General features: G+C 69.8%; 45 protein-coding genes and 1 pseudogene (2 of these 46 running past the window's edge). 26 read left to right on the top strand and 20 right to left on the bottom strand.

Translation table 11 applies throughout. The features are described from left to right. The 7 genes from fabG to OG252_RS04160 all read left to right on the top strand — a co-directional run. A protein-coding gene (gene fabG, locus OG252_RS04190) for a 3-oxoacyl-ACP reductase FabG (RefSeq protein WP_266451832.1) crosses the window boundary here: on the top strand, nucleotides 1-433 show its 3' portion. 314 nt of this gene lie to the left of the window's left edge; only the last 433 of its 747 coding nucleotides appear in the window; the start codon falls outside the window, past its left edge; the stop codon is at nucleotides 431-433. Nucleotides 434-482: 49 nt separating this feature from the next. After that, complete coding sequence (locus OG252_RS04185; protein WP_329333782.1) at nucleotides 483-1,733, top strand: acetyl-CoA C-acetyltransferase; 1,251 nt, start codon at nucleotides 483-485, stop codon at nucleotides 1,731-1,733. Between the two features lies 1 nt (nucleotide 1,734). Then, complete coding sequence (locus OG252_RS04180; RefSeq protein ID WP_329333779.1) at nucleotides 1,735-3,171, top strand: OB-fold domain-containing protein; 1,437 nt, start codon at nucleotides 1,735-1,737, stop codon at nucleotides 3,169-3,171. Next, a complete protein-coding gene (locus OG252_RS04175) occupies nucleotides 3,171-4,379 on the top strand; it encodes an acetyl-CoA acetyltransferase (RefSeq protein ID WP_329333777.1) in 1,209 nt (402 codons plus the stop codon). Before OG252_RS04180 ends, OG252_RS04175 begins: the two co-directional genes overlap by 1 nt. 16 nt (nucleotides 4,380-4,395) lie before the next feature. Then, nucleotides 4,396-5,190: an SDR family NAD(P)-dependent oxidoreductase gene (locus tag OG252_RS04170; protein WP_329333775.1), complete on the top strand. Its 795-nt coding sequence runs from the start codon at nucleotides 4,396-4,398 to the stop codon at nucleotides 5,188-5,190. A 134-nt stretch (nucleotides 5,191-5,324) separates the two neighbouring features. Then, nucleotides 5,325-6,902, top strand: coding sequence for an APC family permease (locus OG252_RS04165; protein WP_329333772.1), 1,578 nt, complete (start codon nucleotides 5,325-5,327; stop codon nucleotides 6,900-6,902). Further along, a complete protein-coding gene (locus OG252_RS04160; RefSeq protein WP_329333770.1) occupies nucleotides 6,899-8,899 on the top strand; it encodes a primary-amine oxidase in 2,001 nt (666 codons plus the stop codon). The genes OG252_RS04165 and OG252_RS04160 overlap by 4 nt, the downstream gene beginning before the upstream one ends. A gap of 15 nt (nucleotides 8,900-8,914) precedes the next feature. Here OG252_RS04160 and OG252_RS04155 read toward each other — a convergent pair whose 3' ends face one another. Further along, the gene (locus tag OG252_RS04155) at nucleotides 8,915-11,698 is read right to left on the bottom strand and encodes a branched-chain amino acid ABC transporter permease/ATP-binding protein (protein ID WP_329333768.1); all 2,784 of its coding nucleotides are present in this window, start codon (nucleotides 11,696-11,698) and stop codon (nucleotides 8,915-8,917) included. A gap of 129 nt (nucleotides 11,699-11,827) precedes the next feature. On the opposite strand from OG252_RS04155, the gene OG252_RS04150 reads away from it, so the two are divergent. Genes OG252_RS04150 through OG252_RS04135 form a run of 4 tightly spaced genes read left to right on the top strand, consistent with a single transcriptional unit; the run spans nucleotide 11,828 to nucleotide 16,572 of the window. Next, nucleotides 11,828-13,072, top strand: a complete 1,245-nt coding sequence (locus OG252_RS04150; RefSeq protein ID WP_266451840.1) for an ABC transporter substrate-binding protein — start codon at nucleotides 11,828-11,830, stop codon at nucleotides 13,070-13,072. A gap of 11 nt (nucleotides 13,073-13,083) precedes the next feature. Continuing rightward, on the top strand, nucleotides 13,084-13,833 hold the full coding sequence (locus OG252_RS04145) for an ABC transporter ATP-binding protein (protein WP_329333765.1): 750 nt from the start codon (nucleotides 13,084-13,086) through the stop codon (nucleotides 13,831-13,833). Nucleotides 13,834-13,843: 10 nt separating this feature from the next. Further along, a complete protein-coding gene (locus OG252_RS04140; RefSeq protein WP_329333763.1) occupies nucleotides 13,844-15,187 on the top strand; it encodes a hypothetical protein in 1,344 nt (447 codons plus the stop codon). Next, the gene (locus OG252_RS04135) at nucleotides 15,184-16,572 is read left to right on the top strand and encodes an acyl-CoA reductase (RefSeq protein ID WP_329333761.1); all 1,389 of its coding nucleotides are present in this window, start codon (nucleotides 15,184-15,186) and stop codon (nucleotides 16,570-16,572) included. The genes OG252_RS04140 and OG252_RS04135 overlap by 4 nt, the downstream gene beginning before the upstream one ends. Here the strand turns inward: OG252_RS04135 and OG252_RS04130 are convergent. Further along, entirely contained in the window at nucleotides 16,530-18,227 is a 1,698-nt protein-coding gene (locus OG252_RS04130) for a PucR family transcriptional regulator (protein WP_329333759.1), read from the bottom strand. The two genes, OG252_RS04135 and OG252_RS04130, sit on opposite strands and share 43 nt — an antisense overlap. A gap of 101 nt (nucleotides 18,228-18,328) precedes the next feature. Between OG252_RS04130 and OG252_RS04125 the strand changes: the two genes are divergently transcribed. The 5 genes from OG252_RS04125 to OG252_RS04105 all read left to right on the top strand — a co-directional run bounded on the left by OG252_RS04125 (nucleotide 18,329) and on the right by OG252_RS04105 (nucleotide 23,307). After that, nucleotides 18,329-19,105: a GNAT family N-acetyltransferase gene (locus OG252_RS04125; protein WP_329333757.1), complete on the top strand. Its 777-nt coding sequence runs from the start codon at nucleotides 18,329-18,331 to the stop codon at nucleotides 19,103-19,105. 61 nt (nucleotides 19,106-19,166) lie between these two features. Next, nucleotides 19,167-20,282: an o-succinylbenzoate synthase gene (menC, locus tag OG252_RS04120; protein WP_443068382.1), complete on the top strand. Its 1,116-nt coding sequence runs from the start codon at nucleotides 19,167-19,169 to the stop codon at nucleotides 20,280-20,282. Next, nucleotides 20,279-21,397, top strand: a complete 1,119-nt coding sequence (locus OG252_RS04115) for a M20/M25/M40 family metallo-hydrolase (RefSeq protein ID WP_329333755.1) — start codon at nucleotides 20,279-20,281, stop codon at nucleotides 21,395-21,397. The genes menC and OG252_RS04115 overlap by 4 nt, the downstream gene beginning before the upstream one ends. Before the next feature lie 230 nt (nucleotides 21,398-21,627). Continuing rightward, complete coding sequence (locus OG252_RS04110) at nucleotides 21,628-22,371, top strand: SOS response-associated peptidase (RefSeq protein WP_329333753.1); 744 nt, start codon at nucleotides 21,628-21,630, stop codon at nucleotides 22,369-22,371. A gap of 60 nt (nucleotides 22,372-22,431) precedes the next feature. Further along, the gene (locus OG252_RS04105) at nucleotides 22,432-23,307 is read left to right on the top strand and encodes a PhzF family phenazine biosynthesis protein (RefSeq protein WP_329333751.1); all 876 of its coding nucleotides are present in this window, start codon (nucleotides 22,432-22,434) and stop codon (nucleotides 23,305-23,307) included. Nucleotides 23,308-23,446: 139 nt separating this feature from the next. Here the strand turns inward: OG252_RS04105 and OG252_RS04100 are convergent, their stop codons facing one another. Continuing rightward, a complete protein-coding gene (locus OG252_RS04100) occupies nucleotides 23,447-24,010 on the bottom strand; it encodes a cysteine hydrolase family protein (protein ID WP_266451849.1) in 564 nt (187 codons plus the stop codon). Nucleotides 24,011-24,228: 218 nt separating this feature from the next. On the opposite strand from OG252_RS04100, the gene OG252_RS04095 reads away from it, so the two are divergent. After that, entirely contained in the window at nucleotides 24,229-24,717 is a 489-nt protein-coding gene (locus tag OG252_RS04095; RefSeq protein ID WP_329333749.1) for a hypothetical protein, read from the top strand. A 209-nt stretch (nucleotides 24,718-24,926) separates the two neighbouring features. Here the strand turns inward: OG252_RS04095 and OG252_RS04090 are convergent, their stop codons facing one another. The 6 genes and pseudogenes from OG252_RS04090 to OG252_RS04065 form a co-directional block, all read right to left on the bottom strand. Then, nucleotides 24,927-25,712: a GNAT family N-acetyltransferase gene (locus tag OG252_RS04090; protein ID WP_329345440.1), complete on the bottom strand. Its 786-nt coding sequence runs from the start codon at nucleotides 25,710-25,712 to the stop codon at nucleotides 24,927-24,929. A gap of 130 nt (nucleotides 25,713-25,842) precedes the next feature. Further along, nucleotides 25,843-27,101 (bottom strand): annotated as a pseudogene (locus OG252_RS04085) (pectate lyase family protein); the annotation flags it as partial. Nucleotides 27,102-27,810: 709 nt separating this feature from the next. After that, nucleotides 27,811-30,003 carry an ATP-binding SpoIIE family protein phosphatase gene (locus tag OG252_RS04080; RefSeq protein ID WP_329333747.1) on the bottom strand — a complete coding sequence of 731 codons (2,193 nt, stop codon included), beginning with the start codon at nucleotides 30,001-30,003 and terminating at the stop codon, nucleotides 27,811-27,813. 90 nt (nucleotides 30,004-30,093) lie between these two features. Next, nucleotides 30,094-31,983, bottom strand: a complete 1,890-nt coding sequence (locus OG252_RS04075) for a propionyl-CoA synthetase (protein WP_329333745.1) — start codon at nucleotides 31,981-31,983, stop codon at nucleotides 30,094-30,096. Nucleotides 31,984-32,173: 190 nt separating this feature from the next. Then, nucleotides 32,174-33,085, bottom strand: a complete 912-nt coding sequence (locus OG252_RS04070; protein ID WP_266451853.1) for an alpha/beta hydrolase — start codon at nucleotides 33,083-33,085, stop codon at nucleotides 32,174-32,176. A 192-nt stretch (nucleotides 33,086-33,277) separates the two neighbouring features. After that, the gene (locus tag OG252_RS04065) at nucleotides 33,278-34,240 is read right to left on the bottom strand and encodes a LysR family transcriptional regulator (protein WP_266451854.1); all 963 of its coding nucleotides are present in this window, start codon (nucleotides 34,238-34,240) and stop codon (nucleotides 33,278-33,280) included. Between the two features lie 128 nt (nucleotides 34,241-34,368). Between OG252_RS04065 and OG252_RS04060 the strand changes: the two genes are divergently transcribed. Together OG252_RS04060 and OG252_RS04055 are read left to right on the top strand one after the other, a co-directional pair. Then, complete coding sequence (locus OG252_RS04060; RefSeq protein WP_329333742.1) at nucleotides 34,369-35,529, top strand: iron-containing alcohol dehydrogenase; 1,161 nt, start codon at nucleotides 34,369-34,371, stop codon at nucleotides 35,527-35,529. A gap of 73 nt (nucleotides 35,530-35,602) precedes the next feature. Then, nucleotides 35,603-36,613 (top strand): enoyl-CoA hydratase/isomerase family protein, encoded by a 1,011-nt coding sequence (locus OG252_RS04055; protein ID WP_329333740.1) that lies wholly within the window; start codon nucleotides 35,603-35,605, stop codon nucleotides 36,611-36,613. Nucleotides 36,614-37,026: 413 nt separating this feature from the next. Here OG252_RS04055 and OG252_RS04050 read toward each other — a convergent pair whose 3' ends face one another. Further along, on the bottom strand, nucleotides 37,027-38,040 hold the full coding sequence (locus tag OG252_RS04050; RefSeq protein ID WP_266451857.1) for an NADP-dependent oxidoreductase: 1,014 nt from the start codon (nucleotides 38,038-38,040) through the stop codon (nucleotides 37,027-37,029). Nucleotides 38,041-39,029: 989 nt separating this feature from the next. Then, entirely contained in the window at nucleotides 39,030-39,596 is a 567-nt protein-coding gene (locus tag OG252_RS04045; RefSeq protein WP_329333735.1) for a TetR/AcrR family transcriptional regulator, read from the bottom strand. A gap of 48 nt (nucleotides 39,597-39,644) precedes the next feature. Between OG252_RS04045 and OG252_RS52285 the strand changes: the two genes are divergently transcribed. Next, nucleotides 39,645-40,142, top strand: coding sequence for an alpha/beta hydrolase (locus OG252_RS52285; protein ID WP_406497953.1), 498 nt, complete (start codon nucleotides 39,645-39,647; stop codon nucleotides 40,140-40,142). 530 nt (nucleotides 40,143-40,672) lie between these two features. Here the strand turns inward: OG252_RS52285 and OG252_RS04040 are convergent. Further along, on the bottom strand, nucleotides 40,673-41,140 hold the full coding sequence (locus tag OG252_RS04040; protein WP_329333733.1) for a winged helix-turn-helix transcriptional regulator: 468 nt from the start codon (nucleotides 41,138-41,140) through the stop codon (nucleotides 40,673-40,675). A 104-nt stretch (nucleotides 41,141-41,244) separates the two neighbouring features. Between OG252_RS04040 and OG252_RS04035 the strand changes: the two genes are divergently transcribed. Both OG252_RS04035 and OG252_RS04030 read left to right on the top strand, forming a co-directional pair. Continuing rightward, on the top strand, nucleotides 41,245-41,745 hold the full coding sequence (locus OG252_RS04035) for a PaaI family thioesterase (RefSeq protein WP_266451861.1): 501 nt from the start codon (nucleotides 41,245-41,247) through the stop codon (nucleotides 41,743-41,745). Between the two features lie 608 nt (nucleotides 41,746-42,353). After that, entirely contained in the window at nucleotides 42,354-42,944 is a 591-nt protein-coding gene (locus tag OG252_RS04030) for a TetR/AcrR family transcriptional regulator (protein ID WP_266451862.1), read from the top strand. Nucleotides 42,945-43,483: 539 nt separating this feature from the next. Here OG252_RS04030 and OG252_RS04025 read toward each other — a convergent pair. From OG252_RS04025 to OG252_RS04015, 3 genes are all read right to left on the bottom strand, one after another. Then, complete coding sequence (locus tag OG252_RS04025) at nucleotides 43,484-45,055, bottom strand: MFS transporter (RefSeq protein WP_329345073.1); 1,572 nt, start codon at nucleotides 45,053-45,055, stop codon at nucleotides 43,484-43,486. Next, nucleotides 45,052-45,798 carry a response regulator transcription factor gene (locus tag OG252_RS04020; RefSeq protein WP_329333730.1) on the bottom strand — a complete coding sequence of 249 codons (747 nt, stop codon included), beginning with the start codon at nucleotides 45,796-45,798 and terminating at the stop codon, nucleotides 45,052-45,054. The genes OG252_RS04025 and OG252_RS04020 overlap by 4 nt, the downstream gene beginning before the upstream one ends. 176 nt (nucleotides 45,799-45,974) lie before the next feature. Next, entirely contained in the window at nucleotides 45,975-46,115 is a 141-nt protein-coding gene (locus tag OG252_RS04015) for a hypothetical protein (RefSeq protein ID WP_266451865.1), read from the bottom strand. 131 nt (nucleotides 46,116-46,246) lie between these two features. Here OG252_RS04015 and OG252_RS04010 point away from each other — a divergent pair, with 131 nt between their 5' ends. Beyond that, nucleotides 46,247-49,015, top strand: coding sequence for a helix-turn-helix transcriptional regulator (locus OG252_RS04010; protein ID WP_329333727.1), 2,769 nt, complete (start codon nucleotides 46,247-46,249; stop codon nucleotides 49,013-49,015). Between the two features lie 654 nt (nucleotides 49,016-49,669). Here the strand turns inward: OG252_RS04010 and OG252_RS04005 are convergent. The 3 genes from OG252_RS04005 to OG252_RS03995 form a co-directional block, all read right to left on the bottom strand. Next, nucleotides 49,670-50,917, bottom strand: a complete 1,248-nt coding sequence (locus OG252_RS04005) for an NADH:flavin oxidoreductase/NADH oxidase family protein (protein ID WP_329333725.1) — start codon at nucleotides 50,915-50,917, stop codon at nucleotides 49,670-49,672. 70 nt (nucleotides 50,918-50,987) lie between these two features. Beyond that, complete coding sequence (locus tag OG252_RS04000) at nucleotides 50,988-52,457, bottom strand: amidase (RefSeq protein ID WP_266451868.1); 1,470 nt, start codon at nucleotides 52,455-52,457, stop codon at nucleotides 50,988-50,990. Nucleotides 52,458-52,771: 314 nt separating this feature from the next. Further along, nucleotides 52,772-53,656: an alpha/beta fold hydrolase gene (locus OG252_RS03995; protein ID WP_329333722.1), complete on the bottom strand. Its 885-nt coding sequence runs from the start codon at nucleotides 53,654-53,656 to the stop codon at nucleotides 52,772-52,774. An 809-nt stretch (nucleotides 53,657-54,465) separates the two neighbouring features. Between OG252_RS03995 and OG252_RS03990 the strand changes: the two genes are divergently transcribed. Continuing rightward, complete coding sequence (locus OG252_RS03990) at nucleotides 54,466-55,350, top strand: alpha/beta fold hydrolase (protein ID WP_329333719.1); 885 nt, start codon at nucleotides 54,466-54,468, stop codon at nucleotides 55,348-55,350. A 233-nt stretch (nucleotides 55,351-55,583) separates the two neighbouring features. On the opposite strand, the gene OG252_RS03985 is transcribed toward OG252_RS03990, so the two are convergent. Then, the gene (locus tag OG252_RS03985; protein WP_266451871.1) at nucleotides 55,584-56,156 is read right to left on the bottom strand and encodes a TetR/AcrR family transcriptional regulator; all 573 of its coding nucleotides are present in this window, start codon (nucleotides 56,154-56,156) and stop codon (nucleotides 55,584-55,586) included. 327 nt (nucleotides 56,157-56,483) lie between these two features. Between OG252_RS03985 and OG252_RS03980 the strand changes: the two genes are divergently transcribed. Beyond that, a complete protein-coding gene (locus tag OG252_RS03980; RefSeq protein ID WP_323186344.1) occupies nucleotides 56,484-56,957 on the top strand; it encodes a winged helix-turn-helix transcriptional regulator in 474 nt (157 codons plus the stop codon). Between the two features lie 16 nt (nucleotides 56,958-56,973). On the opposite strand, the gene OG252_RS03975 is transcribed toward OG252_RS03980, so the two are convergent. Then, on the bottom strand, nucleotides 56,974-57,585 hold the full coding sequence (locus tag OG252_RS03975) for a CGNR zinc finger domain-containing protein (RefSeq protein ID WP_329333717.1): 612 nt from the start codon (nucleotides 57,583-57,585) through the stop codon (nucleotides 56,974-56,976). 64 nt (nucleotides 57,586-57,649) lie between these two features. On the opposite strand from OG252_RS03975, the gene OG252_RS03970 reads away from it, so the two are divergent. Continuing rightward, nucleotides 57,650-57,671 carry the 5' portion of an alpha/beta fold hydrolase gene (locus OG252_RS03970; protein ID WP_329333715.1) on the top strand. It continues 851 nt past the right edge of the window, so only the first 22 of its 873 coding nucleotides appear in the window; the start codon lies at nucleotides 57,650-57,652; the stop codon falls past the right edge of the window.

Genomic DNA, 57,671 nt, shown 5'->3' with positions numbered 1-57,671 from the left:
CGACTTCCGCGCCGTTGTCGACGTGCACCTGACCGGCGCCTGGAACGGCACCCGGTATGCCGCCGAGGCGATGCGCGCGCACGGACAGGGCGGCAGCATCGTCAACATCTCCTCCATCGCCGGCAAGGTCGGCAACTTCGGGCAGACCAACTACAGCGCGGCCAAGGCCGGACTCGTCGGCCTCACCAAGGCCTCCGCCAAGGAACTCGCGAAAGCGGGCATCCGCGTCAACGCCGTACAGCCGGGCCTGATCCGCACCGCCATGACCGAGGCGATGCCCCAGGCCGCCTGGGAGTCGAAGCTCGCGGAGATCCCGATGGGGCGTGCCGGAGAGCCGGCCGAGGTCGCCCAGGTCGTCCTGTTCCTCGCGTCCGACCTGGCGAGCTACGTCACCGGAGCCGTGGTCGAGGTGACCGGCGGCCGGTACATGTGAGCGCCGCCCCCACGCCCGTGCCACTCACCTCTCACGAAAGGCCCACCCGATGCCCGCCCTCCTGCGTGACGCGGTGATCTGCGAACCCGTGCGTACCCCCGTCGGCGGCTACGGCGGCGTCTTCCGCGACGTGACGGCGGCCGTACTCGCCGCCACGGTCGTCCGCGCCGTACTGGAACGCACCGGCATACCCCCCGCAGCCGTGGACGACGTCCTGCTGGGCCAGTGCTATCCCAACGGAGAGGCCCCGGCCATCGGCCGCGTCGCCGCCCTGGACGCCGGTCTGCCGGTGGAGGTGCCGGGACTGCAGATCGACCGCCGTTGCGGCTCCGGACTCCAGGCGATCATCACCGCCGCGATGCAGGTGCAGACCGGCGCGAGCGACCTGGTGCTGGCCGGTGGCGTGGAGTCGATGAGCCAGGCCGAGTTCTACACCACCGACGTCCGCTGGGGAGTGCGCGGAGCGGGCACCACGCTGCACGACCGGCTGGCCCGCGGCCGGGTCACCTCCGGGGGCGTCAACCACCCCGTCGCGGGGGGCATGCTGGAGACCGCCGAGAACCTGCGCCGCGAGTACGAGATCCCCCGCGAGGAGCAGGACCGGCTCGCCCTGCGCTCGCACGAGAGGGCCGTCGCGGCCCAGCGGGAAGGCCGGTTCGCGGACGAGATCGTGCCCGTCACCGTGCACACCCGGAAGGGAGCGACGGTCGTCGACACCGACGAACACCCGCGTCCCGGCTCCTCGTTGGAGAAGCTCGCGTCGCTGCGCCCCGTGCTCGGCCGCCAGGACCCCGAGGCGACCGTCACGGCCGGCAACGCCAGCGGGCAGAACGACGGCGCCGCGCTCTGCGTCGTGACCCATCCCGAGCGCGCCGCCGAACTCGGCCTGCGTCCGCTGGGCCGCCTGGTCTCCTGGGCCGTCGTGGGCGTACCGCCCGAGACGATGGGCATCGGGCCGGTACCCGCCACCGCCAGAGCCCTGGAGCGCGCCGGACTCAAGCTCGCCGACATCGACCTGATCGAACTCAACGAGGCCTTCGCCGCCCAGGTACTGGCCTGCACCCGCGCATGGGGCCTGACCGAGCCCGACTTCGAGCGGTTCAACGTCAACGGCTCCGGCATCTCGCTGGGCCACCCCGTCGGCGCCACCGGCGGCCGCATCCTCGCCACCCTGCTGCGCGAACTCGACCGCCGCCAGGCCCGCTACGGCCTGGAGACCATGTGCCTCGGCGGAGGCCAGGGCCTGGCCGCCGTCTTCGAACGGCCGACCGACGCAACCCACGCTCATGGAGGACGCTGACATGGCCGGACTGATCGCGTACGGCGCCTACGTGCCGTACCACCGCCTAGCGCGGACGGATGTCGCAGCCGCCCTGGGCGGCAAGGGGGGCAAGGGGACCCGCGCGGTCGCGGGCTACGACGAGGACACCACGTCCATGGCCGTCGAGGCGGCCCGCGGCGCCCTGGCCCGCGACGGCCTGCGCGCCCGTGTCAGCCAGCTCTTCCTCGCCACCGCCGCACCCGCCTATCTCGACAAGACGAACGCCACCGCCGTCCACGCCGCGCTCGGCCTCGACGAGCACGTGCTCGCCGCCGACATGGCCGGCTCCGTGCGGTCCGGCCTCGGTGCCCTCGTCACGGCCGCCCGGTCCCCGGTACCGACCCTGACGGTCCTGTCCGACCTGCGCACCGGCCTGCCCGGCGGCGGCGACGAGGTCGCGGGCGGCGACGGCGCGGCGGCGTTCGTCTTCGGCGGACACCGCAACGGGGCCCCGGTCATCGCGGAGTTGCTCGCCCACGACACGGTGAGCGACGAGATCCTCGACCGCTGGCGGCTGCCGGGCGCGCCCGCCTCCCGGGTCTGGGAGGAGCGCTTCGCCGAGGAGATCTACGTGTCCCTCGCGGACAAGGCGCTGGGCGCCGCCCTCGACCAGGCGGGCCTCGACCTCGGGGCGATCGACCACCTCGTCGTCTCCGGACTGCACGCGCGTGCCTGCACGGCCGTCCGGCGCACGGCGGGCGTCCGACCCGAGGCGGTGACCCCGGACCTCACCGGGGCGATCGGCAACGCCGGCACCGCCCAGCCCGGCCTGCTCCTCGCCGACGTCCTGGACCGGGCCCGGCCGGGCGAGATCATCGCCCTCGTGGTCCTCGGTGACGGCGCCGGAGTCCTGCTGCTGCGCGCCACCGACGCGCTCCCCGCACACCGCGCGGCCCGCCCGGTCGCCGCGCAGATCGCCGCGGGCAGCGCCCCGATGCCGTATGCCACGTATCTGTCCTGGCGCGGTCTCCTCGACCGCGAACCACCTCGCCGGCCGGACCCGGAGCCGCCCTACGCCCCGCCCGCACACCGCCGCACGAGCTGGAAGTACGGCTTCGTCGCCTCCCGGTGCGAGAAGTGCGCAACCCGGCACCTGCCGCCGGACCGAGTGTGCGTGTCGTGCCGGAGCGTCGACGCCATGACCGACGAGCCGATGGCGCACGTGCGCGGCACGGTCGCCACGTTCACCGTCGACCGCCTGGCGGCCACGCCGAGTCCGCCGATGCTCGTCGTGGTCGTCGACTACGACGGCGGCGGCCGGTTCCGGTGCCAGCTCACCGACGCCACCGAGGCCGACGCCGTCATCGGCGCCCGGGTGGAGATGACGTTCCGGCGCACGGTCACCGCGTCCGGAGTCCACAACTACTTCTGGAAGGCCCGGCCGGTGCGCACGGGCGAGACCGAGGGGACACACTGATGGGCTCGCACGGAATACGGGACCGGGTCGCGATCGTCGGCATGGGCTGCACGCCCTTCGGCGAGCACTGGACCCGCTCGGCGGACGACCTGCTGATCGACGCCGTCGGCGAGGCGGTCACCTCGGCCGGCATCACCCTCGACGACATCGACGCGTACTGGTTCGGCACGCAGGCCTCCGGCGTGTCCGGGCTGACTCTGAGCCGGGCACTCCACCTGCCGAACAAGCCGGTCACCCGCGTCGAGAACATGTGCGCGACCGGCTCCGAGGCCCTGCGCAACGCCTGCTACGCCGTCGCGTCAGGGGCGTACGACGTGGCGATGGCCGTCGGCGTGGAGAAGCTCAAGGACTCCGGCATGTCCGGGCTGTCCGGCACCGCCATCCCGGGCGCGGGCGACGACAGCCGCGGGGAGATCACCGCCCCTGCCAACTTCTCCCTTCTCGCTCCCGCCTACGCCGCCAAGTACGGCCTGGCGGAGGAGGAGATGAAGGACGTCATCACTCGCATCGCCTGGAAGAACCACGTCAACGGGGCCCGCAACCCCCGCGCGCAGTTCCGCAAGGAGGTCCCGCTGGAGCGCATCCGGTCGGCCCCGATCGTCGCGGGCATGCTCGGCGTGTTCGACTGCTCCGGGGTCTCCGACGGCTCGGCCGCCGCGATCGTCGTACGTGCCGAGGACGCCTACAAGTACACCGACAAGCCGATCTTCGTGAAGGCCCTGTCCTTCGTCGCGGGTCCGGCGGACGGGCTCCTCGACCCGGAGTACGACTTCACCACCTTCCCCGAGGTCGTCGCCTCCGCCCAGGAGGCGTACCGGCAGGCCGGCATCACCGACCCGCGCGCCGAACTCGCCCTCGCCGAGGTCCACGACTGCTTCACGCCCACCGAGTTGGTGCTGATGGAGGACCTGGGCTTCTCCGAGCGCGGTCAGGGATGGAAGGACGTCACCAGCGGGGCGTTCGACCTGGACGGCTCGCTGCCGGTCAACCCGGACGGCGGTCTGAAGGCCTTCGGCCATCCCATCGGCGCCTCCGGCCTGCGCATGATGTTCGAGGCGTGGCTCCAACTGCGGGGCGAGGCACCGGCCGAGCGGACAGTGCAGTCCGTGGCCGAAGGACGCTCGCTCGCCCTGACCCACAACCTCGGTGGCGGCCCCGGCGAATGCGTCTCGTTCGTGTCGGTGGTCGGCAGCCAACTCTCCGACTAGGAAAGGCAGTTCGGCCATGGGGCGACTCGAAGGAAAGATCACCATCGTCACCGGGGCCGCTTCCGGCATCGGCGCCGCCACCGCGCGGCGCGTGGCGGCCGAGGGCGCGCACACGGTCGTCGCAGACCTGAACACCGAGGGAGCCAAGGCGGTCACGGAGGAGATCCGTGCCGCCGGGGGGTCCGCGACAGCGGTCCCGGTCGACCTCGGTGACGTCGAGAGCGTACGGGCCATGGTGGCCGCGGCGGTCGAGACGTACGGCGGTCTCGACGTCCTGCACAACAACGCGGCGGCCACTCATCTGGCCGCCCGCCAGGACCTCGCCGTAGTGGAGGCCGACCCCGGGGTCTGGGACGACACCATGCGCATCAACCTCCGCGGGACCATGGTCGCCATCCAGGCCGCCGTCCCGCACATGGTCGCGCGCGGCGGCGGCTCGATCATCAACACCTCGTCCGGGTCCGGCCTCGCGGGCGACCTGCGCAACCCGGCGTACGGCGCTTCCAAGGCCGCCCTCATCAATCTCACGCAGTACGTCGCCACCCAGTACGGCAAGCAGGGCGTGCGCTGCAACGCCATCGCGCCGGGGTTCATCGTCACGCCGGCCAGCTCCGGTTCGGCGCACGGGGCGATCCGGGAGGCGATGCTCCGCCATCACCTCACCCCGCGCCTGGGGCGCCCGGAGGACGTCGCGTCGGCGGTCGTCTTCCTCGCCTGCGACGAGTCGGCCTTCATCACCGGGCACACCCTGCGCGTGGACGGCGGGCTGCTGTCCCATCAGCCGTACGTGGCGGACCTGCGCTCCGGGTGAGGAGTTGGCCGAATTCCTTCCCCCGCCGAACAGGGCAGCGTTTTTACCGGGTGGCAATTGTGAAGAAATGAACCCTTCCTACGGTCCGGGCACCAGGTGTGATGGTTCCGCTTCCGATCCCCCGCGAGGCCGCCGTGACCGAAGTCCCCGTCTCCCTCAGCCCGCTCGTCGATCCACCAGCCGACTCCGAACCCCAGCACGGCCGTCTGGACTCCGCTGCCCTCGGCCTGCCCTCCGTGCTGTTCTGCATCGTGACCGGCGCGGCGCCGATGACCGCGATGCTGTTCAACGTCCCCGTGGCCGTGATGGGCGGCGGCTACGCGGCGCCCGCCGCGTTCCTGCTGGCCACCGTGGCCCTGACGGTCTTCTCCGTCGGCTATATCGCGATGAGCCGCCGGGTGACGTCCGCCGGCGGCTTCTACACGTTCATCAGCCGCGGCCTCGGCCGGATCACCGGTGTGGGCTCCGGAGTGCTCATCGCCCTGTGCTACATCATCTTCTCCGCCGCCGTCATCGGCGTGATGGGCTACTTCGCCGCCACCAGCGTGGAGGAGTGGACCGGGTGGTCCATCCCGGCGGCGGTCTACATGTTCGGCGGGCTCGGGGTGATGAGCCTGCTCGCCTGGTTCCACATCGAGCTGACGGCCAAGGTGCTCGGCGTCCTGCTCGTGTCGGAGGTGCTGGTCCTGCTGGTGCTGGGGGTCGGCGTCATGATCGACGGCGGAGCCCACGGCCTCTCCGCGGCCCCGCTCAACCCGGGCGAGCTGTTCGGCAACGACGACGCGACCAAGGTCTTCGGCTCGGCGGCCGCCGGCGTGGCCCTCTTCGCCGCCTTCTGGTCCTGGGTCGGCTTCGAGATGGCGCCGAACTACGCCGAGGAGTCCCGTGACCCGCACAAGATCGCGGCGCGCGCGACCTACGGCTCGGTGATCGGCCTCGGAGTGTTCTACATGTTCGTGTCCTACGTGTACGTCACCGGATGGGGCCTGCCGGAGTCGGTGCAGGCGGTGAAGGACCAGTTCGAGGGCAAGTTCGCCTCGGCCTTCTACCCGCTGTCCGACCGGTACGTCGGCTCTCCGCTCACCACGGCCATGGAAGTGCTCGCGATCACCAGCTCCTTCGCCTGCGCCATGGCCTTCTACAACACCGGCGCGCGCTATCTGTTCTCGCTCGGCCGGGAAGGCATCCTCCCGTCCGTCCTGGCCCGCACCTCGCGCCGGCACAGCCCCATCGTGGCGTCCATGACCGTGACCGTCGCGCTGGGCCTGTACGTGCTGGGCTTCGTGCTCTACGACTCCAGCGCCGAAGGGGCACTGCTGAAGCTCGGAACCTGGTCGCCGCTGCTCGGCGTGCTGGGCATCCTGGCGGTGCAGGCCCTGGCCTCGGCAGCGATCATCCGCTACTTCCTCACCACCGCGCGCGACGGCTTCCACTGGTTCACCACGCTCGTCGCCCCCCTCCTCGGCGGAGCGGCGATGGTCGGCGCCTGCTATCTGCTGATCGACAACCGGACCGTGCTGGCGGGCGCCGACGACGTCCCGTTCATCACCTATCTGCCGTGGACCGTGCTCGCCATGTTCCTGGCCGGTGTCGTCATCGCCGTCGTACTGCGCTCACGCAGCCCCGAGAAGTACGCGGAACTCGGACACTTCACGCTCGCAGACCCTGACGCGGAAGACCCCGCGAGCGAGCCGGCGGTGGCCGTCTCATGACCGCGACCACCGCCGCCGAAGGTCTCGCCGGCGCCATCGACCCCGGCAGCCCCGCGCACCCCCTTCAGCCGTTGTCGGCCCCGGAGATCTCGGCGGCCGCCGCGCTCCTCCGCGCGGCCAGAGGACTCTCCGAGGCCGCGCGCTTCGTCTTCGTGACGCTGCACGAGCCGCCCAAGCCGGACGTCCTCGCGTGGCAGCCCGGCGAACCCCTGCTGCCGCGCGAGGCGTTCGTCCTGCTGTACGAGCGCGGGGAGCGGCGCACCTACGAGGCGGTGGTGTCACTCACCGCCCGCGAGGTCGTGTCCTGGCGGCACGTCGAGGGTGTGCAACCCCCGATCATGGACGAGGAGTTCAACGCCTGCGAGGACATCGTGCGGGACGATCCGCGGTGGCAGGAGGCGATGCGCCGCCGCGGCGTCGAGGACTTCTCCCTGGCGATGGTCGACCCCTGGGCGGCGAGCTGGACCGGCTCCCAGGACGACCCGGCGGCCCGCCGGATCGCCCGCCCGCTCACCTGGGTCCGCTCCGCGCCAGGGGAGCACGGCTACGCCCGCCCCGTCGAGGGCCTGGTGGTGGTCGTCGACCTGGACGAGCGCAGGGTCGTCGAGGTCGAGGACCACGGCGTCGTACCGTTCCCGCCCCGGCCCGGCAACTACGAGCCGGAGTTCCAGTTCGACCCGGACAACGTCCCCGCCTTCCCGGCGTACCGCGACGATGTGAAGCCCATCGAGATCACCCAGCCCGCCGGCCCCAGCTTCACCGTCGACGGACACGAGGTGCGCTGGCAGAAGTGGCGGCTGCGGATCGGCTTCACACCCCGCGAGGGCCTGGTACTGCACCAGGTCGGCTACGACGACCGGGGCACGCTGCGCCCCGTGCTCTACCGCGCCTCCCTTTCCGAGATGTACGTCCCCTACGGCGACCCGGCGCCGACACACCGCTTCAAGAACGTCTTCGACCAGGGCGAGTACGGTGTCGGCTGGCTCGCCAACTCGCTCACCCTCGGCTGCGACTGCGTCGGGCACATCCATTACTTCGACGGGGTGGTGAACGACCAGGACGGTGCCCCCGTCACCATCCCCAACGCCGTGTGCATGCACGAGGAGGACGCCGGAATCGCCTGGAAGCACACCGACTTCCGCACCGGCGCCGTACAGGTGCGGCGCCGAAGGCGCCTGGTCATCTCCATGATCGCCACGGTCGGGAACTACGAGTACGGGTACTTCTGGTACCTCTACAACGACGGCACCATCGAGTACGAGGTCAAGCTCACCGGTGTCATCTCCACCGGTGCGCTGCCCCTCGGCGAGAAGCCCCGGCACGGCACGCTCGTGGCGCTCGGTCTCTACGGGCCGCACCACCAGCATTTCTTCTGTGTCCGGCTCGACATGAGCGTCGACGGCCCGGCGAACACCGTGGTCGAGATCGACTCGGTGGCCAGCCCGCCGGGGCCGGAGAATCCGCACAACAACGCCTGGGAGGCACGGCGGAACGTCCTGGCGCGGGAGTCGGCGGCCCAGCGGCGGATCGACCCGACGAAGGCGCGGTACTGGAAGATCGAGAACCCGGGGAAGCTCTCCGGGCTCGGCGAGCCAGTGGCGTACACACTCATGCCGGGAGCCAACACCGTACCGATGTACCCGCCGGAGGCGCTGTTCGCTCCCCGTGCCGGATTCACCGGGAGCCATCTGTGGGTGACCGCCTACGATCCCGCCGAGCGCTACGCCGCCGGTGACTATCCCAACCAGCACCCGGGCGGCGAGGGATTGCCCGCCTACGCCGCCGCCGACCGTCCGCTGGAGGACACCGACGTGGTGGTCTGGTACACCTTCGGCGCCCACCATGTGGTCCGCCCGGAGGACTGGCCGGTCATGCCGGTCAGCACCATCGGCTTCATGCTCAAGCCGAGCGGCTTCTTCGACGGCAATCCGGCCCTCGACCTGCCGCCGAGCGAGAGCGCGCACTGCCACACCGACGACCCGGCGGCCTGCTGCTGACGGGCCCCACACGTCTCAGGCGCTCACGGTGTCCTCGTCCGCCACTTCGTCCGGCGTCACCTCGCCCAAGTAGGCCGCCCGGACCGCCGGATCGCGCCGGACCTCCTCGGGGGTGCCGGCGCAGATCCGGTGTCCGAAGTCCAGCACGACCACTTGGTCGCAGACGCTCATGACCATGTCGACGTCGTGTTCGACGAGCAGCACCCCCATGCCCCAGTCCTCGGCGAGCCGCCGTACCAGACGGGCCAGTTCCCGGGTCTCGTCGTCCGACAGACCCGCGGCCGGTTCGTCGAGGAGCAGCACGGACGGCGAGGCCGCCACCGCACGGGCGATGGCCAGCAGCCGCCGCTCTCCGTACGACAGGTCGCCCACCGGCCGGTCCAGACTGTCCTGGAGACCGAACTCCCGTACGGCGACCAGCGCATGGGCGGGGAGCGGGCGGCTGCCGGGACGGATCAGGTCCGTGAGGTAGGCCCACCGGCCGGGCCGGTCGCAGGCCGCGTACAGGTTGTCCAGGACGGTCATGTCCTCGAACAGCTCCAGCGACTGGAAGGACCGGCTGAGCCCACCGGCGGCCCGCCGGTGGACGGGCAGGCGGGTCGCGTCCCGGTCGCCGAGGCGCACACTGCCCGACGCGGCCCGGGTGAAGCCGGTGATCGCGTCGATGGCGGAGGTCTTGCCGGCGCCGTTGGGTCCGATGAGGCCGACGACCCGGCCCGGCTCGACGTCCAGCGACAGTCCGTCGACGGCGACGACACCGCCGTAGCGGACGGTCAGGTCCCGCACGTGGAGGGGGAGCGGGGCGGTGCGGGTCACCTCCACGGAGGGGAGCGGGGCGGTGCGGGTCACCTCCACGGAGGGGAGCGGGGCGGTGCGGGTCACCTCCGAGGCGGATGTCGGCTCGTCCTTCCGGACGGTCGGCACCCGTTTCGACGACAGCCTGCGCCCGACGGCCGCGGGCTGCTTGCCGAGCCCCTTCCCGATGCCGTCCTGGTTGCCCACCAGTGTCAGCACCAGGATGATCCCGCCGATCAGCGGCATCCACTCACTCAGCCCGGGCAGCACCAGGTCCCCGAACCGGGCACCCACCGTGCCCGCGGCGAAGGTCGCGGCGAACAGCGGGCCGACGAGGAAGCCGACACCGCCGATGACCGCGAGACCGAGCGCGGTGATGGAGTCGAAGCCGGCGAAGCCGGACAGGACGACCGAGGTCGAGCGGAAGCCGGTGAGCACTCCGGCGAGGGCGGCGATGGCCGAAGACAGGCCGAAGGCGTAGAGCTTGGCCGCGCGGACGTCGATGCCCAGGGCGGCGGCGGCCCGCTCGTTGGCGCGTACGGCGATCAGCCGGCGGCCGGTCCGGCTGCGCCGCACGTTGGCGACCACGAGTGCGGCGGCGACGAACATCACGAGCACCACGGCGGCGTATCGCTGCGGATGGTCGACTCCGGAGATGCTGATTCCGAAGAGGGTCTGCTTGCCCACCGCGATGCCGTCGCTGCCGGGGGTCGTCGACAGATCGGTGTTCTGGAAGACCATCGCCTCCAGGGTGGTGCCGAGGCCGAGCGTGATGATCGCGAGGTTGACGCCGCGGGTGCGGACCGCCGGAACCGCGAAGAGCAGACCGATCGGCACGGTGCCCAACACCCCTGCCAGCAGCGCGAGTTCGAACGGCCATCCCCAGTCGGCCGCCGCATGTCCGGCGATGAAGGCGCCGGTGCCGGCCAGGGCGTAGGCCGCGAGGGAGACCTGTCCCGCGTAACCGGTGACCACGACGATCGACAGGATGATCAGCGACAGCACCAGGGTGGTGGTGATCGCGTCGGCCCACAGTGGCGTCGCCAGGCTCACCAACGACAGCCCGGCCACGACGGCGAGAGCCAGCGGCAGGGGGCGTACCTTCCCGGTGCCGAGTGCGGGGAGCCGGTCCAGGAACGTGCCGCGCAGCGGCAGCGCCCGGCCGCGTGCGACCAGCACCAGGGCGATGAACAGGAAGGGGACCGACGCGGCGAGCCCGGTGACGTCGGAGCCGAACCGGGTCAGCTCGGACTGCACGACCCCGATGACCAGACCACCCGCCAGGGTGACGGGGAACGACGAGAACCTGCCGACCAGAGCCGCGGCCAGCGCGCTCAGCAGGAGGGTGGTCAGCCCGGTCACCGACAGACCGATGACCGGCACGATCAGGATGCCGGTCAGCCCGGCGAGCGCCGAGCCCAGAGCCCAGTTGCCGGTGGCGATCAGGTCCGGGGACCAGCCGAGCGAGGCGGCGGCGCCCTCGTTCTCCGCGACCGCGGTGGTGCCCAGGCCGAACAGCGTGCGCTTGTAGAGGAGATGGAGGAGCACGGTCACGACGACCGCGATGCCGAGCAGCCAGACGCGGTCCTCGGTGACCGTCACTCCGGCGATCGTCAGCAGCTCGTTGGGCAGCTTGCCCGGCACCAACTGCAGGCTGTCGCCGTAGCGCTTGACGGCGAGCGCGGTGAGCACGATGAAGACCGCCAGGGTGCCGACCAGACGGGCCAGCGAGGACGCCCTGCGCAGCGGACGGAGCACCAGCAGGTGGGTGAGCACGCCCAGTACCGCGGAGGCGAGGACACCGCACGCGGTGGCGGGCCAGTACGGCACGCCGTGCTGGGTGGCGAGTTCCCACTGGACGTAGGCGCCGGCCATACCGATCGCGCCGTGCGCGAAGTTCAGGACACCGGAGCCCCGGTAGACCAGCACGATGCCGTGCGCGGTGAGCGCGTAGAGGGCGCCCAACCCCAGGCCGAGCAGCGCGAACCGCAGGATGTCGTCCATCGGGGAACCTCCTGGAGGTAGGGGCTAGAAAGCACATTCATTTAAATAATTGTGCCGAGAGTACTTCACTAACTCCAAAACGCACCCCATGCTGTTCGCCATCTCGACGACGAGCCCCGCGGAGGAACCATGAACGACTCACGCCGACGCAGAACCGCCACAGCGAGCTGTCTCGCGGTGACCGGAGTCCTGCTCGCCGCAGGGTGCGGGGGAGAGGAGGCCGGCAGCTCCACGACAGAGGCCACCTCGCTGAAGGGCACACCGGTCAAGGTGATGGTCTGGGCGCCCGAGGACACCCAGGGCAGCGCCCAGCCCGGAGTCCGGCTCACCGCCCAGGCGTACGAGAAGTGGATCAACGCCAACGGCGGGATCAAGGGCGGCCCGCTGAAGGTGCTGACCTGCAACGAGAAGAACGAACCCGACGAGGCCGAGAAGTGCGCCCAGCAGGCGGTCGCCGAGAAGGTGATCGCGGTGGTGGGCTCGTACAGCCTCGCCGGTGACCGCTACATGCCCATCCTGCAGAAGGCCGGCATCCCGTACATCGGCGGGACCGGCGTCTCGGCGGCGGAGTTCTCCAACCCGCTGTCCTTCCCGGTCAACGGCGGCACCCCGGTGGTGTTCGCGGCACACGGCAAGCAGCTGGTGGACCAGGGCTGCAAGAAGATCTCCGGCGTACGGTACGACGTCGCGGCCGCCGAGACCGTCGCGAAGTTCCTCGCCCTCGGTGTGATCTCCGCCGGCGGGTCGGCGCCCAAGGACCTCAAGGTGCCGGTCACGGCCACCGACCTCGCCCCGCAGGTCGCCGCCGCGACCCGGGACAGCGACTGTGTGGACGTCATCCTGGGTACGCACTCCGACCTGTTCGTGACGTCGTACGTGCAGTCCGGCGCGAAGACGAAGCTCGGCAGTGTCGTCGGCAACCTCACCCCGCAGCTGGCCGAGAGCACCGGCGGCAGCGGCAGTCCGCTGGAGGGCTCCGCGATCACCGGCTACTACCCGCCGACCTCCGACGCCGCCTGGAAGGACTTCCTCGAAGCCACCAAGGGCAACAAGGAGATCGACACCAGTAACGGCGCCAACGGCACGGCCTGGGTGGCGTTCAAGGTCTTCACCGAGGCGGTCAAGAACCTGCCGACGATCTCCTCCAAGGCGCTGGTGGACGAGCTCGACACCACGACGGGCATCGACACCGGCGGCCTGACCCCGCCGCTGACCTGGAAGACGTCGACAGCCCTGTCGATCAAGGGCCTCGACCGCATCCACAACACCACCGCCACCGAACTGACCATCCGCGACGGGAAGATCGAGTGGGCCAAGCCCGGAGCGACCTTCGTCGACGTCCGCAAGGTCCTGACGGCCACGTCGTCCGGCTGAGGAGAGAGCCCGTGCTCGACACCGGTGTGCCCCTGATCGCGACCCACGCCCTGTCCGCCGGATACGGCAGCCAACCCGTCGTGCGCGACCTCGACATCGAGGTCCGCCCCGGCGAGGTCGTCGCCCTGCTCGGGCCCAACGGCGCGGGCAAGACCACCACCCTCCGGGCGCTCTCGGGCAGCCTGGCCCCGATGCGCGGCGAGGTGCGCTGGCTGGGCGAGCCCGGCCACGCACCGCTGCACCGCCGCGCCCGCCAGGGGCTGGCGTACGTCGGCGAGCGGGCGGTCTTCACCCGGCTCGACACCGCGGACAACCTGCGGGTCGGCCGGGTGACGACACAGCACGCACTGGAGCTCTTCCCCGAGCTCGAGAAACGCCTCAAGACCGGCGCGGGCATGCTGTCGGGCGGCGAGCAGCAGATGCTGTCGCTGGCCCGTGCACTGTGCCGGGCTCCCAAGCTGCTCCTCGCGGACGAACTCTCCCTCGGTCTCGCCCCGCTCGTGGTCGACCGGCTCCTGCGCGCGGTACGCGAGGCGGCGGACCGCGGCCTGGGCGCGCTGCTGGTCGAACAGCACGTGCGCAAGGTGCTGGACATCGCCGACCGCGTGTACGTCCTGCACCGCGGCCGCGTCACCATGACCGGCACCCCGAAGGACCTGCGCGGAAACCTGGACGCGATCGAGTCGTCGTACCTCGCCGAGAAGACACCGCAGGAGACAACTCAAGAGACAACTGAAGAGACGACGTACGCAACTGATTGAGGTGAACGCTGTGTCAGGCGCACGCGAGCAGATCCGATCCCTCGTCCCTTCCGGCGACACCTTCGACCAACCCGCCGAAGACCTGAGGGAGTTGCAGCTCGAAGCCGCACGGGAGGCCTTCGCCGCTCACCGCGAGCGCATCCCGCTGCTGCGTACCCGGGCCGAGGAGACCGGCGTACACGAGATCACCGGTCTCGACGACCTCGTGCCGCTGCTGTTCTCGCACACCAGCTACAAGTCGTACCCCGTCTCCCTCATCACCGCCGGCCGGTGGGACCGGCTCCTGCGCTGGTACACGACCGTGTCGGCGGTCGAACCGGGCGACGTCGACATGGGCGGCGTCCGCGACATCGACGAGTGGACCGAACGCATCACCGCCGCCGGCCACCGCCCCTACATCACCAGCGGCACCTCCGGGAAGGTGTCCTTCCTCAACTGCGATGCCGGTGACCTGAGTTTCCTGCACGACATCCTGGAGCACCTCACCTGCTGGCCCGATCCACTCCCGCCGAATCCCACCCGCCGCGGCTACCTGCTGGCCCCGGCGAGCGGACCGATGCGCTCCGTCGACGGCTTCCGGTGGCACGCGGAGGTCTTCGCGCGCCCCGGGCAGACCCATCTGCTCACCGAGGACCCCATGCGGGTGTCCGAGCTGATGAGCAGCGCGCTGCTGCGCCGCCGGATGGCGGAGGGCACCGCGACCCCGCAGGAGATCAGCTCCTTCGATGCCGGGTCCGCGGCCCGTGAGGAGGAGCTGGGCGCGGCGGTCGAGCGGATCGTCGAGGACATCGCCGCGCACCGCGACGAGCCGTTGCTGATCGCCGGGATGAACAACCAGCAGTTCGCGTTGATCCAGGCCCTGCGCGCCCGCGGCGTACCCGACGGCAGCCTCCATCCGGACACGCTGGTGCTCAGCGGTGGCGGCAACAAAGGGCGTGCGCTGCCCGACGACTACCAGGCGCAGTTCGCCGCCTTCTACGACGGCGTACGGCGGGTCCGCAGCTACGGCATGACGGAGCTTCAGGGCTCCTGCCCCTCCTGCGAGAAGGGCAACTACCACGTGCCGCCGTGGGTGATCGCCTTGGTGCTCGACGAGGCCGGCGAGAAGCTGCTCAACCCGGCACAGGGGGTGGTGGAGGGGCGGTTCGCGTTCCTGGACCTCTCCCTGGAAGGCCGCTGGGGCGGGCTGATCAGCGGCGACCGGGTCTTCGTGGACTTCTCCCCGTGCGACTGCGGGAGAGCGGGACCGGTGGTCCTGCCCGACATCCAGCGCTACGGGGACCTCGGCGGCGACGACAAGATCACCTGCGCCGCGACACTCGACTCCTACGTGCGGGGGATGATCCACGGATGAGCGGCACGACGCTCGACGGCACCGCGGCAGGCTCCGTGGCCGTCGTCCACATGGTCCGCGGCGAGATCGACGAAAGCCCACACCTGGACGTCGGCCGATTCTCCGTACCGGCACTCGACCTGGACCGCCTCGTATGGCCACGTACCGAACCCGGCCCCGCCTTCCACGTGCCCGTGGCGGAGATCGTCGACCTGCTGGTGGAGACCGGAGAGGCCCTCAAGGCGGACCGTGAGGGCCTGCTCGCCGAGGCCCTGGACCGGATGGTCCGGGTCAGCCCGCTGCCCGCGGAGGTGCTCGAACGCGCCTACGCCGTGCTGTGGCGCAGTTTCCAGCGCGCCGGCCTGTACGCCCAGGTCGACCTCGAACTCGGTGGTGCGGACGTGCTCGACGGCTGGCGCGAGGTGCGGCTGCCCGGCGACCGGCTCGCGGCCACGCGCGCGTTCCCGCCGCGCCTGGTGCACATCATCGCCGGCAACGCACCCGGCGTCGCCGCGATGTCCGTCGTCCGCGGCGCGCTCACCAAGGGCGTCAACCTCCTGAAGCTGCCCTCCAACGACCTGTTCACCGCGACCGCGATCCTGCGCACCATGGCGGCGGTGGCCCCCGGCCACCCCGTGGTGCGCTCGTTCTCCGCGGTGTACTGGCGCGGCGGCGACGAGCGGGTGGAGAGCGTGCTGTTCCGCCCGCAGTTCTTCGACAAGCTGGTCGCCTGGGGCGGTGAGGCCACGATCAGAGGGGCCCTGAGGTACGTCGGTCCGGGATTCGAGCTCGTGTCCTTCGACCCCAAGACGTCCATCTCCCTGATCGGACGAGAGGCTTTCGCCTCCCCGCGGACGCTGGCCCAGGCAGCCGACGCGGGCGCCGCCGACGCCACTTTCTTCAACCAGCAGGCCTGCGTGGCCAGCCGCTTCCAGTTCGTCGAGGGATCCTGGGACGACGCCGACCGCTACGCCGCCCTGCTGTGCGAACGCCTCGGAGTGGCACGGGAGTTCAGCTCGGCAAGCGGCCCACGGGTCGCCGCGGAACTGCGCGAGGAGATCGACGTCCTGCGGTCCCTGGCGCCCGAGTACCGGGTATGGGGCGGATACGAGGGCCGCGGCCTGGTCATCCGCTCTCCCGAACCGGTGGACTTCCACCCCGACGGAAAGATCGTCGACGTCGTCCCTGTCGGCGCGCTCTCCGAGGCGGTCGCACACGCCGGGGTCGCGACCCAGACGGTCGGCGTCTACCCCGACGCCCGCAAGGCGGAACTGCGCGACGCCCTCGCCTGCGCCGGCGTCCAGCGCGTGGTCTCCCTCGGTGGAGCGGGCGGCATGCCGCCGGGCCTCTCCCACGACGGCTTCTACCCGCTGCAGCGGCTCGTGCGGTGGGTGAACGACGAGTGACGGGTTTTGTCGGCTGTGTGAAAAGGCCCCGTCGTCTCGCGTAGCCACAGCCGCAACTGCAGTTGGGCCAGCAGCATCTGATCGGCGTCATGGAAGTCCAGTCCCGATACCTCCCTGATCCGGCGCAGCCGGTACCGCAAGGTGTTCACATGCACCCGCAGGTGTGCCGCGGCGTCCTCGGCCAGGCTTCCCGCAGCCAGGTAGGCGGCGAGGGTCTCGGTGAGGACGCCGTCGGGTCCGTCGTGCTCCACGAGGCTGCGAAGGGGGCCCGTGGTCGGCGGCAGGCCGAGCGACTGGGCGACGTCGCCGAGGCGATCGAGCAGCACGTGGAGCGCCGTCTCGTCGAGGGTGGCCACGGCGGGCGCCGAGTCCCCGGCACCGCGCAGGGCGCGCAGCACGGCGTCGGCCTGGGCCCGGACGGCGGGCACCCGGCCGGGCTCGACGGCGGGCCCGGCGACCGCGGCCAGATAGTCACCGCCGGGCCCGCCCGGCGACCGGGCGACGAAGTCCGCGGCCAACGAGCGGGCCGCGGCCAGAACCTCGTCCCTTGACTGCTGGGGCCAGGCACCCAGTACGTACACCGCACGGTCACCGCGCACGGTCACCGCCGATGGGCGCACTGCGGAGAGGTAGAGCGTCAGGGCCTCCTCGAGCCGGCGAAGACCGGCGGCCGCGACGGCGGCCTCTGTGGGGGCGGTGTCCGAGGCACCGTCCGAGGGGGCGCCCGGCGGGCACAGGCCCACGGCGATCAGGCACAGCGCCCCGGTGTGCAGTTGCAACTCACGGGCCGCGATCTCCCCGTCCGGGCCCCCGCCGAGCACTGCCGCGGCCAGTTCGTGGCGCCGCTGCCGGGCCCAGGCGGAGCGGTCGGAGCGGGTGTTGGCCAGGTGCAGGGCGACGACCGGGGCGAACAGTTCGAGCCACCGGGTGTGTTCCTCGGGCAGCGGGGCGGTGACGACCGCCCAGACGTAGCCGAGGACTTCGGAGTCGGCGCGTACGGCAATCGCCACCCGGGGTAGAAGGCCCGGTTCGTACGACTCGATGTACACCGGCGCCTTGGAGGAGTGCAGCCGGTCGAAGGCGCCCTGCTCAGCGAGCTTGTGCAGTCGGCTCGGATGCACCGCGCGGCCGAGGATCGTCTCCACCCTCGATTCGTCCGTGTCGTCCTGTCCTGCCGACCAGGCCAGCACCGCCGAGACCGCGTCCTCGATGGTGACCGGGGCCTGGATCATCGCGCTGATGGTGTTGGCCAGTGCGAACAGGTCGCTGGTGGCACCCGCGGGCTCCCACTGCGCCCGCGAGTGGTCCAGCAGGCGCTGCCGCAGGGTCGTCGCGACGTGCATCCAGGAGGCGTCCGGGTTGACCTCGACGACCGGCACCGGGCAGTCGGCGGCCTCGGCGGGGACCGGTCCCTTCACCGCGAGCCCACGCGCGCCGGCGCGCTGGGCGGCGCTGCCGAGGGCGAGCAGCTCCGCCCCCAGGGCCACGCCCACGCACAGCACCAAGCACCCCGCCTCCATTTCATCGGGGTCGGCCGGGTCATGAATGGCCACCCCGGCGAGGGGCTGGTCCGCACCGCCCGGGTCGACCGCGAGCCGCAGCAGGGGGTCGCCGATGTCCTGGACGAGGCGGTGCAGGGTGGGGGCTTGCTCCATGGCGACACCCTAGCCGGATTGTCGTGGACAACCACTCGATGGCCTGAGGATTGATGTCCAGCACAAAAACTGTGGCGGCATGGTCCGGCAGGCTACGGCTCATGGTCGTGAACACGGAGGTACGGGAGCTGACCGGCGTCGAGGAACTGCTGGCGGCGACCGATCTGATCACCGAGGTATGGCAGGCGGAGATACCGCCGGTGCCGTTTCCCTTCATGCGGGCACTCAGCCAGGCCGGGGCACAGGTGCTGGGCGGCCTCGTCGACGGGCGGCTCGCCGGTGTGGCAGTGGGCTTCCTCGGCTCCGACCCGGACGGGACCCTGCTGCACTCGCATGTGGTCGGCGTCGGTAAGGAGTGGCGGAGCACGGGTGTGGGCCGGGCGATCAAGCTCGGTCAGCGCGACTGGTCCCTGGAGCGCGGCATCAAGCGAATGGCCTGGACCTTCGATCCGCTGCGGACCGCCAACGCCTCCTTCAACCTGGCCGGACTCGGTGCCACGGGCGTCTCGTACCACGCGGACTTCTACGGGCAGATGAACGATGCCTTCAACCGCGGGATACCGACGGACCGGGTCCTGGTGCACTGGGATCTGGCGGCAGCCGAGCCCCGCCGCTCGCCCGCTCCGGCCCGTCCCGACAGCGACAGCCCTCTGCTGGATGTCGGCGAGGCGGGCGGACCGGTGCACCGCGCCGTGGGCCCCCGGCCCGGCGAGGAGGTGCGGCTGCGCGTTCCGGCGCCGCTGCCTGATGACGTCTCCCTGGTCCTGGAGTGGCGCCTCGCACTGCGCGAGGCGATGGGGCCGCTGCTGCGGTCCGGATATCGATGGACGGGAGCCGACCGGAACGGCACCTACGTCCTCACGCCTCCCTTGACCTGAAGATCCCGATGAACCCGATGAACCCCATGAACCCCATGAACTCGATGAATCCGAGGGACCAATGAACCTGAACATCGAAGCTGTCGAACTGCGGCGGGTCGCCATCCCGCTGGCGTCCCCGTTTCGCACCTCGTTCAGCACCCAGACCGAGCGCGATGTCCTGCTGGTACGGGTGATCACCGACCGGGCCGAGGGCTGGGCCGAGTGCGTCGCGATCGCCGACCCGCTGTACTCGAGCGAGTTCACCGACGGTGCGCATCGGATCGTCACGGACCATCTGCTGCCCCGCCTGTTCGCCGCCGACCGGCTCAACGCCGATCTGGTGGCCCCGCTGCTGGAGCCGGTACGCGGGCACCGGATGGCCAAGGCGGCGGTGGAGACGGCCGTGCTGGACGCCCAGTTGAAGGCCGCCGGAGTTCCGCTGAGCCGCCACCTGGGGGCGACGGCGACGCATGTCGACTCCGGCGTGTCGGTGAGCATCTACGACGCTGTACCGGAGCTGCTCGACGCGGTGGCGGGTTATCTGGACGCCGGATACCGGCGGATCAAGCTGAAGATAGAGCCGGGCTGGGACATCGAGCCGGTCGCCGCGGTGCGGGAGCGATTCGGCGACGACGTGCTCCTCCAGGTGGACGCCAACTCCGCCTACACCCGCTCCGACGCCCGCCACCTCGCGCGCCTCGACGCGTTCGGGCTCCTCCTGATCGAGCAGCCGCTCGACGAAGAGGACATCGCCGGCCACGCCGAGCTCGCCCGCGTCGTGCACACCCCGATCTGTCTCGACGAGTCGGTCGTCTCCGCCCAGGCCGCGTACGAGGCGATCCGCACCGGCGCCTGCACGATCGTCAACATCAAGCCCGGCCGGGTCGGCGGCTACCTCGAAGCGCGGCGCGTGCATGACGTCTGCGCGGCAGCCGGCATCCCCGTCTGGGCCGGCGGCATGCTGGAGACCGGCATCGGCCGGGCGGCCAACCTCGCCTTGGGCGGCCTGCCCAACTTCACCCTGCCCTCGGACATCTCGGCGTCCGACCGCTACTTCAAGCAGGACCTGACCGAGCCGATCACGATGACCGAGGACGGCCGCATCGAAATCCCGACCGGGCCCGGCATCGGCGTCGCCCCGATCCCCGAGGTGCTGGCGGAACTCACCGTCTCCACAGAGGTTTTCAAGCCGTGACGCTTCTCGACGAACTGACCGCGCGCACCGAGGAGATGGCCCGGGCGACCCTCGACCTGTGCCTGGTGGAGTCGCCGTCCGAGGATGTCGGCCGACTGGCCGAGGCCGCGGAGCACACCGCCGAGCTGGGCACCCGCCTGCTCGGCCGCGCGCCCGAGTGGATCACCGAGCAGGACCGGCCGGCGCTGTACTGGTCGCCGGCGCCGGGTGGCGTGCTGCTGCTCGGCCACCTCGACACGGTGTGGCCGGTCGGCACTCTGGCCCGCTGGCCGAAGCCGTTGCGCACCCGGACCACCCTCAGCTGCCCCGGTGTCTTCGACATGAAGGCCGGGGTCGTGCAGGGCCTGTACGCGATGGCGGCGCTCGGCTCCCCCGCGGGCTGCGGCATGCTGCTGACCACCGACGAGGAGATCGGCTCACCCGTCTCCCGACCGCTGATCGAGAAGGCCGCCGCCCGTGCCGGGGCGGTTCTGGTGCTGGAAGCCAGCGCGGACGGAGCGCTCAAGACCGGCCGCAAGGGCGTCAGCCAGTATGTGGTCCGGGTCTCGGGGCGGGCCGCGCACGCCGGCCTGGAACCCGAGAAGGGCGTGAACGCGTTCCTGGAGCTGGCCGAACAGGCGCGCACCGTCGCCTCGTTCGGCTCCGGCGGGCTCACCGTCACTCCCACCCTCGCCGCCGCCGGCACCACGACCAACACCGTCCCCGCCGAGGCCCACTTCCACGTCGACGCCCGCGCCACCACCCGCGCCGAGCAGGACGCCCTGCACACCCGGATGGCCACGCTGTCCCCGGTGCTGACCGGCGCCCTGGTCACCGTCGACGGCGGCCCCAACCGCCCGCCGATGGAGGCGGACCAGGCCCGGCACCTGCTGGACCTCGCGCGCCTCACCGCCAGGGACCTCGGCCTCGGAGACATCCGCGCGGTCCGTGTCGGAGGCGCGTCCGACGGCAACTTCACCGCCGGGATCGGCATCCCCACCCTCGACGGGCTCGGCGCGGTGGGCGCACACGCGCACGCCGAAGGCGAGTACGCCGTCATCGCCGACATGCCCCGCCGGGCGGCCCTCGTCGCCGGCCTCGTCGCCCGCCTGCTGCCACAGGCGGCAGCTGCGTAACGGGCTGCCGTACGGTCCCCCGGCCGACACACCGAGCGAGGCGCAGCGTGGCCTTCGGCTTTACGGTCGTAGTGCCTTGCGCCGAGACAGGACGGCAGGGCCCGGCGGCCCCGCACACTGCGCCCTGGTCCGGGGCCGCCCATCTCTCTCGGCCGTCGCGTGACGGCTTCGTGCGCGCGACATGCACCAGCATGCTTGCGGGCTGAGGAGGCGGTGGCACAGTGGTCTGTATGTGCGGTCGCTACGCCTCCACTCGCAGCCCCGAGGACCTGGTCCAGCTCTTCCGGGTCACCGACTGGCGTGCCGAGGAGGCACTGGCACCGAACTGGAACGTCGCTCCGACCGACAACGTGTGGGCTGTCCTCGAGCGCGTCCCACGCGAGAAGGACGAGGCCGAAGCGGCGGAGCGTGAGCTGCGGCCGCTGCGCTGGGGCCTGGTGCCGTCCTGGGCGAAAGACCTGAAGATCGGCGCGCGGATGATCAACGCGCGGGTCGAGACCGTGCACGAGAAACCCGCCTTCCGCCGCGCATTCGCCCGCCACCGCTGCCTGCTGCCGGCCGACGGCTTCTACGAATGGGAGCAGGCCAAGGACCCCGCCACCGGCAAGGCCCGCAAACAGCCGTACTTCATCCATCCGGAGGACGAGCAGGTCATGGCGCTCGCCGGCCTCTACGAGTACTGGCGCAACCCGGAGATCCAGCGGGACGACGACCCTGCCGCCTGGCTGGTGACCTGCACCATCCTCACCACCGAGGCCACCGACGCGGCCGGCCGAGTCCATCCCCGCATGCCGCTCGCCCTCCATCCGGACCACTACGACGCGTGGCTCGACCCCCACCACCAGGACCCGGACGACCTGCGCGCCCTGCTCACCCAGCCCGCCGACGGCCACCTGGACGCCCGGCCGGTCTCCCCCTCCGTCAACAACGTCCGCAACAACGGCCCTCACCTCCTGGAGGAGATCGCCGTGTAGGTGTGCGGCGGTCCGCCGTGTCCAGGAATAGCCGCAGGCCCGCCCCGCGTTGCCGCGAGCATGACGACGAACGCGCCGCGACCCGAGGTACTGCGCTACACCGCCTTCTCCAGTGCCCCCGACGGCGGAAACCCCGCCGGCGTCGTTCTGGACGCCACCGCCCTGGACGACAGCGACATGCTGGCCATCGCCGCCGAGCTCGGATACTCGGAGTCCGCGTTCCTGACCGCGCCTCCGGAAGGTCTCGGCGGCCAGGAGGGGCGGGCGTACAGCATCCGTTACTTCAGCCCCAAGGCCGAGGTGCCGTTCTGCGGGCACGCCACCGTCGCGACCGCCGTCGCGCTCGCCGAGCGGATGGGCCCGGGGCAGCTGGTGTTCGCGACGCGGGCCGGCACCGTGCCGGTGGAGGTGACCGAGGAAGGCGGGGCCGTCAGGGCCACGCTCACCAGTGTGGAGCCGCACATCGAGGAGATCGCCGACGCCGACCTCGCGGAGGCGCTCGCCGCACTCGGCTGGCCGGCCACCGATCTCGACCCGGCCTTCCCGCCCCGTATCGCGTTCGCCGGCGCCCGCCATCTCGTTCTCGCGGCGGCGACACGTGCTCGCCTCGCAGACCTCGCGTACGACTTCGCACGCCTCGAAGCCCTGATGCATCAACTGGACCTGACCACGGTCCAGTTGGTGTGGCGGGAGTCGGCCACCGTCTTCCATGTGCGTGACCCGTTCCCCGTCGGCGGCGTCGTCGAGGACCCGGCGACCGGGGCCGCGGCCGCCGCGTTCGGTGCGTACGCCCGTGAGTTCGGCCTGGTCCCCGAGGACGCCGTCCTCACCCTGCACCAGGGCGAGGACCTGGGCCGCCCCGGCGAACTCACGGTGACGCTCCGCGCGGGTGACCCGCGCGTCCGTGTCGGCGGCGCAGGAACCCGCATCGGCTGAGGCGCCGGCCGTGACGGCCACGTCGCGGCCTTGGGCTCCGCCCTCTCCGACGGAGTGGAGTAGGGAGGGCCTCGCATCAACCAGCTTGATCAGCGGCATGAGAAGAGCAGCATCGCGAGCGCCTCGAACGAGGCGTCCGCTATTGCGGTGCGATGGCTTTGAGCCAGTCCTCGACGGCGAGGACATCTGCCCACTGCGGGAAGAGCTTTTCGATGAGCATCGCGTGCACCTCGGGGTCGGTGTCGAGGCAGGCATCCGCCAGGACGGTGAGGCCGAAGTCCAGGTCGATGGCGTGCCACAGGGTGGACAGCACTACAGCGCTGGTGGCGATGCCGGTGAGGACAAGGCTGTCGATGTCGCGAGCTCTGAGTATCAGGTCGAGGTCGCTGCCCGAGAACGCGCTTCCCCGCCTCTTGGTGACCACGACCTCGCCCTGCTGGGGCGCGACGTCGTCATGGATCTCGGTGCCGGGGGCACCCTCGGTGAACAGGCCGGCCCGCACGGCGTTTGTGATCACCTTGTTGCGAGGGCTGACTTCTGGATCACCAGGCCGTAACCCGATCACCACGTAGATCACGGGGATGCCGGCAGCCCGGGCACCGTCGATCGCCCTGCGCAAGCGCGGCAGATATCCGGAACCGTCGTCGGCGATGGCCACGATGTCCCGTTGGACGTCCATCACGAGAAGTGCGCTGTTCGCCATGCTCGCCGTTCCCCTCTCCGTCGGTGTCCTCGCGCGTTCGCCTCACCTCCGTGCCCCTTCTGAGCTGTGTGGCGGCAGTTGGCGAACATGCGCTGCGGCGGACGCGTCCTCGCTGCACCGCACCCGGCGCCGCAACGGCCGCGACACGGGTGGCCTGCCCGTCGTATGCACCGGAAAACCAGGTGCGTACGACAGGCACGCCACCTAGCGTGCAGAGCATGCGCGTTGTTTTCACCAAGGGGCCCGGTACGAGTTACGACATCGCCGTGCACCGCGAGACCGGTGCCGCGCTCGCCCCGCGCAACGGGCCCGGTGGGCATCCGTATCTTCCCCACGACTTGGTGCACTTCCTCGTCGAGGCGGAGGCGGGCATCAAGCTCGGGGTCTACGGGCGGCTGGCCGCCGGTGACAACGGCCTGTTCTGGCCGGCCGACCCCGCGGAGCGCGCCAAGGCCGCCCGGCGTCGCAAGTCGAAGCGAGTGCAGTCGTCCCCTCAGGCGAAGGCCGACACGGCCAGGTCGGAGGAGCTGGCGGGCATCGCCGTACCCGTATGGGAGGTGCGGCACGGCCACGCGCGGGAGCTGCCGGCGTATGCGACGGCGGGGGAGATCCCTTCGGTGGTCGACCGGATCGTGTCCCGGTTCGACGAGTACGCCGACCGCTGGCACACGCTTCCGGTCGGAGGTTCGCTGACCCTGACGTGGTGACGTCGGCTCAGCACACCTCGTCCGACTGCCACTCAATGGGATGGGGAGTTCGACAGCGCGGGTTTGCCCCATCCCTGTGCGACAGACCAGTCCTCAGCCTGCGGTCTTGGTTTTGATGAGCGGCCTGTCCCGCGTGAGCTCCCGGAATCCGACGCTGTAGTAGAGGCCGCGCGCCTGGGGATGCCCCGGCGCACCCAGGCAGGCGACCGTCATATGACTGGCCCCGGCCGCCCGCGCCAGATGCATCCCGTGCAGCAGCATCGCCCGCGCCAGCCCCAGACGCCGGTCGTCCCGAACTCAGCAGTCCTGTTCGCTTCGTCGAGCCACATGATCGTCGAGGATGCCATCGTTCCGTCCGGCGCCTCCACCACGATGTGCAGGTCGCCGCGATACGTCGCCGTCTGCCGGACGCCCTGGTAGGCCTCCGCCGAGTACGTCGAGGGAGCCCAGGCGTCCAGATGGGCCTGGACCGCGGCCTTCGGCCCGGCCTCGTCGGCGGTACGGAACCGGAATCCGTCTGGCAGTACCGGCTGTTCGACGTCGGTGAGGTCCCGCTCGTTGAGCTGGGTCCAGGACCCGGCGTCGCCGAGCGAGGCAGGGTCGGTCTCGTAGCCGTGCGCCGCCCATCGCTTCAGGGCGAACTCATCGGCGGCGCTCGGCATCACCGTACGCTCGGTGCCCGCCGCCGTACCGTCGTACCAGTCGATCACCTCGTCAACCAGCCCGGCGCGGTCGGGATGGACCTGATACGCGAGATAGGCGCCGGTGACGTCCTTCACCGCCCCGTCGCTCCGCCTGACCTGGTGCGGAAGATGGGCGCAGCTGCACGCCACCAGCTCCCCACCGGAGAACCACAGCCGACGCGGCCCGCTCGCGCCGTCGCCGGCGTGTCCCTTGCCCCAGTCCCAGGCCAGCTCGCCGAACGTCGCGTCGCTGTTCACCAGGTCCGGGCGGGTGGCGGTGACACGCTGCGCCAGACCCTGCATGAGCTGCACGTCTGCGGCGGTCGCGGCGGTCAGCAGCACAACACGCGAAGCGCATCGTCGTGGCGGCGGAGCCGATGGCAGACCGGACGGCCATGTCCCGCGGAGCCCTGGCCGACCCGACCTCGAACAGGGACGCGACCCCGACCGCGGCTTCCCCCACCCCCTGGGAGCCGTCCGGTCCGGCCCGGCTCAGGTTGATACCGCTGGGCTGGGTCGGACCGGAGGTCGGGCTGGGGGTGGGACGGGTGCAGCGGACCTGGACGGGGTGGTCGGGATCGACCTAGGTGCCTACACGGTGCAGTTGCCGTTCGACACCTGGAGACCCTTGCCGGCTCCGGCCGTGCGGCTCACGACGCTCGGCAGGCACGCGGCGGGGTCGAGCGTGTAGCCGTAAGGAATGCTGACCGTGGTGTTGGACTGCGGGTTGGGTCCGGCGGGGTGGTTCTCGGTGCCGGGGCTCGACCAGGTCACGTTGTCGAAGACGTTTCCGCTGACCTGCCAGTAGCCGGCCGCGTCCGTGTAGAAGGTGCCCAGGACGTCCTTGGAGTCCTCGAAGTAGTTGTTGTCCACCTTGGCGCGCGCCCCGGCACGTGAGTTGATGCCGGACTCGTTGAGGTTCACGTAGTGGTTGTTGTAGATGTGGGCCGTTCCGCCGCGCAGCAGGGGCGCTCGGGAGTCGATGTTCTGGTAGAGGTTGTGGTGGTAGGAGATGTACCCGTTCGAGAGGTCGCTCTCGCTGGAGCCGACCAGACCGCCGCGGCCGGAGTTGCGCAGGATGCTGTACGACAGCGTCACGTACTGGGTGTTGTCCTTCATGTCGAAGAGGCCGTCGTACCCTTCCGACTCCCCGCCCGACGCCTCCAGGGTCGTGTGATCGACCCAGACGTTACGGACCCCCCTCTCCATGCCGATGGCGTCACCGCCGTTGGAAGTAGGCGATCCCGACTTCTTCACGTTCTTGACCGTCACGTTCTGGATGATGATGTTGCTGGCCTCACGGATGTGAATGCCCAGCTGGTCGAAAACGGCTCCGCTGCCCACGCCGACGATCGTGACGTTGCTGATCTGCTTCAGCTCGAGGACCCCGGCAGCGGTGTTGCAGCTCGCGCCCGACACCTTGGCGGTGTTGGCGTGGTTGATGGTCCCCTCGACCTCGATGATGATCGGCGTGCTGCTGCTGGCTCGGCCGCACAGCGCCGCGTGGATCGCGGTTCCCGTGGTGGCCCGCACCGTCTTGCCGCCGGTTCCACCGGTGGTACCACCGTTCTGGGTCGCGTAACCGGTTGCGGAACCGGTCGCAGCGGATGCCTCCGGCATCGACAGCACGACGCCGACGCCGGCCGCGAGGGCCATCGCCGCTGATGCGGCGGAGAGTCGTAGGGCGGCTCTGCTTTGCATGGATATCTCCTGATTCTTCGTTGACCTGGCCTCAAGTTGCTGCCGCACACGGGCGAAGGATTGTCGGTGGACCGTCAATTCGAGTCGAGTCGGCACCCCGTTGCTCCTCGCTTGGTTCGGGGGTGCTCCTTCTCGATCACCGGGCTGCGGTACGCGGGCGTGGCTTGCCCCAAGTCACAACAAGCCGTCACCGCAGAGAGCGTGAGGGACGGCCGAATGCCTGCTCGTCATGACGTGCACCCTTCGTTCGACGGCACGTCGATGTCGCAGGACAGCCCCGTGCCGGATCGCTGGCGGCTCGTGCACAAGTCGCGGCGTCCACCGCGACAGTCGGCTTTCTCGGGGCGGTCCCCAGCTCCGAGAAAGCGCTTTCCGTTCCGCGACGATAGGGGTCACTCGGCGGCGTGGCAAGGGTCTGGGAAGGCTGGACCATGGAGAAGGGGAATCGTGTGCTTGGTCGCGTGGCGGTGAGTGCTACGGCCTCACGATCATGGTCTTGACGCTCCGGCGTCCGGCGGGTGCGTTGCTCTCGTGAACGCTTGTCTTCTGTGTCGGGCCGTTTTCGCCATAATCAAGCTCTCCAGGCGGCATCGGCCTCGACTGCTCTCCACGTTTCCATACGTGAACTCAGATGATGTACGTGACTACAGGCAGCCCTTCCGAAAGCGCAGGACCGTCGGCATCCCCCGTATCCATCTCGCGCAGAACCTCACGCCAGAGCGGACGACACTTCGGCAGGAGAGACGGGAATCAGCTGCTCCGCCCAGATGACCTTGCCCTCGCGGTTGTGCCGCGTGCCCCAGTGTTCGGTGAGCTGGGCGACGAGGAGCAGGCCGCGGCCGCCCTCGTCGAAGACCCGGGCGCGGCGCAGGTGCGGGGAGGTGCTGCTGGCGTCTGACACTTCGCACGTCAGGGCGGATTGAAGAATCATCCGCAGTTGGATGGGGCTCTTGCCGTAGCGGATGGCGTTCGTCACCAGTTCGCTGACCACGAGCTCGGTGGTGAAGGCCAGTTCTTCCAGACCCCAGGCGATCAGCTGATCGGATGCGTGGACGCGGGCCTCGGAGACGACGGTCGGGTCGCTGGGGAGGTCCCATGTGGCGACGTGATCGGCGTCAAGAGCTGAGGTTTGTGCCACGAGGAGGGCGACGTCGTCAGCGGGGCGGCTGGGCAGCAGTGTGGAGAGCAGTTCGTCGCAGGTCTCCTCGAGGGACGCCGGCGCTCGGGCGAGAACGCCGCGCAGCAGTGCGAGGGCGGTCTCGAGGTCACGAGAGCGGCTCTGGACGAGGCCGTCGGTGAACAGCACCAGCCGACTGCCCGGTGCCAGTTGGAACTGGGCGGTTTCGAAGGGGAGCCCACCCAGGCCCAGGGGTGGGCCGATCGGCAGTTCCGGGAGTTCGACCGTGCCGGATCCGGGGGCATCGTCGTCAGCGGTCGGGGGAGTCACCACGGCCGGCGGAAGGTGTCCGGCGCTGGCCAGGGAGCAAGTGCGGGAGACAGGGTCGTAGACCGCGTACAGGCAGGCCGCGCTGATCTCGTCCGTATCCCGTTCCTCCTCGCGCTGCAGGCGGATGACCACGTCGTCGAGGTGGGTCAGCAGTTCGTCGGGTGTCAGGTCGATGTCCGCCAGGGTGCGGACGGCCGTCCGTAGTCGGCCCATGGTGGCCGCGGCATGCAGGCCGTGACCGATCACGTCGCCCACGACGAGAGCGACGCGGGCTCCGGAGAGCGGTATCACGTCGAACCAGTCGCCACCCACCCCCGCTCGCGATCCGCTGGGCAGGTAGCGCGACGCCGTCTCGACGGAGGACTCCTCCGGCACGTGGTGCTGCAGCAGGCTGCGTTGGAGGGTGAGAGCGGTGGAACGCTCCTGGGTGTAGCGACGGGCGTTGTCGATGTTCATCGCCGCTCTGGACGCGATCTCCTGGGCCAGCAGCAGCTCGTCGTCATCGAAGGGCTCCGCCGATTGACGGCGGACGAACTGTGCGAGTCCCAGCGGGCTTCCGCGGGCCCACAGCGGGACCAGGAGTATGGAGCGCAGGCCCATGGCCCGCAGGGCGAGCTCGTGGTCCGCCGACATCGCCAGCCATGGGGGGATGTCGTCGGCGGTGATGCGGAGCCGGAACGGTTGTCCGGTGGCCAGTACGCGAGCCGGCTCCGAGCCTTCCGGGTAGGTGTGCGTCTGCCCTGTGGCGACTGCCGGGTCAGGGCAGCTGTCCGAGACAGCGTGGGCGATGCGGCGGAGCGTCGCAGGATCGGCCACGGGGTACGTCCCCTCCTCTTGGAGGGCGGAGCAAAGGAGGTCGACGGTGACGAGGTCGGCGAGGTGGTCGGCACCGACGTCCGCCAGTTCCTGCGCGGTGCGGGTGGTGTCCAGGGTGGTCCCGATCCGTGTCCCGGCCTCGTTGATCACGGTCAGCCGTCGTTGCAGCCAGCGGTCGCGTTCCCTCTGGTAGGCCGCTACAGCCTGTTCCGCCGTGCGATCGGCGTACTCGAAGCCCATCGCGCTCAGGATGACCGTCGCCTCGTTGGCCAGCTGTTGGGACCCGGCGACACGGGCTGTCTCTGCGTAGAGCTGATCAAGCAGACCCGCGTGGACGAGCCGATAGACGCGAAGGAGCTGGCTGATCGGCACCCCGTGCTCAGCGAGTCGGCAGGCGAACTCGATGGCGGCGGGTGGCGTCGTGACCTCGGTCATATCAAGGCCGCGCTCGAGGAAATCCAGAACGGTGGCGATGTGTTCGGACAACGCCACCGGCGCCACGGCGGCGACGTCCTCGTACTTCCACACCTCGGGAAGCTCGCTGAGCAGGTGTTCCAGCACCACGTCGCCCAATTGATCAGCTCGGGGTGCGAGGCCCCGAGCGAGATCGCTGAGGAAGACATGGGCGTCGGTTCCCATAACCAAAAGGTACCGCCGCCCTGGCCGACGGGCTGTGCCGCGGATTCCGGTGGACGCGCTCACCCACCGCCGGCCAGGGCGGTCAGCCGTTCACGAGGTGCTACCGGCGCGGCGGAGGACCGGGCGCAGTGTCTCGATGACGCCCGGGTCGTCCACCGTGGAGGGGATGGGTTCGTCATGGCCATCGGCGATGCCGCGCATGGTTTTGCGCAGGATCTTGCCCGAGCGGGTCTTGGGCAGGGCGGCGACGACCGCGACGTCCTTGAGGGACGCGACGGCGCCGATGCGTTCGCGTACGAGTCGGACGAGTTCGGCCTCGACCTGGCTCGGTTCCCGGTCGCTGCCGGCTTTCAGGACGACGAAGCCGCGCGGGATCTGTCCCTTGAGTTCGTCGGCGACGCCGATGACGGCGCATTCGGCGACGTCGGGGTGGGCGGCCAGGGCCTCTTCCATGCTGCCGGTGGACAGCCGGTGACCGGCGACGTTGATGACGTCGTCGGTGCGGCCCATGACGAAGACGTAGCCGTCGTCGTCGATGTGGCCGCTGTCGCCGGTGAGGTAGTAGCCGTCATAGGCGGAGAGATAGGAGGCGACGTAGCGGTCGTCGTCGTTCCAGAGCGTGGGGAGCGCGCCGGGCGGCAGGGGCAGCTTCACGACGATCGCGCCGTCGACGCCCGCGGGCACCGGCTCGCCCGAGGGGTCGAGGACGCGGACGTCCCAGCCCGGCAAGGGGCGGGTCGGGGAGCCGGGCTTGAGGGGAGCGGCCTCGATGCCCACCGGGTTGGCGACGATGGGCCAGCCGGTCTCGGTCTGCCACCAGTGGTCGATCACCGGGACGCCCAGCAGGGCACTCGCCCAGTGATAGGTCTCGGGGTCGAGTCGCTCGCCGGCGAGGAAGAGATGGCGCAGGTGGGAGAGGTCGTAGTCGGCGGTGAGTGTCCCCGTGGGGTCCTCCTTGCGGATGGCCCGGAAGGCGGTGGGCGCCGTGAACATGGTCTTGGCCCGGTATTCGGCGGCGACGCGCCAGAACTGGCCCGCGTCCGGAGTGCCGACCGGCTTGCCCTCGTACAGGACCGTCGTCGCGCCGGCCAGCAGAGGCGCGTAGACGATGTACGAGTGCCCGACGACCCAGCCGACGTCGGAGCCGGTGAACATCGTCTCGCCCGGGCCCACGTCGTACACGGCGCCCATCGACCAGTTCAGTGCGACCGCGTAGCCGCCGCAGTCACGCACGACTCCCTTGGGCTTTCCGGTCGTTCCGGACGTGTAGAGGATGTAGAGGGGATCGGTGGCGGGGACGGGAACGCAGTCGGCCGGCGGCGCGGCGGCGACCAGCTCGGCCCAGTCGAGATCGTCCGGCCCCAGCGCGGCCGGCTCCTGCGGGCGTTGCAGGATCACGCTCTTCTCCGGCTTGTGGACGGCGAGCTCGATCGCCTGGTCCAGCAGCGGCTTGTACGCGATGACCCGCTTGCCCTCGATGCCGCAGGAGGCGGAGACGATCACCTTGGGGGCCGCGTCATCGATGCGGAGGGCGAGCTCGCGCGGGGCGAATCCGCCGAAGACGACCGAGTGGACCGCGCCGATCCGTGCGCAGGCCAGCATCGCGACCGCTGCCTCGGGGACCATCGGCATGTAGATCACCACCCGGTCGCCGTGTCCCACGCCGAGCTGTGCGAGCGCTCCGGCGAAGACCGCCACCTCGTTCCTCAGCTGCTCGTAGGTGTAGGTGCGGCGGGTGCCGGTCACGGGGGAGTCGTAGACGAGCGCGGGTTGTTCGCCGCGGCCGGCCTCGACGTGCCGGTCGAGCGCGTTGAAACAGACGTTGAGCCGCCCGTCGGGAAACCAGCGGTAGAAGGGGGCGCCCGAGGAGTCCAGGGCGCGTTGCGGAGTGACATCCCAGTCGATGCCCTCAGCCGCCTTCAGCCAGAAGCTCTCCGGGTCCTCGGTACTGGCACGGAAGACATCCTCGTACGTTCCCATCGCGCACTCCTTCGTGGCATCGCGGGACGGTGGTGGTGCTGCGTGCGGAAACAGTGTCGGACACAACTACCGCATGCCGCTCGGCATGGTCGAGCAGGATGCCGGAGACCGGCGGACCGGTCACCGGCATCGCGGTGGTGGGGGCGGTCTGGCCGGCAGACGCCACCCCGCCGTCAGACGCAGCTGCTGCTCACGCGCCGAGGTGCTTCCGGAGCCACTGGCCCATCTGCTGGATCGCCTGGTCCACCTCGGGTACGCGCCCGGCGCCCAGGACGAAGGAGTGCTGGCCTTCGGGCATCGGGTGGACCTCGGAGGTGACCTTGAAGTCCGCGAGGCGGCGGCCGAGCTGGGCGCCGTCGTCGGCGAGGGTCTCGTACTCCCCGTAGTGGACGGTGGTCGGGGGCAGGCCGGTCAGATCGGCGTTCGCGATGCTGATCGCGGGGTCGGTGAAGTCCAGCGTGGGGTCCTGCAGCCAGGCTCCTCGGAAGAGTTCGAGGGTGTTCCTGCTGAGCATCTTGTCGTTGTCTTCGTTCTCGTCCACCGACGGGTTCTGGATGGTGAGGTCGGTCCAGGGCGAGACGCTGACGATCGCGCCCGGGGTGGCTTCACCCTTGGCGAGCAGGCGCAGCGGCAGCATGACCGCGAGGGTGCCGCCGATCGAGTGGCCGGTGCTGCCGATGTTGCGCGGCTGGTAGCCCTGGGAGAGCAGCCACCGGTAGGCCGTCTCGGCGTCGTCGAGCTGCGCCGGGTAGGGGTGCTCGGGCGCCAGGCGGAAGTCCACGACGAGGGAGCGGGCGCCGGCCGCCTTGGCGATGTGGCCGGCGGTCTTGCGGTCGGAGTGCATGGAGGCGGTGACGGATCCGCCGAAGTGGAAGTGGAGCAGCGCCTTGTCGGGGTCGGCGCCCTCGGGGATGGCCCACAGCGCGGGGACGCCGTTCGCGTCGACCTCGGCGTAGGTGACGCCCTCCGGCTCGGTGGACGCCTTGTGGTTCGAGTCGACGATGTCGCGGACGATGCCCAGGTCGAGGCCCGGTACCGACGACTTCGCGCTCACACTCGCGAGGAACTCCGCGAACTGCTGTGCTTCTGGGCTTACTCCCATGGTGGTGCTCCTTCTCAGGCGGGTGCCGTGCCGGTTCCCTCGCGGCAGCCGGGTTGATGTGCTGGCCATGACGCTATTGGCTGAGTGTAAGAAAGTAAACTCAGGTAGGGGTGAAATCACCCCGGGAGGGCTGTGCTGCTGTGCTGTAGTCGTGCATCCGCCACGGAACCGGAGGGTGAGATCGGCGGACGCTCACTCCGGCATCAGTTCGGCCGTCCGGTCGGCGACCTCGTGCCGTAGAGCGGTCCACAGGGCGCGTACGGCGGGGTGCGTCACGGCCTCGCGGCGGACGGCCAGGGTGATGGGGAGCCGGATGTCGATCTCGTCGGCGAGCAGCCTGCGCAGGTTCGTCCGCTGGGTCAGGAAGGCCGGCAGGACGCCGATGCCGGCCCCCTGCTGGGTTGCTTCGAGCTGGGCGAAGACGTTCGTCGAGGAGAACGCCGGGGTCATTCCGGGAAGGTGGCGCTCGATGTCGAGGTCGCCGACCTGCAGCATCGACTCGATGTAGAAGATGAGCGGGTGCTCGCGCAGTTCGGCCACCGTCTCCGGCCGGCCGTACTGCCTGAGGTAGTCGTCACAGGCGTAGAGCCCCAGCGTGTAGTCGGTGAGGTGCTCGGTCACCAGGCGGCTGCTGGAGGGAACGCCGATGACGAGCGCGAGATCGAAACCGGACGGGCGGAGGGTGAGCTGCCGTGTCGCGGTGATGAGTTCCACCTGGAGCCGGGGGTGCCTGCGGCGCACTCGTACGAGGGCGGGGGTGGCGAAGGCGGTGCCGAAGCCGTCGGGCGCGCTGACGCGCACCGTGCCGTGCAGGGACGGCGAGTCCTGACCCGCCACGGTGTCGACGACGCGGTCGATGGCCTCCTCGATCGCGCGTGCGTTCTCCGAGACGGCTCGTCCGATGTCCGTCAGCGTCCATCCCTCCGTGCCCCGTTCGATGAGGCGCAGGCCGATGCTCTTCTCCAATGCGGCGATACGGCGTGACACGGTGGTGTGGTCCACGCCGAGGGCGTCGGCGGCTGTGACCAGGCGTCCGGTACGGGACAGCGCGAGCAGGTAGCGCAGGTCGTCCGCGCGGAGTTTGCGTGGATCGACGGATCGATGGGAGCCGGTCGGATGCGGGGCGGGGTTCTCGTCCGGGGAGTGGGAGTGCACGGCTCGACGCTATCTGCATTCCTGCACAGCGGGTGTGCGCTATTGGTGGTTGATTGCACACGGCGCGGGACCGCACAGTCGGGGCAGCGGGCGCGACATGCACCGCCGTTCTTGCTGAGAGGGCCGCCATGGTTGCCAGCATTTCCCTCCCGCGGATCCTGCGCGTCGGCGGCGGCGCCGTCGGTGAGCTGGGCGACGTCGTCCGGGGGCTGGGCCTGCGCCGCCCCCTGCTGGTGACGGACGGGTTCCTCGCCGGGACCGGTGCCGCGGAGCGACTGATGGCGACGCTGAGGGATGCCGGACTGCGGCCGCAGCTGTTCGCCGGCACCGTCCCGGATCCGACGACCGACTCGCTCGACGCGGGCCTGACCGTGCTGCGGGAGCACGGGGCGGACTCGGTGATCGGATTCGGCGGCGGCAGCCCGATGGACACCGCCAAGGCCCTCGGCCTGCTGGGCGTCCAGGGCGGGCAGATGCGGGACTACAAGGCCCCGCACACCAACCTCGGCCCGGCGCTTCCGGTGATCGCGGTCCCGACGACCGCGGGCAGCGGCTCGGAGGCGACCCAGTTCACCATCATCACCGACAGCGCCACGGACGAGAAGATGCTCTGTCCGGGGCCGGCGTTCCTGCCGGTCGCCGCCGTCGTCGACTTCGAACTGACGCTGTCGATGCCGTCCCGGCTGACCGCCGACACCGGCGTCGACGCGCTCACTCATGCCGTCGAGGCGTACGTGAGCCGCAAGGCCAATCCCTTCTCCGACGGCCTTGCCCTGAACGCGATCCGGACCATCGGCCAACACCTCCGCCGCGTCTACGCCGACGGGGAAGACCGCGAGGCTCGCGAGGCGATGATGCTCGCCGCGACCCAGGCCGGCATCGCCTTCTCCAACTCCAGCGTGGCGCTCGTGCACGGCATGAGCCGCCCGATCGGCGCCCACTTCCACGTCGCCCACGGTCTGTCGAACGCGATGCTCTTCCCCGCGGTGACAGCGTTCTCCGTGCCCGCCGCCGCGAGCCGGTACGCCGACTGCGCCCGCGCCCTCGGAGCCGCCACCGACGGCGACAGTGACGCCTGGGCCGCCGACAGGCTCGTGGAGGCGCTCCGCGCCCTGTGCCAGGATCTTGAGGTGCCCACCCCCCAAGCCCACGGCATCGACAAGGACGAGTGGTTCCGCCTGTTGCCCCTCATGGCCGAACAGGCGCTCGCGTCCGGATCCCCCGCCAACAACCCCGTCGTACCCACCGCGGACGAGATCCAGGATCTCTACGCGCAGATCTACGCCTGACACCCGGCGAGTGAGGAACGTCATGGCCACGACAGCCAGGTCCGCGGATGACGAGATGATGAGATGACGACCGATGACTGATACCGCTGCGGTCGAGATTCTCGCCGACGTCCATCGAGGCGTCGGCCGCATCCTGCTGAACCGCCCCAAGGCGCTCAACGCCCTGACGACAGGCATGGTCGTCGCCATCGACCGTGTGCTCGCCGAGTGGGAGCACACACCGCTGTCCGCTGTGGTGCTTGCCAGTACCAGCACGAAGGCGTTCTGCGCCGGTGGAGACATCCGCACGATCCGAGAGCACAGCCTCGCCGGGGATGCCGAGGCCAGTGAGCTGTTCTTCGCCTCCGAGTACCGGCTCAACGCCCGGATCGCCGAATATCCGGTGCCGGTCGTGTCGCTCATCGACGGCCTGTGCATGGGCGGCGGCCTCGGTCTGTCCATCCACGGCAGCTTCCGCGTCGTCACCGAGCGCGCGGTGCTGGCGATGCCCGAGACCGGGATCGGGTTCTTCCCGGATGTCGGGGCAAGCTACTTTCTGCCGCGGTTGCCCGGCGCGCTCGGCATGTACCTGGGACTGACGGGGCATCGGCTCGACGCGGCCGACGCCCTGTACACGGGGCTGGCCACGCACTTCGTTCCCGCGGACGCGCTGGAGGGGGTCGCGGATGCCCTGGCCGACAACCCCGGCGACCCTGTGGACATCGTCCTCAACCGCCTCGCCGGCCGTTCCCCGGTGGCGGAGAGCGGACTGGCGGAGGTGCGCGGGGATGTGGACTGGGCGTTCGGCGCGCCGTCCCTCGGCGAGATCGAGAAACGCCTGCGCCACCTCGACACCCCCTGGGCGGCAGCCGCGCTGGCCGCCCTGGAGTCCGCGTCGCCGCAGAGCCTGGAGATCACTCACGCCCTGCTGGCCCGGGGCAGGCAGCGCACGCTGCGCGAGTGCCTCGGCGCCGAACTCGCCCTCACGCGCACGACCATCTGCACGCCGGACTTCCTGGAGGGGGTTCGTGCTGCCCTGGTCGACAAGGACCGCACGCCCAACTGGCAACGTGCGACGCTCGGAGGCCGGACGCTGCCGTCCTGAGCAGGTCCACCGTGAGCAGGACATTGCCTCGCGCAAGGGGCTGGTCGTGCAGGAGGGGCGCGCTTCAAGGAGACGGGAGCGCGGGCCCGCCGACCAGGTTGTCACGGAAGCGGGAGCGGAAGGCGCTCTGACTGTAGTCAGTCATGCGTGCGACATGAGAGTCGAGAGCTGCGCGCCGTAGGTGCGTCTCCCCGACCCGGGAAGTCCTCGTGTCTCTGCCTGGGCGGGCTCCCGCAGGTGTGGCGCCTCGTCCGCCGTGATCACACCCCCGACACGCAACGGGTGCGGGAGCTTGACCACGGCTCGGGTTCGGGGCGGCGTAGAAGCGTATGGCGCGCTGTATCGCGAGCCATATGGCCCGCGAAATGGCACCGAGACGCCTACAGTTGCGGCTCTCCGCGGCCGGCACCGCCTCAGTCGTTGTCGGGCACCATCGAGACCACGACCTTGCCGGCCTTGGTGCGGCCCTGCTCGACGTGCGCCATCGCCTCGAGCGTCTGGTCGAACGGGAAGGTGCTGTCGATGACCGGGTGGAGCTTCCCGCTGTCGTAGAGGGCGCCGAGTTTGCGCAGCTGGGAGCCGTTGGCCTGCATGAAGAAGAACTCGTAGCGCACGCCCAGCGCCTTCGCCTGCTTGCGGATCTTGCGGCTGAGCGTGTTCATGACCAGGCCCATGAAGGAGGGGGCGCGGAGCTGCTTGGCGAAGCCGGCGTCCGGCGGGCCGACGACGCTGATGGCCAGGCCGCCGGGCTTCAGCACGGTCAGCGACTTCTCGAGGTTCGCTCCGCCCACGGAGTCCAGCACCAGGTCGTAGCCGGACAGCACCTTCGAGAAGTCTTCCTTGGTGTAGTCGACGACGACGTCGGCGCCGAGGCTCCTGACCAACTTCTCGGTGTCGGTGGTCGTGGTCGTCGCCACTGTGGCGCCGAGGTGCTTGGCGAGTTGGATGACTGTCGAGCCGAGGCCGCCGGCGCCGGCGTGGATGAGCACCTTGTGACCCGGCTTCACGTGGGCACGGTCGACGAGGATCTGCCAGGCGGCCAGAGCCACCAGCGGCACGGCGGCTGCCTCCTGGAGGGTGAGGGAGGCCGGCTTGGGCGCGACATCGTCCATGTCGATCGCGATGAACTCCGCGAAGCCTCCGATCCGCAGGTCGCGCGGACGGGCGTAGACCTCGTCGCCGGCCTTGAGACCGTGCACGGCGGAGCCGACCCGCGTCACGACGCCGGCCACGTCGTGACCGAGCACGAACGGAAGCTTGTACTTCAGGAGCTGCTTGAACTCCCCGTTGCGCACCATTTTGTCCAGCGGGTTGATACTGGCGGCGCTCACTTTGACCAGGACGTCGCGGTCTCCGACGGTGGGCTCGGGTACCTCCGCGGCGCGCACGCCGTCCTTGCCGTACTTCTCGACGACGAATGCCTTCATGTCGGCCGCCTCTCTGTGTGCGTGTTCCGGTGGTCGATGTGATTCTTCGCGCAGGTCCCCCTGCGCGCCCGTTTGTCGCGTGCGGCCGGGTTGATGTGCTGGTCATGACGCTACCGACTGAGTATAGAAAAGTAAACTCAGAGGGGGTTGGGGTCACCCCCGTGGATGCGAGGACTGAGGCTCTTCAGGACGCCGGCATCGCTTCAGCGACTTCGAACGCGTCCTCGGTTGTCCTCGTCACGCCCAAGGGAACGGATCTGGTCCCGGCCGTGATGGGGGTGCTGGAGTGGGGTGACCGTCACCGCGCCGACCCGGAGGGGCCGGTGGTACTGGCGCGACATCGCGGATGCGACGCGCAGGTCGACGTCCAGATTCGCTGTGAGCGGGCCACGCCGTGCAGGCGGAAGACATCGAGAGCGTTCCCGGCCCGGCATTTCGTATGAGGCCCGCCGGGTGAGTTGAGCGCGGTTGCGTCAGGAACTCGTCGTGGGCTCGGTCTGGCGGTGGGCTCAGCCTCCGGGGGTGTGCCCACTCCCTCTGTCACGGGCCTGGTCAAGGCGGACCCTTGGTGCGGTTGCCGCAGCGGGACATGGAGCACCGGCGGCGGTTGTCGGCGGGGGAGCGCGGTCCAGGGGGCGCAGGGCGCACATGTCCGCGCTGCGGACGTGCCCGCGGCGGATTTCGGCGGAGCGGAGCGGATCGACGGCGTCCTGGGCGATCGGTGCCGCCGCTGCTGTGGCATCGGTGGCGATGCTCGTGGTGGCGGCGGGCTCCAGGCGTCCGGCCGTGATGGCTGTGTGCAGGGCGGGTGAGGGGCTCGGCTGCTGCTGGGTTCAGGATTGTGACGTCGCTGGATGCGGGTAGTCGGCCGCCGACGGCCGCGAGTACGGCTAGGTCGGTCCGTGGAAGCCAATCCCCTTGACGGGCCAACGACCCCTTAACGACGTGGTGTTGGGCCCCAATCACGTAGCTTGTGTTCAGGATTCCGGTCAAGGCCCCTGCGGTGCAGTCAGGGCTTCGTGGGTCGACTCAAGGATCTTCTCCGACAGTTCGGTGCCTGCTGTGGCCCGGGCGAGCAGGATCGCGCCGACCAGAGTGGCCACCATGGGAAGGCCGTCGTTGGCGTCGGTGGACATCCACGCGGCGAAGTCCTCGACTCCGGCCGCGTAGGTTTCGCGCACCTCCCCGGCTGTGGGCTGGCGAGCCATGTCCCCGGCGAATCCCGCGGTGGGACATCCGGTGCCGGGCTGGTCACGGTGCTCGGCCGACAGGTAGAAGTCGACGAGGGCGCCGCGCGCGGTGTCGTGATCGCCGTGGGTCGTGTCGAACGACTCCAGGAGCAGGTCAAGGTCCCCGAAGGCGGCTTGAGCCGCCTCGGCCACCAGGGCCTCCTTGGAGGGGAACTGCTTGTAGAAGCCGCCCGTGGTCAGCCCGATGGACTTCATCAGATCGGCGACGCTGATGCCGTTCACGCCGCGCTCCCGGAAGAGCTGGGAGGCCGCGGCGACCGCACGCCTGCGGTTCTCGAGCGCTTGTGCCTGCGAAACGCGACTCATCAGTCACCTGCCCACGTTAGATACCAAAGTACATCTATCATATGCGAAGTGCGGGGCAATCGGGCGGCCGGTCGCGGCGCCCCCGTTCTGTCCCGGCAACCCGCTCAACGACATCGCGGAGGGCGACACCCACGAGCTGCACCCGGCACTCGTACGCGCCCTCGCCCCCCTCGACCACGGGCGGACCTGAGCGGTCTGCCCCCGACCCTCGTCTCCTGGGGAAGGTGCGAGGTCCTGGCCGGCGAGGACGAGGAGTTCGCCGCCCGCGTCAAGGACGCCGGAATCGACACGGCGGCCGTGGTGGTCCCCGGAGGCGAGCACTCCTACTTACGGTGCCGGCCGCATTCCGGAGGTCGACGCCGCCATCGCACAGATGGGCGCGTGGGTCCGGGAGAAGACGAAGATCTGACCGAGCGGTACGGGCGCGGCAGTTGCAGGATCCGCGCGCCTGCCGGATCGGGACGGTGGACGGACGCCGACATGGGCTGCTGCGGCGCTCAGGTACGCGACGCACGCGACCTCGTCCCGGTCCGGCAGGCGGCATAGTCCCGGTCCCCAAGGCGACGGTCGAGACGACCGACCACGACGGCGGGCTTCGCCTCCGCGCGCGCACCGCCATGCGCGACCAAGCTCGCCGACTCTCGGGTCGCCGACCGGGAACGAGTATCCGTCACGTCCGGTCGGCAGTGACGTCGCCGCAGCCGTCGAGGACGTACTCGGCATCGAGCGCGGTGACGCGCCCGTGGGCCGGGGACGGGACGCCGGAGTCGTACGCCAGCGGCCGTCACCGAGCAGCCGGTGACGTTCCGGACGGTCGAACGCGACGACGACACCGCGGTGGTCCTCTTCTCTCCAGTCCTGGACCCGGTTCAAGGCCCGTACCGCTCGTGCACATCCCGCCACGGCGCACGTGTCACGGTCTGCGCTGCATGCCGTCGATCGACGCCGGCGCGCAACAGCCGCCGACGTGGGTGGCTGGTCGGACATAGCGAGCACGGTGCGCCCCATCATGCGGTCCAACTCCGCCGCCGTTGCCCCTCAGGCGCCGTCCCGCCCGCGACCGCGGGGGCGATGGCTCACGACCGGAGACGGGCGCCTGTTCCCAGCCGGGCGGTGACTTCTCGGGGAGTGAGAGTTGAGTGCTCCGCGGAGCACTCGACGACGACGCGGACGGGGGCGTCGCACTCGGTGTGGCGGACGTCCAGTAGAGGACCCTCGGAACCGAGGGTGTACGCCTCGCCCCACTGGGTCAGTGCCATCAGGACGGGCCACAGGTCCCAGCCCTTGCGGGTCAGGCGGTATTCGTTGCGGGACCGGCTGCCGGGCTCCCGGTAGGGGACGGCCTTGAGGATGCCGGCCGACGTCAGCTTGCGGAGGCGGTCGCTGAGGACGGCCTCCGACAGGCCGATGTGGCGGTGGAAGTCGTCGAAGCGGCGGACTCCGTTGACGGCGTCACGCAGGATCAGCAGCGTCCATTTCTCCCCGATCACGTCGAGCGTGCGCTGGACGGGGCAGTTCTCCGTGCTCGCCTCAAGCCACTCCATCCAGCCATCGTAAGGGTCTGGCTTCGTCATTGACAGTCAGGCGGCCAAAAGTCTAGCTTCGCTTGAAAAAGTCAGCTGGGAGTCAGAGGGAAGGGCGCTGGACCGTGGGGCGAACGCGTACGTATCACTGGGACGATCCCGCGATCTCAGCGGAGGCCGCCGGGCGTATGGCCGGCATCGACTTCCTGCGCGAGGTGCAGGCGGGGCGGCTGCCGAGGGCGCCGATCAGCCACACCGTCGACTTCGCCCTGGACGAGGTGGCGCCCGGCAGGGCGGTCTTCTCGCTGACACCGGGGGAGGAGCACTACAACCCGATCGGCAGCGTGCACGGCGGCATCTTCGCCACCCTGCTCGATTCGGCGGCGGGCTGCGCAGTCCAGTCCCTCCTCCCGCAGGGCATGGCGTACACCTCGCTCGATCTGACCGTGAAGTTCCTGCGACGGGTCACCGTGGACACGGGCCCAGTGCGCGCCATTGGCACGGTCGTCAGCCAGGGCCGCCAAACCGCCCTGGCTCAGGCCCAGTTGGTCGACGCGAGAGACCGTCTCCTCGCCCACGCCACCAGCAGCTGCATGCTCTTCCCGGTACCCGCCCCTCGGGTGTGACTCGGCAGGCGGAGACTCGGCGGTGGGGCAGTCGGGGCGACAGGGAGTGCATCGATGTTCCGCTCGACGGCGGCCCGCTGCCCCTGGGTGACTCGTCGACTGTGAGGCTGGTTGGTGCGTGTCACAGCCGTGCTCAGGCGCCCGGGGAGACGTGTCCCTCGGGCGCCGGGTGCTCTGATCAAGTGGCGTGGACGGGGTGGCCGGTGTAGCGGGCTGCGCCGCCACCGCGGAAGGTGTCGGGGTCGGGAGTGTTGGCGCGTACGCGCTCGACGAGGTCAGGGTTGGGAGGCCCATGGTGTCGACGGTGATGACGTCCGCGAGGCCGTCTTCGACGTCCTTGGCGTGAGTGGCGAGGTCGGGCGCCGGGCCGGTTGAGAAGCAGTGCGGTCGGTCAGGGCTAGCGGAGGGTGTGGAGCGGTTCGTCGTCGTCGCCGTGGCCTATGTACGAGGGCGAGTTCAGGTGCCGGGACCGTGTCAGCCGTCACTGATGAAAGCCCGATGCTCACCCGTCGCCGCTGTCGATTCTTTGGATTATGTTCGCAATACCATAGACTGGCTGAGTCGGTGAAGGGCAACCGGTCCTTCCGGCCGGCGAAGGAGCGTGTGCTGTGGTGCGGTACGGAAAAGAGCACAAGTCGGAGACGAGGCGGCGGATCATCGAGGTGGCGGGCCGCCGGTTCAAGCAAGACGGTATCGACGGCTCCGGGGTCTCGACGCTCATGAAGGACGCGGGGCTGACCAACGGGGCCTTCTACGCTCACTTCGCATCCAAAGACGACCTCGTCACCACGGCAATCGCCGACCAGTTGAAGGCGCAGGCCGAGGAGGTCGTCGCGCGGGCCGCACCCGGCCGTGCCGGACTCGAGCAGATTGTGCGCGGATACCTTTCGCCCCAGCACCGGGAAAGGCTTGGCGACGGCTGCCCCAACGCCGCTCTGCTCGACGAGATCGGGCGCTGCACCGACACGACCAGGCAGGCGTACACCGACGGCGTGCTGATCCTCATCGACGGCATTGCCGCCCGCATGGCGCCCGAGGCCCCGTCCTCCGCACGCGTGAAGGCGCTCAGCCTCCTCGGCCTGATGGCCGGGACACTGCAGCTCTCCCGCGCCTTGACCGACACTCAGCTCGCCAAGGAACTCCTCGATCAGGGGATAGACAACGCCCTCGCCCTGTTGGATGCCGGGCAGCGCGTCTGACGCACCACAACCCTGGACTCAGGTTGTGGCTCTCGGAGGAACGCCCCACGCAGGCAGTACAGCTTCTGGAAGCCCGCATGCGGTTCTTCGCCGGACCCAACCTTTTGACCATCGACGAGTTCGGCTGCCTCCCGCCGCCGAGGAAGGCGCCCCTGTCCCCCAGGTGATCAGCCACCGGTATCGGAATTCTCCGGGCCTTGCCCCGACGTCGGGATCGCCGCCTGTGCCGGCGCATACGGGATGTCGTCGCCGCGGCGATGCTCGTCCGGCTCCTGCAACAGACCGCAGTCGTCGGCATTTTCGGCCCTTCCGCTGGCTCCTGATCCTGTACGAGTTCGTACGGAGGAGGTGTGAGGTGAGAGCTGCCGCAAGGCCCGTAGAGCCTGCAGCTGGCTGGGATTACTGGCCGGCACACCGCGGTGAACAGCGGGTCGGGAATCGCGTCGGCCCGCGCTCGGAGGCGCGGGCCGACGTTTCGGGCCGGCGGGCCACCGCCACCGGTAGGTGATCCACGGGGCGCGCTGGGCGTGGCGCGAAACTCAGATGGCGGCCGGTGCGCCGGCCGGAGTATCCCCTGCGGCCAGGTCGGCAACTGGGCCACCGGTCTGGCGCCGACTGGGGATGAGGAACGTCAGTGCCGCCGCCACACCGAGCGCACCGGTAGCGAACCAGAGCGCCGGGGTCAGTCCGTCCACGAACAGCGAAGCGGACTCGTAGCCGCCCTGGGCGGAGAAGATGGCCGCCAGGGACGCGACACCGATGGCGCCGCCGACCTCTCGGATGGCGTTGTTGGCGCCGGAGGCGATGCCCTCTTCCTGCGGGCGGACCGTGCTCATGACGAGGTTGGCGGTGGGGGCGTAGAACATGCCCGTACCGATCCCGCAGAGGATCAGCGCGGGCAGCAGGTCGGGGTAGTTCACCTGCGGCTCGACGGCCAGCGCCCAGAGCCCCAGGCCCACGGCCTGCAGGGCAAGCCCCACCGCGACGACCGGTCCGCCGCCGATGCGGTCGGAGAGTGCTCCTGCGAGCGGTCCGGCGATCATGGGCATGGCGGTCCAGGGCAGCATGCGGACGCCTGCTTCCATCGGCGAGTAGCCGCCGATGTCCTGGAAGTACTGGGTGAGCAGGAAGACCGCTCCGAATGTGCCGAGCATCATCAGCAGGCTGGCGGCGTTGATGGCGCTGAAGGAGGGGTGACGGAACAGGTGCATCGGCAGCATCGGGTGCTTGGCGCGCTGTTCCCAGGCGACGAAGGCGACCAGCAGGAGGGCGCCGCCGATCAGGCCGCCCAGTATCAGGGGGCTGGTCCAGCCCTCGGCGTTGCCGCGGACCAGGGCGTAGACGATGCCGAACAGACCGCCGCTGGCGAGCACGGTGCCGGTCAGGTCCAGCATCGGGTTGGGGCCTTGGCTCTCGTTCAGGCGCAGCAGGGCCAGAGGCATCAGGGCCAGGCCGATCGGGACGTTCACCCAGAAGATCCACTGCCAGGAGACGTACTCGGTGAGCGCGCCGCCGATGAGCGGTCCCATGGCGACGGCGAGGCCGCTGGCCGCGCCCCAGATACCGAAGGCGACACCGCGCCGCTCGGCGGGGACGGCGGCCGACAGCAGGGTCAGGGTGAGCGGGGTGATGATCGCGGCGCCGAAGCCCTGCACCGCGCGGGCGGCGATCAGTTCGTTCATGCCCGGGGCGAGCGCGGCCGCGGCGGACGCGGCGGTGAAGACGCCCAGCCCGAGGACGAACAGCCGGCGGCGGCCGAAACGGTCACCCAGGGATGCGCCGAACATCATCAGCACGGCGAAGGTGAGCGTGTAGGCGCTCACCGTCCACTCGAGATCTTCCAGGCCGCCGCCGAGGTCATCGCGGATGGAGGGCAGAGCGGTGGTGACGATCAGGTTGTCGAGCGCTGTGATGAATCCGGCCGTGCTGGTGATGACCACGGCCCACACGGTGCTGCCGCGCCGGACCGGTTGATTGCTTTGCTGTTCCATGACTTCCCTCGCGGACTGGGCTGTTAATTGATCATCTGGATGCCGCTGCCGGTGCCCGGCGTGAGCCGGGCACCGGCAGCGGCAGGCTGCGTGCGGATCCCCCGCGTGAGGGGACCTCAGCCGGCTGCGGGCAGAGCGTCAGCACCTCTACGGCCGACGCGAACTGCGCGCGGCGCTGCTGGTCGTGCGGGTCTGACCAGTCCGGTGTCGTAGGCGAAGATCACTGCCTGGACGCGGTCGCGGGCGCCGATCTTGGCGAGGATGTGGCTGACGTGGGTCTTGACGGTGGATTCGGCGAGCGACAGCCGTTCGCCGATCTCGAGGTTGCTCCAGCCGGAGGCAATGGCGGTCAGCACCTCGCGCTCGCGCTGGGTCAGCGATTCTCCTTCGCGCTGGGCCAGGGAGGCGAGTTGCCGCTTCTGGCCGGGGGCGCGGCCGGGGCGCCGGTCGGAGAAGACGTCGATGAGCTCGCGGGTCAGGCCGGGGGCGATGACCACGTCCCCGGCGGCCACGGACCGGATACCGGCGACGAGTGCGTCGGGCAGCGCGTCCTTCAGCAGGAACCCCCGGGCACCGGCGCGCAGGGCGTCGTACGCGTGCTCGTCGATGTCGATGGTGGTCAGGACCAGGACGTGGGAGCGGCCTCCGGACTCGACGATGCGGCGCGTGGCCTCGATGCCGTCCATGCCGGGCATCCGTACGTCCATGAGCACGACGTCGGGGCGCAGTTCGGCGGCTTTGCGGACGGCTTCGGTTCCGTGGGCTGCCTCGCCCACCACGGTCAGATCGGGGTGCTGTTCCAGAAGCATTCGGAAGCCGAAGCGCTGCAGGGCGTGGTCGTCGACGATGAGAACGGTGGTCATGCCAAGTCTCCGTGGGGGCGGGGGTGGTGGGGACGAGAAGCGCACGGACGGTCCAGTCGCCGCGGGAGCTGGGGACCGCGGTGACCTCTCCTTGGCGGAGGGCGGCCCTCTCGCGTATGCCGACCGGCCTTTGGCCGTCTCCTTGCTGCCGTTGCTTTGAGATCTTGGTGGTTGCTTCACGGTCGACAGTCGGCCGGCCGGTCGGGCGTGCGGAGTTGCCTGTCGAAGTCCCGGGCGGGAACGACATGGGGGAGCGCGCTCATGCCTCCGGCGGCCGGGCCGACGGCGTAGCGCAGTTTCGCGAATGCGCTGATCACGTTTCCGACGCTACTGAGGAAGGGATGGCAGCGGATCCGTCACCGAATGGGTCATGGAACTGCCAAATCTGGCTGAACGCGGGTACCTGGGGTGGCTCGGGGCACCAGCAGCCCCTTAAGCTTTCAATCAAATGGACCTATTCGGACGGCGCCCGGAGCAGGCAGCCCTTGACCGGATCCTTGACGGTGCTCGGCAAGGCGACGGGGCAACGCTGGTGCTGTGGGGTGACCCCGGCATCGGCAAGACCGCCCTGCTGGAACACGTGGCCGAGTCCGCGACTGCGGACTTCACCGTCCTGCGATGTGGGGGCACTCGCCTGGAGTCGGGGCTGACGTTCGCCGCACTGCACGAATTGTTGTGGCCGGTGACGGAGCGGATCAGTACGCTCCCGGAACCGCAGGCCAACGCCTTGAACGGGGCGCTCGGTACCAGCAGCGACGTGGCGGACCCATTCCTGATCGGCGTGGCCGTACTGACGCTCGTCGGCGAGCTGGCCAAGGAACGGCCGGTGCTCATCATCGCCGACGACGCCCAATGGCTCGACGAGCCATCCGCACGGTGCCTGGCCTTCGTCGCGCGCCGACTGCGCACCGAGCCCGTGGTCATGCTCCTCACCGGACACGACGACCCCGTCGATGGCCCCTGGGAGAAACTCCCGGCCATGGAGGTCCGGGAGCTGGGCGACGAGGACGCCCGGCACCTCGCCCGTGCCGTCGCTCCGCACGCGGACGAGTCGGTGATCCGCCGCACGATCCGCGCGGCAGCCGGAAATCCCCTCGCACTCCAGGAACTGACCACATCCGTGGCGGTCGGCGACATCTCGACGCACCCTCTCGCCGATGAGCAGATAGCCGTTGGGCCACGCCTGCGCCGTGCTTTCCGCGCCCGCATCGAGAGGTTGTCCGCGGCTGCCCGCAGCGCGCTCCTTCTCACCGCCGCCGATGACCGTAGTGATCGCAACACCGTGTGCCAGGCCGGTGTTGTGCTCGGCCTCGACTCAGTCGCGTGGGACGAGGCGTTGCACTCCGGCCTGGTCACCATGCGCAACGGGCGTTTCCGCTTCCGCCACCAACTGATGGAGGCGGTGGTCTACGAGGAGGCGGCGCCCGCGGAGCGCCACGCCGTTCATCATGCGCTCGCCTCCGTGCTGACCGGTGAGAACGCCGACGAGCTGCGCCCCTGGCACCTCGCCGCGGCTTCGGAAGCCCTGGGCCGACCCGACGAGGAGGTGGCCCGGCTGCTGGAAGAGTCGGCCCACCGGTCCTGGGCGCGCGGTGGCTGTGCGACGGCCGCTCGTGCCTTGCGGCGTGCGGCGAAGCTGTCCCTCTCTACGGACGACGCGGCCAGGCGGCTGGCTCACGGAGCGAGGGCGGCCTGGGAGGCCGGCCACGTCGACGTGGCGCGGGGGATGCTGGAGCGGGCCGAAGGGTTTTCCTCCGCGTCCACGGTCGCGGATCTCAGCGAGGGGTTGCGCGGGCTGATCGAGTTCGCGCACGGCGATCTGGAGGTCGCCTGCCGTCAACTGACCCGGGACATGGAGCGGGTGGCCGATCCTGGGCAGGCGTTCAGGCTCGGCAGCATGGCACTGCGGGCGGCGTGGGCGGCGAGTCATGGCGAACTGCAGCGCGAGGCGCTCCGACGCCTCGAGCGGCGGCTCCCGCAAGGGGGCTTCCCGAACGCCGATCTGCAGCCGTTGCTGCGCGCATGGTGGACTGAGGACGGGGGCGGCGCCGCCGATGACCGCGACCAGGTCGTGGCCCCCGGCGCTGACATCCTCACCCGGCTCAGCGGCAGTTCCTGGCTCCTGATGCCACCGGCACCGCTGGCGGTGGCCTGGGGCATCGAGTCCGCCCTGCAGGAGGCGCTCCGCCGTGAAATCGACACGCTGCGGCACACGGACCAGGTCACTGCCCTGACCCAGGCGCTGGCCCAGACCGTGGCGCCCGACATCGCGCAAGGCTCCTGGACCTCGGCCAAGGCGAACGCCCTTGAAGGGCTCCAAGTGGCCCAGGGGATCGGCGACGACCACTTGGCCGGGCAGTGCCGCACCGGTCTCGGATGGCTGGCAGCCGCGCGAGGCGATGAGCGGACCGTCGCGGACGTCGCCGAGCGGACCATCGAGGTATGGGTGCCGCGTGGGGTGCGCGTCTTCAGCGCCTGCGCGGAGTGGAACCTCGGCATGTCAGCGCTCTTCGCCGGCCGGGCCGAGGAGGCGCTGGACCGCCTGGTCCGGTTGAGCGAGCACGGGCACCACGCGGCGAACGCCACCATCGCGCTGCTCGCCGCGCCGGACACCGCCGAGGCCGCCGTCCAGGCAGGGCAGCGGGTGACGGCCGAGGAGCAGGCGCGGTTGCTGCGGCGGTGGGCCGAGCGGTCCAACGCGGCGTGGGCGATCTCCGCCACGCACCTTGTCCACGCACTGCTGGCGTCCCGAGCGGATGCGGAGAAGCAGTTCCGGCTTGCGCTGGAGGTCCCCGGAGCCGAGTCGCGGCCCTTCGCCTACGCCCGCACCCGCCTCCTGTACGGCGAGTGGCTGCGGCGGGCCCGCCGTCGCACCGACGCCCGGATACAGCTGGCCGAAGCCGCGGCAACCTTCCGGCGACTCGACGCGGCTCCCTTGCTCGCCCGCACCCGTGCCGAGCAGGAGCTGACCGGGCAGCAACCGCGCCAGGACTCGGCGCGGGCACGGGACACCTCAACGACCCTCACGCCGCAGGAGTTGAGAGTCGTACGGCTGGCCGCGGAGGGACTCACCAACCGGGAGATCGGGGCTCAGCTGCTGATCAGTCCCCGTACGGTGGGTCATCACCTGGCCAACGTGTTCCCCAAGCTCGGCATCGTCTCGCGCGCCGACCTCTCGCGCGTCGACTTCGAGGACGGGCTGCGTTTGATGGGGTGACAACGATCTCAGTCACGGTCCGTTGGGTCGGGTGAGCCGCCGTACCAGGTCCACTCAGATGTCGTGGTCCCCCTCAATCCCCGTCTTTCGCAGGAGAGTTGAGACATGATTGGGGAAGGTCCGGCCGGTGTCCGAGGCGTTGCGGCGTGCGTGGAGCACCTGGCGTCCCAGCGCAGGTGCTCGGCGTGAGCCGAGCCCCGTCAGCGGCAGGCTGAGTGAGCGTGCCCTTTACCTGGGCAGGATGGCCGGTTGACGGTTCACACCGCCTGTACTGGTCATGAGGCGCCCGGGTCAGCTCCGGGCTCCGGGCTCCGGGACGCCTGGCGGTGACGATTGCCACTCGGATCAGGCGGCACCTCGCATGGTCGTGGCGGGCAGCGGCCCGGGCCCGTGCCTGAGCGATGTGGTCTGTTGGGGTGGGCGGCAGTCGGCCGCCTTGTTCGGCCTGCGGATCTCTTGTCGAAGATCCGGCCGTGGGGCACCGAGCATCGGCATCGAGGGGCACGGGGCGGATTCCTGGGCGGCTGCTTCTCAGGGGAGTTGCGGCCGGCCTCCTGCAACGCGCCGCGGCACACAGCACTGGTCTTCGCCCTCCAGCTCCTCGCCTCGCGCTCCAGACCGCCGAGAAGCATCACTTGTCGAAGCCGCAGGCGCTCATGACCCGCCTCGTTTGGCGCGGAACGAGGTGCGCCCGTTTCGTCGAACCATTGCGACGGTGGCGGCAAGGCTGCCGCGGTTCAGGTCGGGATGCAGGCCGTTCCCGAGGCGATGTATCTGGTCGGTGTGCCAGCTGATGTCCAGGACCCCGTCCAGGGCCTTGAGGTCGGTGAGTCTGCCCAGCAGGTTTCTCATGCCGTAGCGCACCTGGTGTGCCGTGAGTGACTCGGCCTGCCCTTCGAGGATGAGCCGGGCCGCGTCCGGCGTGGTGATCGTCGGTCGGCCGATGCCGACCACGTCGCACTCGCCGGCCTGTACGGCTCGCTGCATGCCATCGCGGGTGCGGAATCCGCCTGTGACGGCGAGTGGGATGTCACCCACGAGCGTGCGAACGGTGCGGGCGTATTCCAAGAAGTACGCCTCGCGTGCCCTGGTGCTGGGGGCGGCCGAGCCGTTCATTGCCATGGACTCGTAACTGCCGCCGCTGACCTCGATGAGATCGACGCCTTCGCGGGCGAGCGCGGCCAGCACTGCCTGGGACTCGTCCTCGGTGAATCCGCCCCGCTGGAAGTCCGCCGAGTTGAGTTTGATGCCCACTGCGAAGCCGGGCCTGACGCGGCCGCGGATGCGGCGGACGACCTCGAGGCAGAAACGCATCCGCCCCTCGAGATCGCCGCCCCAGTAGTCGTCGCGCCGGTTCGACAGTGGTGACAGGAACTGCGAGATGAGATACCCGTGGGCCGCTTGCACCTGTACGCCGTTGAAGCCGGCGGTCTCGCACACGGCCGCGGCCGTGGCGAAGCGCTCGATGATCTCCTCGATCTCGGTCGGTCGCAGTTCGCGCGGCGTCGTGGCTCCGGGCAGTTTCGGCGGGATCGGGCTGGGGGCCACCGGCGTGTGTCCGATCGCCAAGGGGTTGGCTTGGCGTCCGGGGTGGTTGAGCTGTGCCCAGATCGAACCGCCCGAGTCCTGGGCCGACTTGGCCCAGCGCGAGAGCGCGTCGAGATCACGCTCGTCCTCGATGACGATGTTGCCCGGTTCACCGAGCTGTGCGCGATCGACCATGACGTTGCCGGTGATCATGAGGCCATAGCCGCCTCGGCTCCATGTGGCGTAGAGACGGCCGAGGCGCTCGTCGGGGGCGTTGTTCTTGTTTCCCAGCGACTCGCTGAGCGCCGACTTCATCAGGCGGTTGGCCAGTATCTGGCCGTTCGGGAGTGTGAGGGGCGTATCCAGCGTATGCATCTGGGCTCTTCTTCGGTGTGGTCGGCGCCGGCCGGGGTTGGTTGAGGGTGGGGTGCGGGTTGGTGGATCGTCACATGAAGGCCGGTGGGGGCTGGTAGCCCTCGAGTTCTCGGCCGAGGAGCTCGGCGAACTTGATGGTGGTGAGGTCGCCGCCGCTCGGACCCATCGCCTGGAGCCCGACAGGCAGACCGTCTCGGCCGGTTCGGACTGGGACGGTCGTCGCCGGAGAGCCGGCCACGTTGGCGATGGCACTCCACTTGACCTGGTCCCAGTAGGGGCGAGACCTCTCGTCGACCTGGATCCGGCGTCCGAATCTGTCGATCGGTTTGTTGTGGTGAGGCGGTGCCGTGGTGGGTGTGACCGGCATGAGGAGGACATCGAAGTCCCGGAAGAACTCGGCCCACCGCTGCCGCAGCTCATGGCGTGCCACGTCCGCCTGGAGCCAGCTGTAGTGGGACTGGAAGGTTCCTCGCAAGGCGTACAGCGCCTCTCCACGAGGATGCTGGGCAACACGGGCGAGGAGCGCTGTGTTGGAGGCCGCTGTCAGTCCGGATCGGTCGTAGGTGAACGCACCGAAGAGCAGGCGCAGGAAGATGTCATGACTGGTCGCCATGTCACCGGGGAGGGCGGAGGGCCGCAACTCGACCTTCGCGCCGGCCGCCTTGAGGGCATTGAGGGCGTCGTCCATCGCTGTGGCGACGTCGTGGTCGACGGGGCACGAGGTGTCCTCGGGCCACACCGCGACCCGGAAGCCGCTCAGCTCGCTCGCCCTGGGTGGTGCGAGGGTGTAGCTGAAGCCGCCGTCGCGCTCGGGTGGTCCTACCGTCGCGTGGAGGATGGGGACAAGGTCGCGCGCCTCGCGCACCTGGGCGCCCGCACAGGCGAGGTCGATCTCCCCCCACCGCCCGGCACCGGGTCCGCCCGGCACATGGCCGATGAGCGGGATGGACCGCCAGGTCGCCTTGTGTCCGTAGAGGCCGTTGAAGTGTGCCGGGATCCGGGTGGATCCGCCGATTTCCGAGCCGAAGTCGAAAGCGGTCAGCCCTGCGGCTGTAGCCACGGCGCCACCACCTGCGGAGCCGCCGGACGTGCGTGCGGTGTTCCACGGGTTCAGCGTGGGCCCGAACACCGGGTTGTCCGCCTGGACGTCCTGGTTCCCGGCGGGCATGTTGGTCTTGCCGATGATCACCGCACCTGCGGCACGCAGCCGTCGCACCGCCTCGGCGTCCTGATCGGGCACGTAGTCCCTGAGGTGGGGGCGACCACAGACTGTCCGCAGACCAGCGGTCTCGTAGCTGTCCTTCAGCGTGATCGGCAGACCGTGCAGCGGGCCGAGTTCTGCCCCACTCGCGCGTTTGGCGTCGGCATCCCTGGCATCGCGCCGCGCCCGTTCGACGTCAAGGGTGACGATCGCGTTGAGCGTCCCGTTGTGGGCGTCGACGCGGCTCAGGTAGACCTCGAGCAGTTCCTCACTCGACACCTCGCCCGAGGCCAGCGCACTCAACTGGTCCGCGGCTGACTGGAACGGGAGGTCACGCACAGAGGGTCTCGTTTCTGTATGGGCTGATTCGGCGGGCCGAGAGGCCGAGAGGTGGGCGGTTCTCTGATCCCTCAATGGCGAACGGTCATACTATTATGACCATACGTTAATTTCTAGTCTCCTGCCCTCATGAAGTTCCGCGGGCAGGCGCCCCTCGGGCCTGCCCTGATTGCGCAAGGGCCCGCGACGGGCGGGCTCGCCAAGCTTGCGTGACGAGTTGAAGAGTGAAGCCCGATCTGCGATCGCACTGGTCAAGCTGGCGGAAGCCGTTCCTGTTCAGAACATTGGTCCGCTCCAACGGCATACGACCAAGCTCAGGACTCGAGGAACCCAAGCGCCCTCGCGACGAAATCCTCGTGGTATTGGAAGACGGCGCCGTGGCCGGAATCAGGGTAGAGGGGGACAAGTTCGCTCTTGGGGAGACGAGCGGCCAGGTCAATGGTGTTCTGGCTGGGCACCATCCGGTCGTTGTCGCCGTTTGCCACGAGGACGGGCTGGCGTATTGCCGACAGGTCTGAGGGTGCCTGGCGGCCCCATCGTTTGACGGCCTTCATCTGGGCGCGGAGCGACGGCAGTGAGACGTCTTTGTCGCGGTTGTCCTTGCGCTCCTTCAGTCGTCCCAGGAGGGCGCGTCCTGCCGTCCGGCCGTTTACGGTGTCGGTGAAGAAGAGGGAGAGCTTCGGGTCCCGGAGGGTCAGGGTGCCCTTGATCGTGCCCTGGATGGCAAGAGCCGGAACCTTGTCGATGCCATCGCCACCGGCGGGGCCCGTGCCCGCGAGGACGACCTTGCGGACGAGGCGCGGTTCTTCTTCCGCGATGACCTGTGCGACGAAGCCACCCAGCGACAGACCGAACAGATCGACCTGACCGAAGCCAAGGGTACGGATGAACCGCACCGCGTCGCGGGCCATCCCTTCGATCGTGTCCGGCGTGGAGCCGCCCGACCCGCCCACCCCGCGGTTCCCGAAGGTGATCACCCGGCGTCGCGCGGCGAGTCCGTCTACGACACGCGGATCCCAGTCGTCCAGGTTCCCGGCCATGTGGATCAGGAGGATCAGCGGCACGCCGTCCTCGGGGCCGAGCTGCCGATAGACGAAGTCCAGTCCGTCAACGGACACGGAGCGGGTTGCCGCGTCCCGGTACGACGATCGCGAGGGGGACGGGGAATTTCGCGGTGCGCTCATGTCCAGGTCTTTCATGTAGTGGGTGCCGGGGCGTTTCGTTGCTTGAGGACCAGAAGGAAGCGGGCTCTTCGCGGCGTTCTTCGCGGCTACCTGACGGGCGGCCTCGCCGGCCTTGGCGTGCCCTTCGGGGGTGCGGTGCCCGACGCTCGCCTCGGTGCAGAACTCTTCGGAGCGGCCTTCGCTCGCGTCATGGATGCCGGTCTGGACGGTGCCCGGCTCTCGCCAATTAAATTACGCTCATCATTCTAAGTGGCTGGTCGGGCAGGCCGCAAGAGGAACCTTCCCCTCACGTGGCCCATGTCTCGTGGCGGGCGCGGCGCCGGTCAGTGGCGCGAGCGCATCGACCGCATCTCTTCCCGGCTCGCGGGCGGCAGTCCCGCGGCGGCGGGCGCGCTTCTGGCGGCCTTCCTCGGCAAGGCGCAGGCGGGACTTGGGGCATCAGGCACCCCGCCCTCTGCGTCAACTACATCAACGGCCCGTATGACGTGATGACCTCCGCCCGCAACTCCCGGGACGCGGTCCAGCGCCTCGCCAACGCCACCCTCGCGCTCTATGCCGGCGTCGGCCGCGTCTTCCTCTTCCAATGCACCGAGGCCTTCACCGGGCAGGTGGCCGACTTCCTCGCCGCCCGGCCGCGCCGACCGCGCCGATTCGCCGTCGCGGCCTCACCGTCATCGTGGGCGGCGACCTCTTGCCCTCAGATGAAATTACGGTCATACTTCAATAGTCGGCGTGATGCTGAAGGACTCGACCGAACAGGGTTCCGACCCCTGCGGGCCTTCTGTCGGCGACCGAACTGACTGCAGCCGCAGTCCAGGAACCGCATGCAGAAGGGCACGACCGTGAATGACGCACAAGGAGTACGAGGCGACGTGGTGACCTCGTACAAGAAGGCACCCACCCGCACCCTCACCGCCGGGGGAGTGACCTTCGCCTACCGCGACCTCGGCCCGAGGACCGGCGTCCCGGTGGTGTTCGTCACCCACCTTGCCGCGGTCCTCGACAACTGGGACCCCCGGGTCGTCGACGGCATCGCTGCCAAGCACCGGGTCATCACCTTCGACAACAGGGGCGTCGGCGCTTCCAGCGGCTCGACGCCGAAGACCATCGAGGAGATGGCGAAGGATGCCGTCACCTTCATCCGGGGACTCGGACTCGAGCAGGTCGACATTCACGGCTTCTCGATGGGCGGCATGATCGCCCAGGTGATCGTGCAGACCGACCCGCAGCTCGTCCGCAAGCTGATCCTCACGGGCACCGGCCCCGCGGGCGGCGAGGGCATCAAGAACGTGACCCGACTGTCCCATCTCGACACCGTCCGGGCCCTGTTCACGCTCCAGGATCCGAAGCAGTTCCTCTTCTTCACCCGCACCGCGGGCGGGCGTCGAGCCGGAAAGCAGTTCCTGGCCCGTCTCAAGGAGCGCACCCACGACCGGGACAAGGCGATCTCGCTCACGTCGTACTTCGCCCAGCTCAAGGCCATCCACCGCTGGGGGCTCGCGCAGCCCCAGGACCTCTCCGTGATCCGTCAGCCCGTACTCGTCGCCAACGGCGAGAGTGACAGGATGGTGCCGACGAAGAACTCGCACGACCTGGCCCGGCGACTGCCGAACGCCGACCTGGTCGTCTACCCCGACGCCGGCCACGGAGGCATCTTCCAGTTCCACGAGCGGTTCGTGGCGGAAGCCCTCGACTTCCTTGAGCGGTAGTGGGTGACAGGGGCGGGCGGCATGTGCGCCGGGGAGGCTGGAAGCTTCTCCGGCCCCGGGTGGTCGACGCCGTCAACCGGTCATGAGTCGAGGTCGGAGGGGCCACTTCACGAGTCCGCGCGTGGCCATGCCCGGACGCGCGGAACGGTTGTCGCATCCGGGCTCGGCTGAATGCCCCCGCACAGGGCCTCGCGGGGGTGGACCGCCGCACTGTTGCGGCTCGGTCGTTCCCCTTAGTGCATGAACGTCTGGGCGTTCTCGATTCCCTGCTCGAGAACCTCGTCGGCGAACTTGCGGTCGGCGAGTGCGCGGGACAGTTGCAGCGTCCCCACCAGCATGGTGAAGAGCCCGATGGCTTTGCCGCGAGCGGACTGCGGATCGCCAGGCGCCAGACGGGTGGAGATCTCTTCCACGATGGCCGTCGCGCCCTCGGTGTACGCCTGCTTGGTGGCGTCCGTGCAGCGGCCGATCTCGTCGAGCAGCGCGGCGGAGGGGCATCCGGTGCTGGGCTGGTCGCGGTGCTCGGGTGACAGATAGCCGCGAATGAACTCCTCGAGTCCCTGTCGGCCCGCCGACAGGTTGTCGTACCCGCCCGCCTGCCTGCGAAGTTGATCGGCGACAACGTTGGCGACGAGGTCGTCCTTGGAGGCGAAGTGGGCGTAGAACGCTCCGTTGGTGAGCCCGGCGTCCGCCATCAGTGTCGAGATGCCCGAGCCGTCGATGCCGTCCTGCTTGAATCGGTGGCCGGCCTTCTCGATGATCCGTTGCCGCGTCACCTGCTTGTGTTCCTTGGCGTAGCGCACCACAGGCTTCCTCCCGTCGCGATGTTAGGCCGTTGCCTTGCGGCCCGAGCCCATTCTATGGCCTGACATATGTAATATTACGCCCGTGAGGCAATGTGGATGGCTCGCCTTCGAGGTGGGTACCCCGGGTGGGTCGTGACTTCCGCGCTCGGGGCCGGTCCGGCGGCGGATCGGTGCGATGAAAGACCCTGTGAGGGCTTTGGTCCTTCTCGTGTGCAGCCAGGGCGAGTGGCCGATTGCGGCGCCGACAGCTGGGTATCTATAAGTAAACCCAAACTCGGTTAGAATCGCTCCATGGATGCGTGGACCGAAGTTCTTCAAGACACCGGCATGGACCCTCGACTCGACCGGGACACGTCCAACTGCTCGATCGCGCGGACTCTTGAGATCGTGGGCGAGAAGTGGACGATCCTGATCCTGCGTGAGGTGTGGTACGGCTCGTCCCGGTTCGGGGACTTCGAACGTGTCCTGGGCTGTCCTCGTAACCTGCTGGCGACGCGGCTTCGGATGCTGGTGGAGGAAGGGATCCTGGCGACCGAGACGTACAAGGAGCCCGGTTCGCGGAGTCGGCCGAAGTATGTGATCACCGCTAAGGGCATGGATCTGGTGCCGGCCGTGATGGGGCTGCTGAAGTGGGGTGACCGTTACCGCGCCGACCCGGAGGGGCCGGCGGTACTGTCGCGACACCGCGAGTGCGGCGCGCACGTCGACGTCCAGATTCGCTGCGAGCGGGGCCACGCCGTGCAGGCGGAAGAGATCGAAAGCGTTCCCGGCCCGGCATTTCGTATGAGGCCCGCCGGGTGAGCTGAGGATTCCTCCGTCAGCTTTCCGTCATCCGGCCGCTCTGTCGTGTACGCGCCTGATGGAGGCGGACCTTGGTGCGGTTGCCGCAGCGGGACATGGAGCACCAGCGGCGGTTGCGGGCCGGGGAGCGGTCCAGGAAGCGCAGTGCGCAGCGGTCCGCTCCGCAGACGCGTACGCGTCGGATCTCGGCGGACAGAAGCAAGTCGACGGCGTCCTGGGCGACGAGCGCCAGTGCGAGCGTGGGGTCGTCGGTGAGCGTCGTGGTGCCGGCGGGCTCCAGGCGGTCGTCGGTGATGACGAGTTGCAGGGCGGGTCTGGGGGTCGCCGCTGCCGATCGGTTGAGCAGTGTCACGTCGCCGGATGCGGGCAGTCGGCCGTCGGCGACCGCCAGTACGGCCCGGTCGACGGTCTCGCGCAGCCGTCGGGCGGACGTGAGAGCGGCTGCCGTGGTGGGACCGGTGGTCCCCGGTGCGAGCAGACGGGCCTCCCGGAGCCAGCCCATCAGGTCGTCCGGTTCCCGGAGTGTCTCCTCCGGAGTGGTTCTCCACCGGCTGCGGAGGGTGTTGGCGAAGTCCAGGCAGACCCGTCCGCCATCCCAGATCCACATGTCGTCCGTTGCCACTGCCACGCCTCCATTTTGCCCGCTAGCCTAACCGTCTAAGACGGTTAGCTCATGACAGGAAGGCGCATCCATGGGACAGCCGACAGTGACGA

The organism is Streptomyces sp. NBC_01352 (assembly GCF_036237295.1).
Classification (GTDB): Bacteria; Actinomycetota; Actinomycetes; order Streptomycetales; family Streptomycetaceae; genus Streptomyces; species Streptomyces plumbiresistens.
The sequence above is the reverse complement of the archived record's forward strand: the minus strand, read 5'-3'. Positions and strand labels throughout refer to the sequence as shown.

Bases quoted from the DNA above. Each gene is read 5' to 3' on its own strand.
- OG252_RS04110 (WP_329333753.1), top strand. From the start codon at position 21,628: ATGTGCGGTCGCTACGCCTCCACTCGCAGCCCCGAGGACCTGGTCCAG.
- OG252_RS04080 (WP_329333747.1), bottom strand. From the start codon at position 30,003: ATGGGAACCGACGCCCATGTCTTCCTCAGCGATCTCGCTCGGGGCCTC.
- OG252_RS04155 (WP_329333768.1), bottom strand. From the start codon at position 11,698: ATGGACGACATCCTGCGGTTCGCGCTGCTCGGCCTGGGGTTGGGCGCC.
- OG252_RS04135 (WP_329333761.1), top strand. From the start codon at position 15,184: ATGAGCGGCACGACGCTCGACGGCACCGCGGCAGGCTCCGTGGCCGTC.
- OG252_RS04010 (WP_329333727.1), top strand. From the start codon at position 46,247: ATGGACCTATTCGGACGGCGCCCGGAGCAGGCAGCCCTTGACCGGATC.
- OG252_RS04040 (WP_329333733.1), bottom strand. From the start codon at position 41,140: ATGGAGTGGCTTGAGGCGAGCACGGAGAACTGCCCCGTCCAGCGCACG.
- OG252_RS03990 (WP_329333719.1), top strand. From the start codon at position 54,466: ATGCAGAAGGGCACGACCGTGAATGACGCACAAGGAGTACGAGGCGAC.
- OG252_RS04095 (WP_329333749.1), top strand. From the start codon at position 24,229: ATGCGCGTTGTTTTCACCAAGGGGCCCGGTACGAGTTACGACATCGCC.
- OG252_RS04170 (WP_329333775.1), top strand. From the start codon at position 4,396: ATGGGGCGACTCGAAGGAAAGATCACCATCGTCACCGGGGCCGCTTCC.
- OG252_RS04060 (WP_329333742.1), top strand. From the start codon at position 34,369: ATGGTTGCCAGCATTTCCCTCCCGCGGATCCTGCGCGTCGGCGGCGGC.
- OG252_RS04020 (WP_329333730.1), bottom strand. From the start codon at position 45,798: ATGACCACCGTTCTCATCGTCGACGACCACGCCCTGCAGCGCTTCGGC.
- OG252_RS04150 (WP_266451840.1), top strand. From the start codon at position 11,828: ATGAACGACTCACGCCGACGCAGAACCGCCACAGCGAGCTGTCTCGCG.
- OG252_RS04180 (WP_329333779.1), top strand. From the start codon at position 1,735: ATGGCCGGACTGATCGCGTACGGCGCCTACGTGCCGTACCACCGCCTA.
- OG252_RS04070 (WP_266451853.1), bottom strand. From the start codon at position 33,085: ATGGGAGTAAGCCCAGAAGCACAGCAGTTCGCGGAGTTCCTCGCGAGT.
- OG252_RS04130 (WP_329333759.1), bottom strand. From the start codon at position 18,227: ATGGAGCAAGCCCCCACCCTGCACCGCCTCGTCCAGGACATCGGCGAC.
- OG252_RS03995 (WP_329333722.1), bottom strand. From the start codon at position 53,656: ATGAAAGACCTGGACATGAGCGCACCGCGAAATTCCCCGTCCCCCTCG.
- OG252_RS04045 (WP_329333735.1), bottom strand. From the start codon at position 39,596: ATGAGTCGCGTTTCGCAGGCACAAGCGCTCGAGAACCGCAGGCGTGCG.
- OG252_RS04185 (WP_329333782.1), top strand. From the start codon at position 483: ATGCCCGCCCTCCTGCGTGACGCGGTGATCTGCGAACCCGTGCGTACC.
- OG252_RS04050 (WP_266451857.1), bottom strand. From the start codon at position 38,040: ATGAAGGCATTCGTCGTCGAGAAGTACGGCAAGGACGGCGTGCGCGCC.
- OG252_RS04175 (WP_329333777.1), top strand. From the start codon at position 3,171: ATGGGCTCGCACGGAATACGGGACCGGGTCGCGATCGTCGGCATGGGC.
- OG252_RS04055 (WP_329333740.1), top strand. From the start codon at position 35,603: ATGACTGATACCGCTGCGGTCGAGATTCTCGCCGACGTCCATCGAGGC.
- OG252_RS03980 (WP_323186344.1), top strand. From the start codon at position 56,484: ATGGACCCTCGACTCGACCGGGACACGTCCAACTGCTCGATCGCGCGG.
- OG252_RS04100 (WP_266451849.1), bottom strand. From the start codon at position 24,010: ATGGCGAACAGCGCACTTCTCGTGATGGACGTCCAACGGGACATCGTG.
- OG252_RS04105 (WP_329333751.1), top strand. From the start codon at position 22,432: ATGACGACGAACGCGCCGCGACCCGAGGTACTGCGCTACACCGCCTTC.
- menC (WP_443068382.1), top strand. From the start codon at position 19,167: ATGAACCTGAACATCGAAGCTGTCGAACTGCGGCGGGTCGCCATCCCG.
- OG252_RS04160 (WP_329333770.1), top strand. From the start codon at position 6,899: ATGACCGCGACCACCGCCGCCGAAGGTCTCGCCGGCGCCATCGACCCC.
- OG252_RS04125 (WP_329333757.1), top strand. From the start codon at position 18,329: ATGGTCGTGAACACGGAGGTACGGGAGCTGACCGGCGTCGAGGAACTG.
- OG252_RS04005 (WP_329333725.1), bottom strand. From the start codon at position 50,917: ATGCATACGCTGGATACGCCCCTCACACTCCCGAACGGCCAGATACTG.
- OG252_RS04075 (WP_329333745.1), bottom strand. From the start codon at position 31,983: ATGGGAACGTACGAGGATGTCTTCCGTGCCAGTACCGAGGACCCGGAG.